At 73.4% G+C, this 54,158-nt stretch carries 57 protein-coding genes and 1 pseudogene (2 of these 58 cut by a window edge); 14 read left to right on the top strand and 44 right to left on the bottom strand.

The features are described 5' to 3' along the window. The 5 genes in view from glpX to AC6EI4_RS06950 are tightly spaced (at most 9 nt apart) and all read right to left on the bottom strand, a layout consistent with a single transcriptional unit that may run on beyond the window. A protein-coding gene (gene glpX, locus AC6EI4_RS06970; protein ID WP_498421368.1) for a class II fructose-bisphosphatase crosses the window boundary here: on the bottom strand, window positions 1-230 show its start. The gene continues 799 nt to the left of window position 1, outside the view; the window shows 230 of its 1,029 coding nt (coding positions 1-230); its start codon is at window positions 228-230; its stop codon lies off the left edge, out of view. 9 nt (window positions 231-239) lie between these two features. Further along, the gene (locus AC6EI4_RS06965) at window positions 240-1,238 is read right to left on the bottom strand and encodes an ABC transporter ATP-binding protein (protein WP_498451023.1); all 999 of its coding nucleotides are present in this window, start codon (window positions 1,236-1,238) and stop codon (window positions 240-242) included. Further along, the gene (locus AC6EI4_RS06960) at window positions 1,235-2,038 is read right to left on the bottom strand and encodes an ABC transporter permease (protein ID WP_498451022.1); all 804 of its coding nucleotides are present in this window, start codon (window positions 2,036-2,038) and stop codon (window positions 1,235-1,237) included. The genes AC6EI4_RS06965 and AC6EI4_RS06960 overlap by 4 nt, the downstream gene beginning before the upstream one ends. A 1-nt stretch (window position 2,039) precedes the next feature. Then, on the bottom strand, window positions 2,040-2,819 hold the full coding sequence (gene modA, locus AC6EI4_RS06955; RefSeq protein WP_498451021.1) for a molybdate ABC transporter substrate-binding protein: 780 nt from the start codon (window positions 2,817-2,819) through the stop codon (window positions 2,040-2,042). After that, the gene (locus AC6EI4_RS06950) at window positions 2,816-3,211 is read right to left on the bottom strand and encodes a TOBE domain-containing protein (protein WP_498421378.1); all 396 of its coding nucleotides are present in this window, start codon (window positions 3,209-3,211) and stop codon (window positions 2,816-2,818) included. The genes modA and AC6EI4_RS06950 overlap by 4 nt, the downstream gene beginning before the upstream one ends. 133 nt (window positions 3,212-3,344) lie before the next feature. Here AC6EI4_RS06950 and AC6EI4_RS06945 point away from each other — a divergent pair, with 133 nt between their 5' ends. After that, on the top strand, window positions 3,345-3,902 hold the full coding sequence (locus tag AC6EI4_RS06945; RefSeq protein ID WP_498451020.1) for a DUF4245 domain-containing protein: 558 nt from the start codon (window positions 3,345-3,347) through the stop codon (window positions 3,900-3,902). On the opposite strand, the gene AC6EI4_RS06940 is transcribed toward AC6EI4_RS06945, so the two are convergent. Genes AC6EI4_RS06940 through xseA form a run of 3 tightly spaced genes read right to left on the bottom strand, consistent with a single transcriptional unit; the run spans window position 3,883 to window position 6,307 of the window. Then, window positions 3,883-4,707: a putative protein N(5)-glutamine methyltransferase gene (locus AC6EI4_RS06940; protein ID WP_498451170.1), complete on the bottom strand. Its 825-nt coding sequence runs from the start codon at window positions 4,705-4,707 to the stop codon at window positions 3,883-3,885. The genes AC6EI4_RS06945 and AC6EI4_RS06940 overlap by 20 nt on opposite strands. Window positions 4,708-4,748: 41 nt before the next feature. Then, window positions 4,749-4,994: an exodeoxyribonuclease VII small subunit gene (locus AC6EI4_RS06935; RefSeq protein ID WP_498421382.1), complete on the bottom strand. Its 246-nt coding sequence runs from the start codon at window positions 4,992-4,994 to the stop codon at window positions 4,749-4,751. A gap of 11 nt (window positions 4,995-5,005) precedes the next feature. After that, entirely contained in the window at window positions 5,006-6,307 is a 1,302-nt protein-coding gene (xseA, locus tag AC6EI4_RS06930) for an exodeoxyribonuclease VII large subunit (protein ID WP_498451019.1), read from the bottom strand. A 95-nt stretch (window positions 6,308-6,402) separates the two neighbouring features. Here xseA and AC6EI4_RS06925 point away from each other — a divergent pair, with 95 nt between their 5' ends. Then, on the top strand, window positions 6,403-7,413 hold the full coding sequence (locus AC6EI4_RS06925) for a 4-hydroxy-3-methylbut-2-enyl diphosphate reductase (RefSeq protein WP_498421385.1): 1,011 nt from the start codon (window positions 6,403-6,405) through the stop codon (window positions 7,411-7,413). Window positions 7,414-7,424: 11 nt separating this feature from the next. Next, complete coding sequence (locus AC6EI4_RS06920; RefSeq protein WP_498421387.1) at window positions 7,425-8,048, top strand: L-threonylcarbamoyladenylate synthase; 624 nt, start codon at window positions 7,425-7,427, stop codon at window positions 8,046-8,048. Here AC6EI4_RS06920 and AC6EI4_RS06915 read toward each other — a convergent pair. The 22 genes and pseudogenes from AC6EI4_RS06915 to AC6EI4_RS06810 all read right to left on the bottom strand — a co-directional run bounded on the left by AC6EI4_RS06915 (window position 8,045) and on the right by AC6EI4_RS06810 (window position 30,366). Beyond that, window positions 8,045-8,443 (bottom strand): DUF6542 domain-containing protein, encoded by a 399-nt coding sequence (locus tag AC6EI4_RS06915; RefSeq protein WP_498451018.1) that lies wholly within the window; start codon window positions 8,441-8,443, stop codon window positions 8,045-8,047. The genes AC6EI4_RS06920 and AC6EI4_RS06915 overlap by 4 nt on opposite strands. A gap of 9 nt (window positions 8,444-8,452) precedes the next feature. Next, the gene (locus AC6EI4_RS06910; protein ID WP_498421392.1) at window positions 8,453-9,595 is read right to left on the bottom strand and encodes a DNA recombination protein RmuC; all 1,143 of its coding nucleotides are present in this window, start codon (window positions 9,593-9,595) and stop codon (window positions 8,453-8,455) included. A 47-nt stretch (window positions 9,596-9,642) separates the two neighbouring features. Beyond that, window positions 9,643-10,692 carry an isopenicillin N synthase family dioxygenase gene (locus AC6EI4_RS06905; RefSeq protein ID WP_498451017.1) on the bottom strand — a complete coding sequence of 350 codons (1,050 nt, stop codon included), beginning with the start codon at window positions 10,690-10,692 and terminating at the stop codon, window positions 9,643-9,645. A gap of 62 nt (window positions 10,693-10,754) precedes the next feature. Further along, window positions 10,755-11,756 (bottom strand): annotated as a pseudogene (gene add, locus AC6EI4_RS06900) (adenosine deaminase); the annotation flags it as partial. After that, the gene (locus AC6EI4_RS06895) at window positions 11,753-12,553 is read right to left on the bottom strand and encodes an ABC transporter permease (protein ID WP_498451016.1); all 801 of its coding nucleotides are present in this window, start codon (window positions 12,551-12,553) and stop codon (window positions 11,753-11,755) included. The gene AC6EI4_RS06895 and the pseudogene add, both read right to left, overlap by 4 nt. Continuing rightward, window positions 12,550-13,350 carry an ABC transporter permease gene (locus tag AC6EI4_RS06890; RefSeq protein WP_498451015.1) on the bottom strand — a complete coding sequence of 267 codons (801 nt, stop codon included), beginning with the start codon at window positions 13,348-13,350 and terminating at the stop codon, window positions 12,550-12,552. The genes AC6EI4_RS06895 and AC6EI4_RS06890 overlap by 4 nt, the downstream gene beginning before the upstream one ends. Window positions 13,351-13,354: 4 nt before the next feature. Then, window positions 13,355-14,203 (bottom strand): ABC transporter ATP-binding protein, encoded by an 849-nt coding sequence (locus AC6EI4_RS06885; RefSeq protein ID WP_498451014.1) that lies wholly within the window; start codon window positions 14,201-14,203, stop codon window positions 13,355-13,357. Window positions 14,204-14,216: 13 nt separating this feature from the next. Next, window positions 14,217-15,284, bottom strand: a complete 1,068-nt coding sequence (locus AC6EI4_RS06880; protein WP_498451013.1) for an ABC transporter substrate-binding protein — start codon at window positions 15,282-15,284, stop codon at window positions 14,217-14,219. Window positions 15,285-15,445: 161 nt separating this feature from the next. After that, a complete protein-coding gene (locus AC6EI4_RS06875; protein ID WP_498421410.1) occupies window positions 15,446-15,916 on the bottom strand; it encodes a nucleoside deaminase in 471 nt (156 codons plus the stop codon). Next, complete coding sequence (locus AC6EI4_RS06870) at window positions 15,913-18,648, bottom strand: molybdopterin-dependent oxidoreductase (protein ID WP_498451012.1); 2,736 nt, start codon at window positions 18,646-18,648, stop codon at window positions 15,913-15,915. The genes AC6EI4_RS06875 and AC6EI4_RS06870 overlap by 4 nt, the downstream gene beginning before the upstream one ends. Next, window positions 18,645-19,493, bottom strand: coding sequence for an FAD binding domain-containing protein (locus AC6EI4_RS06865; protein WP_498451011.1), 849 nt, complete (start codon window positions 19,491-19,493; stop codon window positions 18,645-18,647). The genes AC6EI4_RS06870 and AC6EI4_RS06865 overlap by 4 nt, the downstream gene beginning before the upstream one ends. Further along, window positions 19,493-20,299, bottom strand: coding sequence for a MurR/RpiR family transcriptional regulator (locus AC6EI4_RS06860; protein WP_498421416.1), 807 nt, complete (start codon window positions 20,297-20,299; stop codon window positions 19,493-19,495). The genes AC6EI4_RS06865 and AC6EI4_RS06860 overlap by 1 nt, the downstream gene beginning before the upstream one ends. Further along, a complete protein-coding gene (locus tag AC6EI4_RS06855; protein ID WP_498451010.1) occupies window positions 20,296-21,552 on the bottom strand; it encodes an allantoate amidohydrolase in 1,257 nt (418 codons plus the stop codon). Before AC6EI4_RS06855 ends, AC6EI4_RS06860 begins: the two co-directional genes overlap by 4 nt. Continuing rightward, window positions 21,549-22,766, bottom strand: a complete 1,218-nt coding sequence (locus AC6EI4_RS06850) for a pyridoxal-phosphate-dependent aminotransferase family protein (protein WP_498451009.1) — start codon at window positions 22,764-22,766, stop codon at window positions 21,549-21,551. The genes AC6EI4_RS06855 and AC6EI4_RS06850 overlap by 4 nt, the downstream gene beginning before the upstream one ends. A gap of 36 nt (window positions 22,767-22,802) precedes the next feature. Then, window positions 22,803-24,215, bottom strand: coding sequence for an allantoinase AllB (gene allB / locus AC6EI4_RS06845; RefSeq protein ID WP_498451008.1), 1,413 nt, complete (start codon window positions 24,213-24,215; stop codon window positions 22,803-22,805). Window positions 24,216-24,225: 10 nt separating this feature from the next. Beyond that, complete coding sequence (gene pucL / locus AC6EI4_RS06840; RefSeq protein ID WP_498451007.1) at window positions 24,226-25,170, bottom strand: factor-independent urate hydroxylase; 945 nt, start codon at window positions 25,168-25,170, stop codon at window positions 24,226-24,228. Window positions 25,171-25,175: 5 nt separating this feature from the next. Further along, complete coding sequence (gene uraH / locus AC6EI4_RS06835; RefSeq protein WP_498451006.1) at window positions 25,176-25,517, bottom strand: hydroxyisourate hydrolase; 342 nt, start codon at window positions 25,515-25,517, stop codon at window positions 25,176-25,178. Next, entirely contained in the window at window positions 25,514-26,008 is a 495-nt protein-coding gene (gene uraD / locus AC6EI4_RS06830; RefSeq protein ID WP_498451005.1) for a 2-oxo-4-hydroxy-4-carboxy-5-ureidoimidazoline decarboxylase, read from the bottom strand. Before uraD ends, uraH begins: the two co-directional genes overlap by 4 nt. 115 nt (window positions 26,009-26,123) lie before the next feature. Next, entirely contained in the window at window positions 26,124-27,653 is a 1,530-nt protein-coding gene (locus tag AC6EI4_RS06825) for an AtzH-like domain-containing protein (protein WP_498451004.1), read from the bottom strand. After that, the gene (locus AC6EI4_RS06820) at window positions 27,650-28,717 is read right to left on the bottom strand and encodes an acetamidase/formamidase family protein (RefSeq protein ID WP_498451003.1); all 1,068 of its coding nucleotides are present in this window, start codon (window positions 28,715-28,717) and stop codon (window positions 27,650-27,652) included. The genes AC6EI4_RS06825 and AC6EI4_RS06820 overlap by 4 nt, the downstream gene beginning before the upstream one ends. Window positions 28,718-28,794: 77 nt before the next feature. Beyond that, window positions 28,795-29,520 carry a class I SAM-dependent methyltransferase gene (locus tag AC6EI4_RS06815; RefSeq protein WP_498451002.1) on the bottom strand — a complete coding sequence of 242 codons (726 nt, stop codon included), beginning with the start codon at window positions 29,518-29,520 and terminating at the stop codon, window positions 28,795-28,797. Between the two features lie 69 nt (window positions 29,521-29,589). Continuing rightward, window positions 29,590-30,366 carry an exodeoxyribonuclease III gene (locus tag AC6EI4_RS06810; RefSeq protein ID WP_498421439.1) on the bottom strand — a complete coding sequence of 259 codons (777 nt, stop codon included), beginning with the start codon at window positions 30,364-30,366 and terminating at the stop codon, window positions 29,590-29,592. 45 nt (window positions 30,367-30,411) lie between these two features. Here AC6EI4_RS06810 and AC6EI4_RS06805 point away from each other — a divergent pair, with 45 nt between their 5' ends. After that, on the top strand, window positions 30,412-31,221 hold the full coding sequence (locus AC6EI4_RS06805) for a CDP-alcohol phosphatidyltransferase family protein (protein ID WP_498421441.1): 810 nt from the start codon (window positions 30,412-30,414) through the stop codon (window positions 31,219-31,221). On the opposite strand, the gene AC6EI4_RS06800 is transcribed toward AC6EI4_RS06805, so the two are convergent. Then, on the bottom strand, window positions 31,112-32,653 hold the full coding sequence (locus AC6EI4_RS06800; RefSeq protein WP_498451001.1) for a PH domain-containing protein: 1,542 nt from the start codon (window positions 32,651-32,653) through the stop codon (window positions 31,112-31,114). The two genes, AC6EI4_RS06805 and AC6EI4_RS06800, sit on opposite strands and share 110 nt — an antisense overlap. Then, the gene (locus AC6EI4_RS06795; protein ID WP_498451000.1) at window positions 32,650-33,165 is read right to left on the bottom strand and encodes a PH domain-containing protein; all 516 of its coding nucleotides are present in this window, start codon (window positions 33,163-33,165) and stop codon (window positions 32,650-32,652) included. The genes AC6EI4_RS06800 and AC6EI4_RS06795 overlap by 4 nt, the downstream gene beginning before the upstream one ends. A 68-nt stretch (window positions 33,166-33,233) precedes the next feature. On the opposite strand from AC6EI4_RS06795, the gene AC6EI4_RS06790 reads away from it, so the two are divergent. Next, window positions 33,234-34,076 carry an oxygenase MpaB family protein gene (locus tag AC6EI4_RS06790; RefSeq protein WP_498450999.1) on the top strand — a complete coding sequence of 281 codons (843 nt, stop codon included), beginning with the start codon at window positions 33,234-33,236 and terminating at the stop codon, window positions 34,074-34,076. Between the two features lie 25 nt (window positions 34,077-34,101). Here the strand turns inward: AC6EI4_RS06790 and AC6EI4_RS06785 are convergent, their stop codons facing one another. Further along, window positions 34,102-35,373, bottom strand: coding sequence for an HNH endonuclease signature motif containing protein (locus AC6EI4_RS06785; RefSeq protein WP_498450998.1), 1,272 nt, complete (start codon window positions 35,371-35,373; stop codon window positions 34,102-34,104). A 172-nt stretch (window positions 35,374-35,545) separates the two neighbouring features. Here AC6EI4_RS06785 and ychF point away from each other — a divergent pair, with 172 nt between their 5' ends. After that, window positions 35,546-36,622 carry a redox-regulated ATPase YchF gene (gene ychF, locus AC6EI4_RS06780; RefSeq protein ID WP_498421453.1) on the top strand — a complete coding sequence of 359 codons (1,077 nt, stop codon included), beginning with the start codon at window positions 35,546-35,548 and terminating at the stop codon, window positions 36,620-36,622. A gap of 63 nt (window positions 36,623-36,685) precedes the next feature. Here ychF and AC6EI4_RS06775 read toward each other — a convergent pair whose 3' ends face one another. Beyond that, complete coding sequence (locus AC6EI4_RS06775; RefSeq protein WP_498450997.1) at window positions 36,686-37,249, bottom strand: TetR/AcrR family transcriptional regulator; 564 nt, start codon at window positions 37,247-37,249, stop codon at window positions 36,686-36,688. 85 nt (window positions 37,250-37,334) lie between these two features. Between AC6EI4_RS06775 and AC6EI4_RS06770 the strand changes: the two genes are divergently transcribed. Together AC6EI4_RS06770 and AC6EI4_RS06765 are read left to right on the top strand one after the other, a co-directional pair. Further along, window positions 37,335-38,363 carry a hypothetical protein gene (locus AC6EI4_RS06770; protein WP_498450996.1) on the top strand — a complete coding sequence of 343 codons (1,029 nt, stop codon included), beginning with the start codon at window positions 37,335-37,337 and terminating at the stop codon, window positions 38,361-38,363. Between the two features lie 129 nt (window positions 38,364-38,492). Continuing rightward, window positions 38,493-39,971, top strand: a complete 1,479-nt coding sequence (locus AC6EI4_RS06765) for a glutamine synthetase beta-grasp domain-containing protein (RefSeq protein WP_498450995.1) — start codon at window positions 38,493-38,495, stop codon at window positions 39,969-39,971. A gap of 17 nt (window positions 39,972-39,988) precedes the next feature. Here the strand turns inward: AC6EI4_RS06765 and AC6EI4_RS06760 are convergent, their stop codons facing one another. Further along, the gene (locus AC6EI4_RS06760) at window positions 39,989-40,552 is read right to left on the bottom strand and encodes a dihydrofolate reductase family protein (protein WP_498450994.1); all 564 of its coding nucleotides are present in this window, start codon (window positions 40,550-40,552) and stop codon (window positions 39,989-39,991) included. Window positions 40,553-40,706: 154 nt separating this feature from the next. Here AC6EI4_RS06760 and AC6EI4_RS06755 point away from each other — a divergent pair, with 154 nt between their 5' ends. Further along, window positions 40,707-41,159: an Rv1443c family protein gene (locus AC6EI4_RS06755; protein ID WP_498450993.1), complete on the top strand. Its 453-nt coding sequence runs from the start codon at window positions 40,707-40,709 to the stop codon at window positions 41,157-41,159. 64 nt (window positions 41,160-41,223) lie between these two features. On the opposite strand, the gene AC6EI4_RS06750 is transcribed toward AC6EI4_RS06755, so the two are convergent. Together AC6EI4_RS06750 and AC6EI4_RS06745 are read right to left on the bottom strand one after the other, a co-directional pair. Further along, on the bottom strand, window positions 41,224-42,015 hold the full coding sequence (locus AC6EI4_RS06750; RefSeq protein WP_498450992.1) for an SRPBCC family protein: 792 nt from the start codon (window positions 42,013-42,015) through the stop codon (window positions 41,224-41,226). Then, window positions 42,012-42,590 (bottom strand): ArsR/SmtB family transcription factor, encoded by a 579-nt coding sequence (locus AC6EI4_RS06745; protein WP_498450991.1) that lies wholly within the window; start codon window positions 42,588-42,590, stop codon window positions 42,012-42,014. The genes AC6EI4_RS06750 and AC6EI4_RS06745 overlap by 4 nt, the downstream gene beginning before the upstream one ends. Before the next feature lie 131 nt (window positions 42,591-42,721). On the opposite strand from AC6EI4_RS06745, the gene AC6EI4_RS06740 reads away from it, so the two are divergent. From AC6EI4_RS06740 to AC6EI4_RS06730, 3 genes are read left to right on the top strand one after another with little or no spacing between them, the layout of a single operon-like run. Then, the gene (locus AC6EI4_RS06740; protein WP_498450990.1) at window positions 42,722-43,840 is read left to right on the top strand and encodes an acyl-CoA dehydrogenase family protein; all 1,119 of its coding nucleotides are present in this window, start codon (window positions 42,722-42,724) and stop codon (window positions 43,838-43,840) included. A 44-nt stretch (window positions 43,841-43,884) separates the two neighbouring features. Beyond that, a complete protein-coding gene (locus tag AC6EI4_RS06735) occupies window positions 43,885-44,736 on the top strand; it encodes a phosphate/phosphite/phosphonate ABC transporter substrate-binding protein (RefSeq protein ID WP_498450989.1) in 852 nt (283 codons plus the stop codon). Then, a complete protein-coding gene (locus AC6EI4_RS06730) occupies window positions 44,714-45,904 on the top strand; it encodes a hypothetical protein (RefSeq protein ID WP_498450988.1) in 1,191 nt (396 codons plus the stop codon). The genes AC6EI4_RS06735 and AC6EI4_RS06730 overlap by 23 nt, the downstream gene beginning before the upstream one ends. Window positions 45,905-45,927: 23 nt before the next feature. Here AC6EI4_RS06730 and AC6EI4_RS06725 read toward each other — a convergent pair whose 3' ends face one another. The 5 genes from AC6EI4_RS06725 to AC6EI4_RS06705 form a co-directional block, all read right to left on the bottom strand. Next, window positions 45,928-47,802 (bottom strand): FtsX-like permease family protein, encoded by a 1,875-nt coding sequence (locus AC6EI4_RS06725; RefSeq protein WP_498450987.1) that lies wholly within the window; start codon window positions 47,800-47,802, stop codon window positions 45,928-45,930. A gap of 5 nt (window positions 47,803-47,807) precedes the next feature. Beyond that, on the bottom strand, window positions 47,808-48,590 hold the full coding sequence (locus tag AC6EI4_RS06720; RefSeq protein WP_498421506.1) for an ABC transporter ATP-binding protein: 783 nt from the start codon (window positions 48,588-48,590) through the stop codon (window positions 47,808-47,810). A gap of 122 nt (window positions 48,591-48,712) precedes the next feature. Next, complete coding sequence (locus tag AC6EI4_RS06715; RefSeq protein ID WP_498421509.1) at window positions 48,713-49,378, bottom strand: response regulator; 666 nt, start codon at window positions 49,376-49,378, stop codon at window positions 48,713-48,715. Continuing rightward, window positions 49,375-50,631, bottom strand: coding sequence for a sensor histidine kinase (locus AC6EI4_RS06710; protein WP_498450986.1), 1,257 nt, complete (start codon window positions 50,629-50,631; stop codon window positions 49,375-49,377). Before AC6EI4_RS06710 ends, AC6EI4_RS06715 begins: the two co-directional genes overlap by 4 nt. A 41-nt stretch (window positions 50,632-50,672) precedes the next feature. Beyond that, window positions 50,673-51,758 carry an SDR family oxidoreductase gene (locus AC6EI4_RS06705; RefSeq protein WP_498450985.1) on the bottom strand — a complete coding sequence of 362 codons (1,086 nt, stop codon included), beginning with the start codon at window positions 51,756-51,758 and terminating at the stop codon, window positions 50,673-50,675. A 134-nt stretch (window positions 51,759-51,892) separates the two neighbouring features. On the opposite strand from AC6EI4_RS06705, the gene AC6EI4_RS06700 reads away from it, so the two are divergent. Next, window positions 51,893-52,342 (top strand): GNAT family N-acetyltransferase, encoded by a 450-nt coding sequence (locus AC6EI4_RS06700; RefSeq protein WP_498450984.1) that lies wholly within the window; start codon window positions 51,893-51,895, stop codon window positions 52,340-52,342. Between the two features lie 27 nt (window positions 52,343-52,369). Then, complete coding sequence (locus tag AC6EI4_RS06695) at window positions 52,370-53,335, top strand: alpha/beta fold hydrolase (RefSeq protein WP_498450983.1); 966 nt, start codon at window positions 52,370-52,372, stop codon at window positions 53,333-53,335. Here AC6EI4_RS06695 and AC6EI4_RS06690 read toward each other — a convergent pair. Both AC6EI4_RS06690 and AC6EI4_RS06685 read right to left on the bottom strand, forming a co-directional pair. Next, the gene (locus tag AC6EI4_RS06690; protein WP_498450982.1) at window positions 53,324-53,806 is read right to left on the bottom strand and encodes a DinB family protein; all 483 of its coding nucleotides are present in this window, start codon (window positions 53,804-53,806) and stop codon (window positions 53,324-53,326) included. The two genes, AC6EI4_RS06695 and AC6EI4_RS06690, sit on opposite strands and share 12 nt — an antisense overlap. Window positions 53,807-53,816: 10 nt before the next feature. After that, window positions 53,817-54,158: the 3' end of a sterol desaturase family protein gene (locus AC6EI4_RS06685; protein WP_498450981.1), read on the bottom strand. 576 nt of this gene lie beyond the right edge of the window; the window shows 342 of its 918 coding nt (coding positions 577-918); the start codon falls outside the window, past its right edge; the stop codon is at window positions 53,817-53,819.

The raw sequence follows: 54,158 nt of genomic DNA, 5'->3' as shown, positions 1-54,158 counted from the left end.
TTGTCCTTCTCGCCCTCGCCGATGACCACGGTGCCGCGCATGCCGATCGTGGAGATCATCACCCGCATCGCGTTGACCGCGACGCCGTCGGCGCCGTTCTTGTCGCCGCGCCCGACCCATCGGCCGGCCGCCATCGCGGCCGCCTCCGTGACCCGCACCAGCTCGAGAGCGAGGTTGCGGTCGGGAACCTGGGCGGACACGGACAGCTCGGGAGGCACGCTCGCAGACATGCCCGCACCCTACCGGCTCTGCGCGGGGGGTGGCTGCGTCGTGTCCGCGCGGTAGCGCCGCACCGAGGTGGCCTTGACGCTCAGCCAGACCTCGCGCCCGGGCACCAGGCCGAGCTCGGTGGCGGCGCCGGGGGTGACGTCGGCGAGCAGGTCGCGCTCGGCGCCGACCAGCACCCGGACGGCGCCGCCGTGCGGCACGACGCTGCGCACGGTGCCGTGCCAGCGGTGCCGCGCCGAGCCCACCGGCTCGGCCAGCGAGACGGTGACCTCGTGCGGGCCGAAGGCGACCAGGTCGTCGTCCTCGCGCAGCACGTTGAGGCCCACCAGCCTGGCCACGTGCTCGGTGCGCGGACGCGCCGCCACCTCCGCGGGCGACCCCTCCTGGGCGACCCTGCCCTCGTCGAGGACCAGCACCCGGTCGGCCAGGGTCAGCGCGTCGAGCGCGTCGTGGGTGACCAGCAGCGTGATCCCGTCGTACGCCGCGAGGTGGCCGGCCAGCTCGATGCGCAGTGCGGTCGCCACCCCGACGTCGAGCCCGGCGAAGGGCTCGTCGAGCAGCAGCAGCGCCGGGCGGGTGGCCAGCGCCCGGGCGATCGCGACCCGCTGGGCCTGGCCGCCGGAGAGCTGCCCGGGCCGGCGGTGGGCGAGCGGCCCGACGCCGAGCCGGTCCAGCCAGGCCGCGGCCTGCGCACGCGCCTCGCGGCGCGGCGTCCCGCGGCTGCGCAGCCCGAAGGCCACGTTCTCCAGGGCGCTCAGGTGGGGGAAGAGCGCCTGGTCCTGGAACACCAGGCCGACGCGTCGCAGCCGGGCCGGCAGCGGCGGAGAGGACCACGGCTGCCCGTCGACGGTGAGCTCGCCGTCGTGGGGGAGCAGCCCGGCCAGCGCCCGCAGCAGCGTGCTCTTGCCGGCGCCGTTGGGCCCGATCACCGCGATCACGTCGCCCGGCGAGGCCTCCAGGGTGGCGGCGAGCCGGCCGGGGACCTCGATCCGGGCGCGCAGCGTGCTCACGAGCGCACCAGCCACTGGTTGCGCAGCGCCGCGAGGATCGCCACCGAGACGATCAGCAGGATCATGCTCAGGGTGCGGGCGACCTCGGGGTCGCGCTGGAGCTCGGTGTAGATCAGCGAGGGCATCGTCTGCGTGGTGCGCGGATAGTTGCCCGCGAAGGTGATGGTGGCGCCGAACTCGCCGAGCGAGCGGGCCCAGGCCAGCACCGCGCCGGCCATGATCCCGGGCATCGCCAGCGGCAGGGTGATCCGCCGGAACGTGGTCCACCGGGTCGCCCCCAGGGTGGCGGCCACCGCGTCGTAGCCGGCGCCGGAGGCGCGCAGCGCACCCTCGACCGCGATCACGTAGAACGGCAGCGCCACGAAGGTGTGGGCCAGCACCACGGCCGTCGTGGTGTAGGGCACGCTCTGCCCGGTCAGGTCGCGCACCAGCGAACCGAGGGGCCCGTTGCGGCCCAGGGCGGTGACCAGCGCGACGCCGGCGACCACCGGCGGCAGCACCAGCGGCACGGTCACCGCCGCGCGCAGCAGCGCCCGGCCCGGGAAGTCGACGCGGGCCAGCAGCCAGGCCAGCGGGGTGCCGAGCAGCAGGCAGGCCAGCACCGTGGCGCCCGAGGTCAGCGCGCTGAGCCACAGCGCGTCGAGGACGGCCGCGCTGCGCAGCTGCGCGAGGAACGACCCCCAGGGCGTGTCCAGCACCAGCGTGACCAGCGGGATCACCAGGAAGAGGGCGGCGATCGCGGCCGGGACGACGAGCACCACCGGTGGGCGGCCCAGGAGCGGGCCGGCGGGACGGGTCACCTCAGGCTCCACCGTCCTGGCCGGAGGCGGCGGTGAACCCGGCCGCCTCGAGCACCGCGCGCCCCTCGGGCGAGACGACGAGCTCCACGAACTCGCGGGCCAGGTCGGGCTCCTCGGACTGTTCCAGGACCGCCAGCGGGTACGTCGTGGTGTGCGCGCCGGCTCCGGGCACGTCGAAGACCCGCACCTGCTCGCCGGCCGCCTTCGCGTCGGTGGCGTAGACGAGCCCGGCGTCCGCCTCCCCGGACAGCAGCCGGGCCAGCACCGCCTTGACGTCGACCTCGAGGCTGGCTGGCTCGTGGCCGATCCCGCCTTCGTCGAGGACCTCGGCGGCGACGGCTCCGCACGGCGCGGTCCGTGCGCAGACGACGTAGGTCACGTCCTCGCGCTCGAGGTCGGCGAACGAGGCGAGGTCGGCGGGGTTGTCGGCCGGGGTGGCCAGCACCAGCGAGTTGCTCGCGAACGGGGTCGCCGGGCCGGCCAGCGCGCCGGCGTCCTCGGCGGCGGTCATCGTGGCGAGGTCGGCGGTGGCCAGGACGTCGGCGGGGGCGCCCTCGGCGGCCTGGGCGGCCAGTGTGGCCGAGGAGTCCAGCGCGAGGTCGACGGTGACCTCGGGGTGGTCGGCCTCGAAGTCGGCGGCCAGGGCGGTGAAGGTCTCGGTGAGCGAGGCGGCGGCCAGGACCGTGAGCCGGCCCCCCGGCTCGTCGCTCCCCCCGGTGCACGCGCTCGCCGGGAGCGCCACCAGGACGGCGGCGAGCAGCAGTCGCGCCGGCCGGCTCACGGGCGCTCCACGATCACGTTGGTCGACTTGACCGAGGCGATCGCCCGGGCGCCCGGCTCCAGGCCGAGCTCGTCGGCCGCCTCGCTGCTCATCAGCGAGACCAGGCGGTAGGGCCCGCAGATCAGCTCGACCTGGGCCATCACCGTGTCCTTCTTGACCCGGGTGACGATCCCCGGCAGCCGGTTGCGCGCGCTCACCGCGGAGGCCCGGGTCAGGGCCCGGTCGGGGTGGTCGGCCAGCGACTCGGCCAGCACGGCGAGGTCGGTGCCGCGGATCACCGTGCGACCGGAGTCGGTCTCGGCCGGCAGCCGGCCGCCGTCGACCCAGCGGCGCACGGTGTCGTCGCTCACCCCGAGCAGATCCGCTGCCTCCGCGATTCGGTACGTTGTCACGGGAGAAGTGTGCCGCATCTGCGGGTCTAGATGGGAGTTTCATCCGCAGATGCTGTGATCGACCTGTCCGGTTCCGGGGTGCGTCGGGGGTCCCGGCCCGGCGCCTGCGTCAACGAACTGTGAGGATAGTGCCGTGAGTGAGAAGCCTGGCCGCTACCAACGCAGCACCGGCGGACTCATCGGGGCGATGATCGTGCTGCTGCTCGCGGTCGGCGCCTTCGTGGGGTACCGCGCGCTGTTCCGCACCGAGCTCGTGGTCGAGCCGGAGGCGCTCGAGTACCTCGAGTACGTCGACGCCGCCCAGGCCAACGGGGTGGAGGTCGTCTACCCGCCGAGCCTGCCCGAGGGCTGGATCGCCACCAGCGCCGGCGCCAGCGGAGGCGAGCGGCCGGTCTGGCGCCTGGGGATGCTGAGTGACGAGGAGCGCTTCGTCGGCGTGCGCCAGGAGGACCGCTCGGTCGAGGAGATGATCGAGTTCGCCGTCGGCGAGGCCGATGCCTCCGAGGTCGAGGAGGGCGAGGCGATCCGGACCCCCGGTGCGGTGGCCCAGGAGTGGCGCACCTTCGACGCGCCCGACGAGGACGTCCTGCTCGTCGCCGAGGTGGACGGCACCACGGTGCTGGTCTACGGCCGCACCGACCGCGAGACCCTCACCGACATGGCCGAGTCCCTCACCACCGAGCCGCGCTGAGACCCGCGGCGCTGCGCGGTCCGGCGGGTCGGGTGCCCACCACCACGGTCGCGTCGCGCTCGTCGTCGGCCACGACGTGCGTCCTCAGCCCCGCCGTCCGCATCAGGGCGGCGGCAGCGCCGGCCTGATGGGCGGCGCTCTCCACCAGCAGGTGTCCGCCGGGAGCCAGCCACCGCCCGGCCGCCGCGATCACCCGGCGCTGCACGTCCTGGCCGTCGCGCCCGCCGTCGAGCGCCACCCGCGGCTCGTGCAGCCGGGCCTCGGGCGGCATCGTCGCGATCTCCGCGGTGGGCACGTAGGGGGCGTTCGCCAGCAGCACCCGCACCCGGGCGAGCAGTCGCCGGGGGAGCGGCGCGTCCAGGTCGCCGTGGTGAGCCGTGCCTCCGACGCCGGCGACGTTGCGCCCGGCGCAGGCGACCGCGGCGACCTCGACGTCGGCCACGTGCAGCTCGGGCCGGATCCCGCGCGCCAGCAGGCGATGAGCCAGCGCCGTACCGGCCGCGCCGGCGCCGCAGCACAGCTCGACCAGCACCGGGGCGTCCGCTCCGGCGGTGGCCGGGTCGGGACCCTCGAGCAGGCGCAGGGCCTCGGTGACCATCAGCTCGGTGCGGCGGCGTGGCACGAACACGCCGGGGTCGACCGCCAGGCGCAGTCCGTCGAACTCGACCCAGCCGAGCAGGTGCTCCAGCGGGACCCCGGCGACCCGGCGCGCCACCAGACGCTCGAGCTCCACGCGGCTGCCGCCGGCCGCACCGGCCAGCAGCCGGGCCTCGTCCTCGGCGAAGACGCAGCCGGCGCCGCGCAGCTGCGCGACCAGGCGGGGATCGGGGCTCGGGGCGGGGTCGCTCAGCGCGCGTCCTCCTCCTCGGCGACCGCGGCGTCGAGTCGCTGACGGGCGCCGTCGAGCCAGCGCTGGCAGATCTTGGCCAGCCGCTCCCCGCGCTCCCACAGCGCCAGCGACTCCTCCAGGGTGGTGCCGCCCGCCTCGAGGCGCCGTACGACGTCGATCAGCTCCTCGCGGGCGTCCTCGTAGCTGGTCTCCTCGCGACCCGCCACCTCCGGGCCGACCGGCTCGGCTCCCTGCTCAGGCATGGCTCTCCTCGTCACTGGGTTTGATCGGGCTCGGGTTGATCGGGCTCGGGTTGATCGGGCTGGGTTTGATCAGGCTGGGTTTGATCAGGCTGGGCCAGCGCCTCGACCCCGGTGCTCTGCGCGTGCACCCGGCCGTCGGCCACCCGGACGCTGATCGCCGCGCCCGGGCTGACCGCGTCCACGGAGGTCACCACGTGGCCCTCGGCGTCCTGGAGCACGGCGTAGCCGCGGCGCAGCGTCGCCAGTGGGGAGAGGGCGCGCGCCCGGGCCAGCTGGTGGTCGGTGTCGTCGGCGGCCCGGTCGAGGGAGTGGCCGAGGGTGCGGCGGGCCCGTTCGCGCAGCCGGAGGATCTCCTCGGCGCGGTCGTCGAGCAGGCTGCGCGGGTCCGCCATCGCCGGTCGCGAGCGCAGCGCGTCCAGGCCCGCCTGCTCGCGGGCGACCCAGTGGCCGAGCAGGCTGCGCAACCGGTCCCGGGAGGCGACGATGCCGCGCTGCTCCTCGGCCATGTCGGGCACCACCCGCTTGCCCGCGTCGGTGGGGGTCGAGGCGCGCCAGTCCGCGACCAGGTCGAGCAGCGGCTGGTCGGGCTCGTGGCCGATCGCGGAGACGACCGGCGTGCGGGCCTGGTGGACCGCGCGGATCAGCGCCTCGTCGGAGAAGGGCAGCAGGTCCTCGACCGAGCCGCCGCCGCGGGCGATCACGATCACCTCGACCTGCGGATCACGGTCCAGTCGCTGGACGGCCTCGATCACCTCGCCCGCGCAGCGCTGCCCCTGCATCGTGGCGTAGGCGATCTCGAAGCGGACCGCGGGCCAGCGCCGGCGCGCGTTCTCCAGCACGTCGCGCTCGGCGGCGGAGTTGGCGGCGGTGACCAGCCCGACCAGGCCGGGCAGGAACGGCAGCGTGCGCTTGAGCTCGCGGGCGAACAGGCCCTCGGCGGCCAGCAGCTGGCGGCGTCGCTCGAGGCGCGCCAGCAGCTCGCCGAGGCCGACCATCTTGATGTCGCGGGCGTAGAGCGAGAGCGTCCCGCGGTTGGCGTAGTAGGAGGGCTTGGCGTGCACGACGACGCTGGCGCCCTCGACCAGCGGCGGGTTGAGGCCGTCGAAGAGCGTGCGCGAGCAGGTCAGCGGCACGGAGATGTCGGCGACGGCGTCGCGCAGCGTCATGAACACGGTGTTGAGCCCCGGGCGGCGGCTGATCTGCGCCACCTGGCCCTCGACCCAGACCGCCCCGAGCCGGTCGACCCAGCCCGCGATCGCGTTGGCGATCTGCCGGACGGGCGCCGGCGACTGGGGGGAGGTCTCCATGGCCACGGCCGCGAGCCTAGGTCACCGCGCCGACAGAGCGGCAGCGGTGGGGCGGCAGCGACGGTGCGCCGACGACTCGCCCGGCCCGTAGACTGTGGCGCATGAGCATCGACCTGGGGACCCCGTCCGTCCTCTCCCCCGAGGAGGCGGAGAAGGCCGTGCTGCTGGCGGCGCCGCGTGGCTACTGCGCCGGCGTGGACCGTGCGGTGATCACGGTCGAGAAGGCACTGGACCTGTACGGCGCACCCGTCTACGTGCGCAAGCAGATCGTGCACAACAAGCACGTGGTGGCCACCCTGGAGTCGCGCGGCGCGATCTTCGTCGAGGAGCTCGACGAGGTCCCGGCCGGCCAGACGGTCGTCTTCTCCGCCCACGGCGTCTCCCCGGAAGTGCACCGCCAGGCCGCCGAGCGCGAGCTGAAGACGATCGACGCGACCTGCCCGCTGGTGACCAAGGTCCACCACGAGGCGAAGCGCTTCGCCGCCGACGACTACGACATCCTGCTGATCGGCCACGAGGGCCACGAGGAGGTCGAGGGCACCGCCGGTGAGGCCCCCGAGCACATCCAGCTGGTGCAGAGCCCGGCCGACGTGCCGAACATCGTGGTGCGCGACCCCGAGCGGGTGGCCTGGCTCTCGCAGACCACGCTCTCGGTGGACGAGACCCTGGAGACGGTGGCCGCGATCCGGGAGCGGTTCCCCAAGCTGCTCGACCCGCCCAGCGACGACATCTGCTACGCCACCCAGAACCGCCAGCTCGCGGTCAAGGAGATCGCGCTCGGCGCCGACCTGGTGATCGTGGTCGGCTCGGGCAACTCCTCGAACTCGGTGCGGCTGGTCGAGGTGGCGCTGGAGGCCGGCGCGAAGGCCTCCTACCGCGTCGACGACGCCAGCGAGATCGACGAGGCCTGGCTCGACGGCGTACGCACCGTGTCGGTGACCTCGGGCGCCTCGGTGCCCGAGGAGCTCGTCGACGGGGTGCTCGCCTTCCTCGCCGAGCGCGGCTACCCCGACGCCAAGGCGGTGCACAGCGCCGAGGAGTCGCTGATCTTCGCCCTGCCCGTCGAGCTGCGCCGAGACCTGCGCGCGGCCGAGGCCGCCGCGCGCGGCTGAGGGACGACCCGGTGGCGCGCTATGTCGACCTGCATCCGGACAATCCCCAGCCGCGGCTGATCACCAAGGTGGTCGAGGCGCTGCGCGACGACGCGCTGATCGCCTACCCGACCGACTCGGGCTACGCGCTGGGCTGCCAGCTCGGCAACCGCGACGGCCGGGACCGGATCCTGCGGATCCGCCAGCTCGACGATCGCCACCACTTCACGCTGATGTGCCGCGACTTCGCCCAGCTGGGGCAGTTCGTGCAGGTCAACAACGCCGCGTTCCGTGCCATCAAGGCGGCCACCCCGGGGCCGTACACGTTCATCCTGCCGGCCACGGCCGAGGTGCCGAAGCGGCTGATGCACCCCAAGAAGCGCACGGTCGGCGTCCGCATCCCCGGGCACCCACTGGTCTCCGCGCTGCTGGAGGAGCTGGGGGAGCCGCTGCTGACCAGCACCCTGATCCTGCCCGGCGAGGACGGCCCGCGGACGATGGGCTGGGAGGTCAAGGAGGACCTCGACCACGACGTGGACATCGTCATCGAGTCCGGCGAGACCCCGGCCGTGTCGACCACCGTCGTGGACTTCTCCAGCGGGGCGCCCGAGGTGCTCCGTCGTGGGGCGGGCGACCCTGAGCGGTTCGAAGGCTAGTCGGGCAGCCGGCGGGTGCGGACCGCGAGCGCGGCCAGCGCCAGCACGTAGCCCACGGCCAGTGAGGTCGCGTGGGTGAACAGCCCGGAGATCACCGCCTGCACCGCGCCGTCGCGCTCGTCGGCGATCGTGCCCGGCGCGACCAGCGCGAGCAGCAGGAAGACCGCGAGCATGATCAGCGGCGGCAGGATGGCGACGGTGAAGAAGTCCCCGGGGCGCACCTGCAGAGCCAACCCGAGGCAGAGCACGATGAAGCACAGGTCAAAGAAAAGACTGAGCCGACCGCTCAGGGCGAGGTCCAGCACCACGGTGGTGAGCGCGACGGCCACGCCGAGGACGACGACCTGTCCGCCCGGCTCCTGACCCTGCGCCCACACGGAGCGTGTCTGGCTCACGGGGTCAACCTAGGGCGCCGTTCGGGCTCCGCGGGCGCGGCGCGCCGAGTCGAGATCCAGCTCCGGCCCGTCGGCCGCCCCCTCCGGCTGCAGCTCCAGGGCGCCCAGGGATCGCGTGGTGGCCTCGACCTGGCGGGGACTCGGCAGCTCGGCATCGGTGACCGACAGGTCCTGAAAGCGCCGCGCGGTGACCAGGACCCGGCTCTCCAGCGAGCCGACGGCCTGGTTGTAGCTCTTCACCGCCGTCCCCAGCGAGCGGCCGAGGAGGTCGAGGTGGCCCCCGACGGTGCCGATCCGCTCGTGCAGCTCGCGGCCGAGGCGGTGGATCTCGCGGGCCTGCTCGGCCAGCGTCTCGTGGCGCCAGCCGTGGGCGACCGTGCGCAGCAGCGCGATCAGCGTGGTGGGCGTGGCGAGCACGACCTGGCGGGTCGCGGCGTGCTCGAGCAGGTCGCGGTCGGTCTCCAGGGCGGCGGAGAGGAACGACTCCGCGGGCACGAACAGCACCACGAACTCGGGGCTCTCCTCGAGCGCGCGCCAGTAGCGCTTGGCCGAGAGCTGGTCGACGTGGGTGCGCAGCTGCCGGGCGTGGCGTCGCAGGTGCGCGTCGCGCTCGTCGTCGTCCTCGCTCTCGGCGGCGTCGAGGAACGCGTCGAGGGGGACCTTCGAGTCCACCACCACGCACTTGCCCCCGGCCAGGCGCACCACGAGGTCGGGGCGCAGCGCACCGCCCTCGAGGACGACCTGCTCGGCGAAGTCGCAGCGGTCCACCATCCCGGCCAGCTCGACCGCGCGGCGCAGGTGCAGCTCACCCCACTGCCCGCGCACCTGCGGTTTGCGCAGCGCGGTGGACAGCGCGTGGGTCTCGCGGCGCAGCCCGTCGGCGGTGTGGCGCATGTCGAGCACCTGCTGGTGCAGCTGACCCTGCCAGACCGCGCGGTTGTGCTCCAGGTCGCGCATCTGGTCGCCGATCCGCTCCAGGCCCTCGCGCAGCACCGCGTCGCCGGCCGCCCGCTGCTCCAGGGCCGCCAGGGCAGCCGGCAGCCCGGCGGAGGCCGGCGCCCGGCCACGCGCCCAGAGCACCCCCAGCGCCGTACCCGCCGCCATCCCCACCACCAGCAGCACCAGCGCCAGCGCCATCCCAGTCACGTCCATGGCGCCAGCATCCACGACGCCACCGACAGTGCCCGGCGCGGCGCGGGCTACCCGCCGGCCCGGGCGGCGATCACCCGGGCGGCCTCGCGCTCGGCGGCGACGTTGGCGACGCCGGCGCGGGAGCCGGCGAGCTTGGCGCGCAGGTGCTCGCCGACGGTGATCGGGGGGTACGGCGAGCCGTCGCCGATGCAGGTCGGCAGGGTCTCGATCAGGGCGTCGATGTTGCCGTCGTGGAAGTACGCCGCGCTGCGGCGCCGCTGGACGGCGCCGTCGACGATCGGCGGCTTGACCCGGTGCAGCGTCGACATCCACCGCTCGTTGGTCCACCGGGCCATCAGGTCGCCGAGGTTGATCAGCAGCGCCCCCTCGGCAGGCATCACGTCGTTCCAGGAGCCGTCGCCGCCGAGCACCTGCAGGCCCGCCACGCGGTCGGCCCACAGCACCGTGACGATGCCGTAGTCGGTGTGCTCGCCCATCCCGGTCAGGTCGCCGTCCAGGTCGAGGGCGCCGGGCTCGAGGGCGTAGTTGTTCATCCGCAGCACGTCCACGCTGTGGTCGGTGAAGGAGGCGAAGAAGCCCGGTTCGAGCCCGAGCGCGTCGGCGAAGAGCCCGGTCAGGGTGCGCGCCACCCGCGCGGCCTCGTCGAAGTAGGCGTCGACCGCCTCGACGAACCCGGCGACCTCGTGGGGCCACACGTTCTCGGGGTAGTCGGCGGCCGGCAGGTCCAGGCCCGGGAAGTCCGAGCGGGCCGCCCCGACGTTGAACGCCTCGAAGAAGTCGTTCATCCGGTTCGCCGGGGCGATCCCCAGGCTCAGGCTCAGCGACTCGGTCTTGGGCGGGGCGTAGCCGCGGTTGACCTCCGGCGGCGTGCGGTAGGCCTTCTTCGCCTCCAGCGGCAGGCCGAAGAACCCGTCCAGCGCGTCGGCGAACGCGGCGAGGACCGCGTCGGGGACGCCGTGCCCGACGATCTGCACGAACCCGACGGTGCTGGCGGCCGCGTCGAAGGCGGCCGCGGCCCGGGCGCGCTCCTCGGCCGTACTGCCCGCGACGTAGGAGGAGATGTCGACGGTGGGGACGTGGAAGCCGGTGCTGCCCATGCGGGGTCCTCCTGGGGGTGGGGGTCATCGGGGATCGCGGCGACGGCGTGCTCGACGCGTCGGGCCAGCGCCGCCTTGTCGGTCTCGTCGAGCCAGCAGGCCTCGACGGCGTTGCGGGTGAAGCCGGCGAGCTCGTCGCGGCCGTAGCCCAGCGCGTGCGCCAGCACCCGGAAGTCGTGGGTGGGGTCGGTGCCGAACATCGGCGGGTCGTCGGAGTCGATGCACACGCGCAGCCCGGCGTCGACCATCTGCGCGATCCGGCGGTGGCTGCCGTCGCCGCTGCCGGAGTAGCGGCCGATGTCGGAGCTGACCGGGGTGCAGGTGAACGGCACCCGCTCGGCGACGCAACGCGCGGTGATCTCGGGGTCGTCCACCACGTGGTAGCCGTGGTCCACGCGGCTGCAGCCCAGGTCGTCGAGCAGCGTAAGGATGTGGCCCGGCGGCCCGGACTCCGAGTGCGCGGTGCGCTGCAGCCCGTGCCGCGCGGCCAGCCGGTAGGCCTCGACGAAGCCCCCGGGCGGTCCGTTCACCTCGGCGTAGTCCAGGCCGATGCCGACCACCTCGTCGACGCGGTGCGCGATCACCTCCTCGACCAGCGCCACCGCCTCCGCGCCGCTGCGCTCGCGGTTGATGCCGACCACCAGCCGGGCCTCGATGCCGGTGTCGTGCTGGGCGTCGCGCATCCCGGCCAGCACTCCCTCCAGCAGCCGCGGGTAGGGGACCCCGGGGTGCCCGGGCGGGCTGAGCTGGATCTCGCGGTAGAGCACGTGGTGCGCCGCACCGCCCGCGGTCAGCGACTCGTAGGTGATCCGGTGGAAATCGTCCACGTCGCGCACCACCGAGCCGACCAGGTCGAGGACCCGCAGGAACTCCCCGAGGTCCTCGTAGCTGGCATGGTCGTAGAGGCTCTTGGCGTCGCGTCCCTGCCAGGGCCCGGTCATCGGTACGCCGTGCTTGCGCGCGAGGTCGAGCACGGTGCCGGCCGCGACCGTGCCGATCAGGTGGCAGTGCAGGCTGACCTTGGGCAGCGCGGCCACCAGCGTCTCGACGTCGGCCGGCGTCATCGCGTCTCCTCGCCGAGACGGGCGAGCACCAGCGACTCGAGCAGCTGGGCGAGCAGGTAGAGCAGCAGCGAGGCCAGGGTGATCACCACGACCAGCGCCCAGACCCGGTTGATCTGCGAGCGGGCGGCGGCCGAGACCACGGCGTACCCGACGCCTTGGCCGGTGGCCAGCCATTCCGCGAGCAGCGCGCCGGTGATCGCTCCGGGCACCGAGATCCGGATCGAGGCGAACAGTGCGGGCATGGCCGAGGGCACCGCCACGGTGCGCAGCACCGACCAGGCGCCGCCGCCGTAGACCTGGACCACGTCGCGCATCTGCGCCGAGACCGAGCGCAGCCCCAGCACGATGCTCACCAGCGCCGGGAAGAGCACCACGATCCCGCTCATCACCGCGACGGCGCCCACGCTGCGTCCGACCGAGAGGATGATGATCGGCGCCAGCGCGATCAGCGGCACCGAGCGCAGGATCATCGCCACCGGCATCACCACGCTCTCCACGGGCCGGGACAGCACGATGGCGGCGGCCAGGACGACCGCGGCCGCCATCCCCGCCACGAAGCCGATGGCGGAGTCGGTCAGGGTCCTGCCCAGCAGCGGCCAGATCTCGGCGCGCACCTCGGCGGCGTCCGGGTCGGTGACCAGGTAGGCCCACACGTCGCCGGGCCCCTTGCCGACGTAGTCGGAGACGCCGAAGGCGCGCAGCCCGACCACCCACAGCACCACCACCACGCCGAGCACGAAGGCCATCGTGGCCACGGTCCGCAGCACCGCCCGGCCGAACGTGGCCGGCCCGCTCATCGCGCGCCCCCCGTCGACCAGGGGGTTACCAGCCGGGAGAGCAGTCCCAGCACGGCGTACGCCGCGCCGGCGACCAGGGCGCAGCCCAGCCCGATGCCCCACGCCTGCTCGACGTCGATGTTCTGCTGGGCGATCTTCAGCGCCAGGCCGACCCCGCGCTCGATGCCGCCGGCGTACTCGCCGAGAATCGCGCCGAGGAAGGCGGCCGGTGCCGCGATCTGCAGCGACGCCAGGATCGAGGGCAGCGCGGCGACCAGCTGGACGCGGCGCAGCTGCTGGAGCCGGCCCCCGCCGTACACGCGGACCACGTCGAGGCTGGTCCGATCCGCCGAGCGGTAGCCCAGCACGGTGCCGACGACCGTGGTGAAGAAGACCGACAGCGCGGCCAGCGCCACCGCGGTGCCGGAGCGCTGACCGGGGTCGGGGACGCCGATCACGATGTAGAGCACCGGCGCGATCGCCACGATCGGGATGCAGTAGCTGATCACCGCGACCTGCATGATCACCGGCTCGGCGAACGGCACCAGCAGCACCAGCGAGGCCAGCAGCAGCGCGGCAAGGTTGCCGTACAGGAATCCGACGCCGGCCTCCTCGACGGTGACCGCGAAGTGGGTCCAGTAGAAGTCCCAGCCGTCGTCGAGCATCGAGGCGACCACCCCGCCGGGGGTCGGCACCCGGGCGTCGGCCAGCAGCGTCGCTGCCGCCAGCCACCACACCGCGATGCCTGCGACCAGCCCGGCCAGGCCCATCAGCGCCGAGCGGGTCGCCTGGGCGCTCGGCTGCGGGAACCAGCGCATCGGCTCAGTCCTCCGCGCCGGGCTGGTTGCCGAAGAGCAGCTCCGAGGCCCGGTCGTGCAGTGCGTGGAACTCCGGCGTGCGCATCATCTCGGGCAGCCGGGGCCGGGGCAGGTCGACCTCGATCACCTCCTGGACCCGTCCCGGCCGCGCGCTCATCACCGCGACCTGGTCGGAGAGGAAGATCGCCTCGCTGATGCCGTGGGTGACCATCAGCGTGGTGGCCGGCTTCTCGGTCCAGATCCGCAGCAGCTCGACGTTGAGCCGCTGGCGGGTCATGTCGTCGAGCGCCCCGAACGGCTCGTCGAGCAGCAGCACCGAGGGCTTGACGACCAGCGAGCGGGCGATGGAGACCCGCTGGCGCATCCCGCCGGAGAGCTGGGCGGGCTTGGCCTTCTCGAAGCCGGTCAGCCCGACCAGGCGGATCAGCTCGGCGACCAGCGCGTCGTCGGGCTTCTGGCCGGACACCTCGAAGGGCAGCCGGATGTTGGCGAGCACCGTGCGCCAGGGGAGCAGGGCGGAGTCCTGGAAGGCGATGCCGAGCTCGTGGTCGCGGCGCAGCTCCAGCGGGGTCTTGCCCTCGACCAGCGCGGTCCCCGAGGTCGGCGTCTCCAGCCCGGCGAGGATCCGCAGGATCGTCGACTTGCCGCAGCCCGAGGGGCCCAGCAGGGACAGGAAGCTGCCCTTGTTGGTGAACAGGGTGGCGTCGTCGAGGGCGCGGACGCTGCGGCGCCCCACCCGGAACGTCTTGCTCAGGCTCTGGATCCGGACCCCCGTCCCGTGGGAGCCCTCAGGCGTGCTGGGGGCTCCCACGGATACGGTGCCGGAGCCCGTGTCGGTCACGGTCTCGGACATGGTCACGCAGCTCTCAGGAGGGGAGTTCGGTGAGCTCGGGCTTCTCCTCGAGGAGCTCCTCGAGCAGGGAGAGGTCGAAGAGCTCGTCGGCCTCGATCTCGATGCCGGCGGCCGCCAGCGTCTCGATGCACTGCGCGATCAGCTCGTCGGTGATCGTGAACAGGCCGTTCTCCTCGACCTCGGGGGTGACGATCAGGCCGGTCTGCACCTTGGACTGCTCGAGCTCCTTGTCCATGTCGAGGTCGAGGTCCGCGCCGTACTCCTCGACGGCCAGCCGGGCGCCCTCGTCGGGGTCGGCGAGCGCGTCCTGCCAGCCGCGGATCTCGGCCTCGAGGAAGTCCTTCACCTTCTCGGGCTCCTCGGCGATCATCTGATCGGTGGTGATCACGCTCTCCGCGACGAACGGCAGCCCGTTGTCGGCGAAGGGCAGGTTGGTGACCTCGTGGCCCTCCATCGACAGGGTGATCGACTCGTTGGTGACGTAGGCCAGGAAGCCGTCCACCTCGCCGTCGACGAGCGGGGACGGGTCGTACTCCACCGGCACCTTGGTCACGTCGCCCGGGTCGATGCCGTTGACCTCGAGCAGGGCGTCGAAGAGGGTCTCGTTGCCGCCGGCCTGGACGCCGATCTTCTTGCCGACGAGGTCCTCGGGGGTGGCGATGTCGGCGCCGTCCTTCATCGACAGGATCGTGAAGGGGTTCTTCTGGAACTTCGTGCCGACGATCTTCAGCGGCGCGTCCTCGGCGGCGACGACCTGGGCGGTCGCGACCGCGTTGCTGAGCGCGAAGTCGGCCTCGCCCGCGGCGACCATGGTCTCGATCGGGCCGGGGCCGGGGGTGAGCTTCACCGAGCTGAAGCCGGCGTCCTCGTAGTAGCCCTTGGAGTCGGCGAAGAACTCCCCGACGAACTCGGCGTTCTTGATCCACGACAGCTGCACGGTGATCGCGCCGTGGTCGGCGCCCTCGGCCGCGGCGGCGGAGTCCGGCTCGTCGTCGGAGCCGCAGGCGCTGAGAGCGAGGCCGGCCACGAGGAGGGCGGTGAGGCTCGCCGCGCGGCGACGGCCTTGGAACGACAGGGTCATGGTTGATACTCCTTGGTTTCTGCGCCGGGCCGGCGCACGTCGTGGACGAGCCTCCGAGACGAGAGGGACGCTAGGAGCGGCGGATTTCGGCCCCCGACGGCGCAGGTTTCGGTCGCGTTAAAACGCTCGTTTCACCCCGGCCGGCGCAGGTTTCAGGCAGCTCAGTAGTCGGTTCGGGCCGGGTCGGCCAGCCACGCCGCGAACGGCGTCGCCGCATCGGGCAGCTCCAGGCGCTCGACCCGGGTCGGCCAGGTGGCCCGGTCCTGGGCGAGCAGCTCGTAGAAGGCCCGGTCGTCGAAGCCGCCGTGCGCGGCGTCCTCGCGGTCGGCGGCGTAGACCACCCGGTCCAGGCGCGCCCACAGCGAGCCGGCCACGCACATCGGGCAGGGCTCGCAGGAGGTGTAGAGCACGCACCCGGCCAGGGAGAAGTCGCCCAGCACCCGCCCGGCCGCCCGGATCGCCTGCACCTCGGCGTGCGCGGTGGGATCGAAGTCGCGGGTGACCCGGTTCTGCCCGGTCGCCACCAGCTCGCCCGCGCGCACCACGAGCGCCCCGAACGGGCCGCCGCCCTCGGCGACGTTGGCGACGGCCAGGTCGATGGCGTGGGCCAGCCACAGGGAGTCGGAGCTCATGCGTCGTCCTTAGGGGTCGAGGGGTTCGGGTTCTGCAGGAGCCGCCACACCCGGTCGCGGCTCAGCGGCAGCTCGTGCGGGCGCGCCCCGAGGGCGTCGCGTACGGCGTTGGCCAGCGCGGGGGCGACCGGGTTGTAGGGCGCCTCGCTCATCGACTTGGCGCCGCGCGGCCCGAGCAGGTCGTGGGTGTCGGCGAAGAGCACCTCGGTGTCGGGCACATCGGCCATCTGCGGCACGCGATAGCCGCGGAACGAGCGGGTCAGCACCTCGCCGTCCTCGAGCATCATCTCCTCGTAGAGCGTGCTGCCGATCGCCTGGGCGACGCCGCCCTCGACCTGCCCGCGCAGCTGCTCGGGGTTGATCACCACCCCGGCGTCGACGGCCTGCACCGAGTGCAGGATCCGGACCTCCCCGGTGCGCCGGTCGACCGCGACCCGGGCGCCGTGCACGTTGAAGGCCACCGAGCGCGGCGAGCCGTGGTGCTCGCCGGCCGCGCTCAGCGGCGCCGCCAGCAGCACGTCGTACGGCGTGAGTCGGCCGTCCTCGTGGCGCACGCCGTCGGGGCCGGGCTCACCGCCGCCGGCCAGCTTGACGAGCTCCTCGCGCAGGGACCGGGCGGCCGCCGCGACCGCGCCGCCGGCGACCACCGAGCCGGTCGAGCCGTAGGCGCCGGTGTCGTGCCCGCCGAGGTCGGTGTCGCTGGAGCGCAGCGTGACCCGCGCGGGGTCCACGCCGAGCTCGCCGGCCACGATCTGGGTGTGCACGGTGGCGGTGCCGTTGCCGAACTCCGCGGTCCCCACCTCGACGGTGACGGCGCCGTCGGGGGCGATCGTGACGCACGCGTCGGCGTGGTGCCCACGCGGCGGGATCGTCGCGATCATCGAGGCGGCCATGCCCTCGCCGACGGCCCAGTGGGGCCCGTCGGGCAGCGGGTGCGCGGCCTGCGCCAGGGAGCGCTCCACCAGGTCCAGGCACTGGTCGAGCCCGTAGCTGCCGAAGACCAGGTCGGCGTCGGGGGCCCCGTTCACCACGAAGTCGTCGCCGGGCACGACCACGTTGCGTCGCCTGATCTCGTACGGCGTGAGGCCGAGCTCGCGGGCCAGCTCGTCGAGCGCCGACTCGATCGCGAAGATGACCTGGCCCAGCCCGTAGCCGCGGAAGGCACCCGAGGGCACGTTGTTGGTGTAGACCGCCTCCGCGTCGAGGCGCTTGTTGGCGCAGCGGTACAGCGCGATCGACTCGTGGCAGCCGTGGAACATCACGCCCGGCGCGTGGTTGCCGTAGGCGCCGGTGTCGGTGAGCACGTCGAGGACCATCGCGGTCAGGGTGCCGTCGGCGTCGGCGCCGAGGGTGACCTCGACGCGCATCGGGTGGCGGCACGGCACCAGCGTGAACTGCTCCTCGCGGGTCAGCTCCAGCTGCACCGGGGCCGGCTCGCCGCGCTCGGCGAGCCGGAGCACCGCGAGGCCCACCAGGTCCTCCACGAGCATCTCCTGCTTGCCGCCGAAGCCGCCGCCGACCCGGGCGGCCAGCACCCGGACCCGGTCGCGGTCCAGGCCGAGGAGGTGGGCGAGCTCGTCGCGCACCAGGTAGGGCACCTGGGTGCTGGTGCGCACCACGAGCCGGCCGTCCTCGTCGATCCAGCCGCGCGCACCGTGGGTCTCCAGGGCGGCGTGGGTGACCCGGCCGGTGCGCCAGGTCCCGCTGACGACCGCGGCGGCCACGGCGAGGCCGGCCCCCACGTCGCCGACCTCGCCGTGGGTCTGGGCCACGACGTTGCGCTGAGGCTCGGCGATCCGCGAGCGCGTCGTGGGCTTGTCGCCGTGCAGCAGGGGAGCCCCGGGCGCGCGCGCCGCCTCGGGCTCGAAGACGGCCGGCAGCGGCTGGTAGGTCACCTCGATCAGCCGCAGTGCGGCCTCCGCGACGGCGACGGACTCGGCGATCACCGCGGCGACCCGCTGGCCGCGGTAGCGCACCACGTCGTCGAGCATCCGGGTGTCGTCGGGGTCGTCGAGGCGGCTCTGGTGCCGGCCGGTGGAGTACAGCACGTCGGGCACGTCGGCGTGGGTGAGCACCAACCGTACTCCGGGCAGCGCCTCGGCGCGGCCGGTGTCGATCGCGGTGATCCGGGCGTGGGCGTGCGGGCTGGTGAGCAGCTTGAGGTGCAGCACCCCGTCGCCGGGCAGGTCGAGGGTGTAGCGCTCCCGCCCGGTCACGATCCGCGGGCCCGCCGGGGCGGCCAGCGAGGTGCCGAAGGCGCCGCAGCCGGCGCGCTCGACGTTGCCGGTGCCGCGCAGGGCGTCCTTGATGGAGCGGTAGCCGGTGCAGCGGCACAGGTTGCCCTTGAACATCCGCGCGACCTGGTCGGCGTCGGCCAGCGGGTCGAGGCGGCCCTCCTCGTCGGCCAGCGACGCCGCGGTCACGACGTACCCGGCCGTGCAGAAGCCGCACTGGAAGCCGCCCGCCTCGACGAAGCGGCGCTGCACCGGGTGCGGCTCCTCGGGGCTGCCCAGCCCGGCGGCGGTGGTGATCTCGTGGCCGGTGCCGCGCACGGCCGGGACGAGGCAGGAGTGCACGGCGTGGCCGTCCACCAGCACCGTGCAGGCGCCGCAGTCACCGGAGTCGCAGCCCTTCTTCACGTCCAGGCTGCCGTGCTCGCGCAGGAACGTGCGCAGGCACTGCCCGGGCGCGGGGACGGCGTCGACCGGCTCGCCGTTGACCAGCATGCTCATCGGATGCTCCCCTCGAGCAGCTCCGCGCAGACCTCGAACGCGAGCACGCCGGTGACGGCCCGGCGCCAGTCGCGGGGGCCGTGCGGGTCGTCGTACCAGCAGTCCACCTCGCCGAGCAGCGCCTCGAGTCGCGCCTGCGGCAGCTGGCCGGACACCGGGGAGACCGTCAGCCCGACCGGGCGCTCGGTGGCCGCGGTGAGGACCAGGTGCACGGTGCCCGAGCCCGTCAGCCGGCCGGTGACCACGGCCGAGGAGCGCCCGATCGGGCTCAGCGAGATCTTGCGGAAGGCGGTGCGCAGCGTCCGGCGCGGGTCCAGGGCGGCGCCCGGCACGTCGACGGCGCGCAGCACCTCGCCGGGGGCGAGCGTGGTGCGACCGGGACCGGTCACGAACCCGGCGACCGGCTCGCGCCGCTCGCCGCCGTCGGGGGTCCAGACGACGACCTCGGCGTCGAGGGCGGCCATCAGCGAGATCATCGCGCCGGCGGGCAGGGCCAGGCAGAGGTTCCCGCCGACGGTGGCGCCGTGCTGGACCTTGAACGACATCAGCAGTGCCTCGGCGCACGCGCGCACCATCCGGTGCGCCGAGCCGAGCACCGGCGGGGGTACGGCGAGCAGCTGCTCGATGGTGCACGTCGCGCCGATCCGCAGCCGCCGGTCCGCGCCGGAGCCGATCAGCTCCCAGGCCGGCCAGCCCAACGTGGTCAGGTCGACCAGCCCGGTGGTGTGCGGCTGTGGCTCGGAGAACAGCCAGGTGCCGCCGGCCAGCAGCGTCTCGCCCGGGGCCAGGGAGAGGTCGGCGCGGGTGCGCGCGGGGCGCAGCGAGGCCACCGTGCCCAGGTCCATCACTCCACCTCCCCGAGCCGGCCGTAGGAGCGGCTGATCGCGCCCACCCGGGCGCGGGCGGCGCGGCCGACCTCGCAGAGCACGCCGTCGGCGATCACGCCGACCAGGCTCATCGCGGCCGCGTAGCTGTCGAAGGCCAGCCCCGAGGCGACCGGGCACTCCAACCACACGTCGGCGTGGGCCGCGTGCTCGCGCGCGGTGGGGTCCGCGACCAGGACGACCATGGCGCCGGTGGCGGCGGCCTCGGCCATGAACGCGGCGAAGCCGGCGGGACGGCGGCGGAAGCCGATCACGACCAGCGCGTCGCCGCGGCCCAGGTCGGCGAGCTCCTCGCCGGTCGTCTGGCCCGGCAGGGGGGCCAGGTGCACGTCCGGGCGGGCGTGCGCCAGCTGGGAGCGCAGGTGCAGCGCGACCGGGTGGCTGTTGCGCCAGCCGACGACGCTGACGCGCCGGGCGCCGGCCAGGCCGGAGACCACCTCCGCCAGCCGTGGCTGGGTCAGGGCGCGCAGCACCGCCTCGGCCTCGTCGCCGGCGTGGGCGGCCAGGTCGGGTGCCCCTTCGAGGCGGTGCGGCTCCCCGGCCTGGCGCAGCGCGCGCAGGTGGTCGCGGACCTCGTCGAAGTCGGCGAAGCCGAGGCTGCGGAACAGCCTGCTCATCGTCGCCTTGGACACCCCGGCCAGCGTCGCGAGCTCGGCGGCGCGGTAGGTGGCCAGGTCGTCGAGGTGCTCCAGCAGCGTCTCGGCGGCCCGCCGCTCCTGTGGGGAGAGCTCGGCGTGGTGGGCGGCGATCCGCTCGTCGATCCTCATGACCGCGGCGCTTCGGCGGTGCGGGCGGCCACCGCGAGCACGGCCGCCTCGAAGGCGTCGAGGCCGCGCGCCACGTCGAGCTCGCGGACGTCCTCGTCGGGGGCGTGGGAGATGCCGTCGTGGCAGCGCAGGAACAGCATCGCGATGTCGGTGCCGGCGGCGGCGAGCGCCATCGCGTCGTGCCCGGCGCGGCTCCACAGCGCCATCGGGGTGCGGTCCCCGGTGGCCGCGATGCCGGCGACCACCGCCTCCTGCAGCCACCCCGCGCACGGGGCGGCCGGCGCCTCATGCGTCTGGGTGACCTCCAGGCGCAGCCCGCGGGCGGCGCACAGGCTCTCCAGCTCGGCGCGGATGGTGTCCCACATCGCGTCGCGCTCGGCGTCGGTGGCCGCGCGCAGGTCGAGGGTGAGCTCGGCACGCCCGGCGATCACGTTGACCGCTGCGGGGTGCACCTCGATCCGTCCCACCGTGGCGATGCACTCCGAGGCCCGGCCGAGCCGCTCGATCGTGGTGATCGCCTCGCCGGCACCGGCCAGGGCGTCGCGCCGGCGCGGGTACGGCGTGCCGCCGGCGTGGCGTGCCTCGCCGAGGATCGTGAGCAGGAAGCGCCGCGCCCCGGCGATGGTGGTGACGTAGCCCAGGGAGGCGTCCGCTTCCTCCAGGTGCGGGCCCTGCTCGATGTGTGCCTCGAGGTAGCCGAGGAGCTCGCCGGGGGCGCGCGCCGCCTCGCCGACCCGGGCCGGGTCGAGCCCGAAGGCGGTGAACGCCTCGCGCAGGGAGGTGCCGTGCTCGTCGGCGAGCGCCCACCAGGCGTCGTCCCAGGTGCCGGCCACGGCCCGGCTGCCGAGCAGGGCGGTGCCGAAGCGGGCGCCCTCCTCGTCGCCGAAGCCGATCACCTCCAGGGCGAACGGCAGTTCCTCGGCCCGGGCCGCCAGCCGCTCGGCCACCGCCAGCGCCATCACCACCCCGAGCATCCCGTCGTAGCGCCCGGCGTCGGGCACGGTGTCGAGGTGCGAGCCGAGCAGCAGCGCCGGCAGCCCGGGGGCGCGGCCCTCGCGGCGGCCGCAGACGTTGCCGGCCGCGTCGACCCAGGTGCGCAGCCCGGCGCGCTGCATCCAGGAGGCGACCAGGGCGTTGGCCCGGGCGTGCTCGGGGGTCAGGTGGAGCCGGGTCAGCGAGCCGGGGGTGGAGGTGAGCGCGGCCAGCTCGTCGCAGCGGGTGAGCACCTCCGCAGCGGTGTTGCGCGTGCTCACGAGGCGTACACCTCCCGTGCCGCGCCGACGCCGCCGCCGGCGGTGAGCGCCACGCCGGCGGCCCGCAGCACCTGCTCGAGGGCGGCCAGCGTCGTCAGCACCGCATCGCGGCGGGCGTTGTGGCCCATCGTCCCGATCCGCCAGACCCGCCCGTGCAGCGGCCCGAAGGAGGTGCCGATCTCGATGCCGAAGTCGTCGAGCAGCGCGGCGCGGACCCCGTCGCCGTCGACCCCGTCGGGGATCTGGACGGCGACCACGTTGTTCATCTTGTGGGCGAGGTCGCCGAAGACGCCCAGGCCGAGGCCCTGCACGCCGGCGAGCATCGCGGCCCCGTGCAGCCGGTGCCGCTCGACGGCCGCGTCCAGCCCCTCGGCGACCAGCAGCCGGGCGCACTCGCGCGCGGCGTACAGCATGCTGGTGGCCTCGGTGTGGTGGTTGAGCCGGCGCTCGCCCCAGTAGTCCATGATCATCGCCAGGTCGAAGTAGTTCGACGCGATCCGGGTGCCGCGCGCGGCGTCGCGGTCCTCGCGCAGACCCGCCTCGACGTGGCGGCGGGCCTCGACGACCTCCACCGCGCGCGGGGACAGCGAGATCGGGGCGCTGCCCGAGGGCCCGCCCAGGCACTTCTGCAGCCCGGCCGAGGCGACGTCGATGCCCCAGGCGTCCATCTCGAAGACGTTGCCGCCCAGCGAGGCGGTGGCGTCGCAGTAGAGCAGCACGTCGTGGCGCCGGCAGATCTCGCCGAGGTCGGCCAGCGGCTGGCACATCGTGGTGCTGGTGTCGCCCTGGACCAGCGCCAGCACCTTGGGGCGCACGGCGAGCACGGCCTCCTCGACCTGCTCGGGGGTGAAGACCTCGCCCCAGGGCACCTCGATCGTGTGCACCTCGGCGCCGCAGCGCTGCGCGATCTCGGTGAGCAGGTGCCCGAAGCGGCCCAGCACCGGCACCAGCACCCGGTCGCCTGGCTCGAGCAGCGAGACCAGGGCGGCCTCGATGCCGGCCCGCGCGGTGCCGTCGACCAGCAGCGTCTGCGGGTTGGCGGTGCGGAAGACCTCGCGGTAGAGCGCCATCGTCTCGCCCATGCACGCGGTCATCGCGGGGTCGAACTGCCCGACGAGCTGGGCCGACATGGCCCGCAGCACCCGCGGGTCGACCGTGATCGGCCCGGGGCCCATCAGCAGCCGCGGCGGCGGGTTGATCTCGTCGAGGTCCATGGGGTCCTTCCGGTCGGACAGAGGCGTGCGGGGAGCCTAGGAAACCGGTGTTTCGCCGGTGTTGCCGTTGCGAGTCGGCTGTTTCACCAGTTCCGGGCGGCGCAGCAGCCGGCCCCGCCGACCGGTCCCGGCGACGAGGTGACCGCCGAGCAGGGTGTGGGTGACCTGCCCGTCCAGGCGGTGCCCGTCGTAGGCCGAGAGCGGGTTGCGGTGGGCGAGACGCTCGGCGCGCACCAGCAGCGGGGCGGCGGCGTCGTACACGGCGAGGTCGGCGTCGGCGCCCACCTCGATCCGGCCCTTGCCGGGCAGGCCGACCAGGTCGGCGGTGCCGCGGGCGGTCCACCGGCTCACCTGCGCCATCGACAGCCCCCGGCGCAGCGCCTCGTGGGCGAGCGCGGCGAAGCCGACCTGGAGGCCGGCGATCCCGCCCCAGGCGAGCTGGAGGTCGCCGTCGCCGCGGAGCTTCTCGGCGGCGGTGGCGGGGGAGTGGTCGCTGACCACCACGTCCACCACCCCCTCGGCCAGTGCCGCCCACAGCTCCTCACGGTTGCCGGCGTCGCGGATCGGCGGGCAGCACTTGTGCACCGCGGAGGCGTCGGGGATCGCCTCGGCGGCGAAGGTCAGGTAGTGCGGGCAGGTCTCCACGGTGATCGCCAGCCCCTCGGCACGGGCGTCGGCGATCAGCGGCAGCGCGCGGGCGCTGGACAGGTGCAGCACGTGCACCCGCGCGCCGCTCTCGCGGGCGCCGCGGACCACCTGCGCGATCGCGGCGGTCTCGGCCTCGTCGGGGCGGGAGGCGAGGAAGTCGGCGTAGGCCCGGCTGGCCCGGGCGGGCGCCGCGGCGAGCACCCCGGGGTCCTCCGCGTGCACGACCAGCAGCGCGCCGAGGCGGGCGACCTCGTGCAGCGCGGCGCGGAACCCGGCCGGGTCCAGCGGCGGGAACTCCTCGACGCCGGAGGGGGACAGGAAGCACTTGAAGCCGAACACCCCGGCCTCCCACAGCGGCTCCAGGTCCGCGACGTTGCCCGGCACGGCGCCGCCCCAGAAGCCGGTGTCCACGCTGAGCTGGCCACCGGCGGCGGCGCGCTTGGTCGCCAGCGCCGCAGCGGTGGTGGTCGCCGGGATGCTGTTCAGCGGCATGTCGACGACGGTGGTCACCCCGCCCAGCGCCGCCGCCCGGGTGCCGGTGGCGAACCCCTCCCAGCGGGTCCGGCCGGGCTCGTTGAGGTGCACGTGGGTGTCCACGGCCCCGGGCACCACGTAGGCGGTGTCCGGCGCTGCCAGCAGCCGGGTCCCGGCCGGCAGCGGGTGGTCGTACGGCGCGACGGCGCCGATCCGGCCGTCCTCGATGAGCACCGTGGCCGCCACCGTGTCGTCCCCGACGACGACCCGGCGACCGCGGACCGCCTGCAGGGGCGCTGTGCCGTCCGTGCCGTCCGTGCCGGTCATCGCCGCACCCTCAGCAGAACCCGGGCACGCCGGCCCAGAGCTCGGGGACCTGGGCGGCCCCCTCGCGCTGGACGCTCGCCTGGATCAGGCCGTAGGGACGGTCGGCGGCGAGGAAGACGGCGTTCGGGTTGTCCAGCCCGAACGGCTCCAGGTCGACCAGGAAGTGGTGCTTGTTGGGGCACGACAGCCGCACCTCGGCGACCTCGGCGAAGGCCTCCAGCACCGCCTTGCCCATCTCGAAGATCGTCTGCTGCAGGGCCAGCGAGTGCAGGTCGGCGAAGCGGGCCAGCATCAGGTCGCGGATCGCGGCGTAGCTGGCGTTGAAGTCCAGCGCCTCGAGGTCGGCGTCCTCGCGGTAGCGCCACCACACGGTCAGCGAGGTGGCCAGGATCCGGTCGTCGGTCTCGGCGAGCGTGGTGTAGCGATCGCGCGGGAAGCCGTGGAACTCCGAGCCGGTGGACTTCAGCACCGTGCAGTCCTTGAGCCCGGCGATCACGTCGACGCGGTCCCCGTCGCGCTGGACCACGGCGGTGCGGGTCTCGCGGCCCTCGCGGACGAAGGCGTGCTCGTGCGGGGTGCCGTCGACGCCGATCCGCGCCCAGGCGTACTGCTCGGCCTCCCAGCGGCCCCCGGTGACCCAGTCGAAGGAGCCGACGAAGTGCTCGGCGAGCCGCATCAACAGCCGCTCGGGGGAGCCCACCCCGTGCTCGCGGGCGAAGGCGTAGAGGGTGTTCTTCTGGGTGTCGGTGGCCACCACCCGCGCGTTGTCGCCGACGGTGTGCGCGGCGGTGAAGTCGCCGCGCAGCTGCGAGGTGACGTTGAGGTCCTCGATCTCGTGCACCCCGCCCTGGGCCTCGCTGTCGTCGCGGGTGATCCGCACCAGGCGGCACTCGGCCTTGCCGTACTGGTTGGGGCCCAGGACGATGCGTCCCTGCTCGATCGTGGCGTCGCTCACCGGGTTCAGCTCCCTCGGTAGGTGGTGTAGGAGTAGGGGCTCAGCAGCAGCGCCAGGTGGTAGTGCTCCTCGCCGGCGGCGACGTGGAAGGCGACGCGGACCTCGGGGAAGAGCGAGTCGCGCCCGGCCGCGGCGTACCAGGGACCGGTCGCGAAGACGAGGGTGTGGCTGCCGGGGGCGAGTCCGTCGGCACCGGTGTCGAGGCGGACCCGGCCGTCGGCGTCGGTGACGCCCTCGGCCAGGGTGGCCGGACCGTCGCGCCCGTCCGGTCCGAGCAGCCGTACGCCGATGCCGGCGCCGGGGCGGCCGCGGGCGGCGTCGAGGACGTGGCTGCTGCAGGTGGTCATTGGAGCACCTCGCCGAGGCGCAGCAGCGCGATCTCGCGCAGCTGCTCGGCCACTACGGCGTCCTCGGTCTCGGGGTCGTGGTGCAGCCGCTGCTCGAGGCTGTCCAGGATCTCCTCGGCGCTGCGCCCGCGGGCGCGGATCAAAAAGATCCGCCCGAAGCGCTCCTCGTAGGCGCGGTTGCCGGCCGCCAGCCGGGCCCGCAGGTCGGCGTCGGAGCCGTCGACCCCCTGCTGGTCGCGGGCGCTCATCGACGCGCTGGCGCCCTCGCCCGTGTGCGCCGAGCCGATCCGGGGATGGTCGGCCAGGGCCTCGTCGACCTCGCGGCGCGACCAGCCGCGGGCGGCCAGGTCCGCGGTGGCCAGCACCTCGCCCAGACCGGCGTGCGGCCTGCCCGCGACGACCTGCTCGACCCACGAGCCGACCGCCGCGCAGGGGCGTACGACGCCTGCGGCGGCGTCCGGTGTGAGCCGGTTGAACTCTGCTATGTCCACGGGGACCTCCCTCTGCGCCCCGACCGTAGGGGGCGGTTGTAACGCCAACCGGAACATGCGTTTCTTGGACGTTAAACCTGAAACGTCCGGTGCTGGGCCCCCCCCGACGCTCGGATCAGGAGGTGAGCGAGGCGGCGAGGTGGAGCAGCTCGCGGTCGCGTCCCGGTGCGGCGACCAGGCAGACGCCGCAGGGCAGGCCGTCGGCGGTCTCGATCGGGAGGCTGACGGCGGGCAGGCCGCCGATCCCGGCCAGGCAGGTCAGCGCCATGGTCGCCTCGCGCACCGCCTGCAGGCCCTCCCCGAGCCGGGGGGCGACCGAGGAGGCCGAGGGCAGCACCAGCACCCGGTCGCCGAGCAGGTCGCGCAGGATCGCCCGGGCCTCGCCGACCCGGGCGCCGGCCCGGGCGGCCTGCCCGGCGTCGATGCGCGAGGCCGCCCGGAAGCGGCCGCCGACGTCCTCGCCCAGCAGCCCGGGGGAGTCCATCAGTCCAGGGGAGTCCAGCCGCGGGCTCAGCCAGGACCCGTGGACCTGCCAGGCCTCCCAGGCCTGCAGGGTCTGGAAGGCGGCGAGCCAGTCCGCCAGGTCGTCCAGCGGCCAGGCCTCGCGCCGGGTGGGCCACTCGTCGCAGGCGGCCTCGACCGCCTCGGCCACGTCCGGGGCGGCGAGCCCGACCAGCTGGGCGACGACAACCAGGTCGGGGGCGGACAGCGCGTCACTGCCTGGGGGCAGCAGCACGTCGCCGACGGCGGCGAGGGTGGCGGCGTCGCGGGCCAGCCAGCCGACGGCGTCGAAGGACGGGGCCAGCGGCAGCACCCCGGCCTGCGGCACGGCGCCGTGGCTGGTGCGGATGCCGAAGAGGCCCTGGTAGGCCGCCGGTACCCGGATCGAGCCGCCGGTGTCGGTGCCCAGCCCGACCCGGGCGTGGCCCAGCGAGACGGCGCTGGCCGAGCCCGACGTGGATCCGCCCGGGACCCGGTGCGGTGCCCGCGGGTTCGGCGGGGCGCCGGTGTGCGCGTTGGTGCCGGCCAGGCTGTAGGCGAACTCGTCGGTGCGCGCGATCCCGCGCACCGCCGCCCCCGCGTCCAGGAGCCGGCCCACCGCCCACGCGTGCTCGGTCTCCACCGCCGCCTCGGCGAGCCAGGCCGGGTTCCCCGCACCCACCCGATGCCCGGCCACGGCGTAGAGGTCCTTCACCGCGACGTCGACCCCGTCCAGCGGGCCGGGCGCGGTGGGCGGCACCAGCGGGTCGCCGACGACGCGCCAGACCCGGGTGTCCAGGGCCGGGGACGGCGCGCTGACGTGCGCGGCGGTGATCGCCCAGCCGGTGGGCAGCCGGGCCCAGAGCTGCGTCTGCTGCCCGCGGCCGCCGCGCAGCGGCTCGGTCACGGCGACGACCAGGGCGTGGTCGTCGTCGACGGGACGCACGTGGAGCTCCACGATCGTCCGCGGCGGGGCCCCGCCGCGGGCACCGCGGAAGGCGCTGATCGTCTCGTGGCCGACCAGCAGGCCGGCGGCGTCACCGCGCAGGGTGGCCGGCCCGGGGGCGAACAGCCGGTCGAGCGCGGCGAGGTCGTCGCTCATCAGCGCCCGCTCGTACTCCCAGAACGCCGCGACCAGGCCCTCGGGGGCGCAGGGGAGGCTCATCGGAAGTCCGCGGTGCGGATCTTGGCGTGCACGCCCTTCACCACGTCGACGACCTGGGAGATGTCGAAGTCGGTCGCCGCGCTGAGGTAGGCGTAGGCCAGCCGGGGGTCCATCCCGTAGCGCGCCTGCAGCAGCGCGATCGCGGCCCGCACACAATTCTGGACGGCGACGTGGAGGTCGGGGTCCATCCCGGTCGGCACCAGCAGCTCCGCGGTGCGCGCCAGCGGCCCGGCGAGCTCGCCGAACTCGCGCACCGCGTCCTCGCGGGCCAGCACGTCGAAGCGCAGGGTGGCCCGCAGCGACGCCTCCATCGCGGTCAGCGACACCTCGCCGTCACCCTGCGCGAAGTGCGGGTCCCCGACGTAGGCCAGCGCCCCCGCCACCTGCACCGGCAGGTAGAGCGTGGCGCCCACGGTGAGCAGGTTGATGTCGATGTTGCCTCCGTGCGCGCCCGGGGGGACCGAGTGGGGCCGCTGGTCGCCGTCGACCGCCACGCCCATGATCCCCAGGAAGGGGGCCAGCGGGAAGGCCACCCGCGGCTCGCCCCCGGGGACCAGCGGCAGCACGCCGTGCGGGCCGTCGGGGCCCTCGCGCACGCCGGCGAAGGCGCTGAAGACCTCGGCCCCCTCCAGCGGGTACTCGCCGGGCAGCGCCCCGCGTCCGTGCCGGTTGGAGATCACGCCGTACGGCACCCGCGGCAGCGTCTCGAGGACGGTGATCGCGAGCAGGTCGCCGGGCCGGGCCCCGCGCACCTCGATCGGGCCGGTGACCACGTGCGGGCCGTCGCGGCCTGGCCGGTGCTCGACGTCGGAGGCCGCGAGCGCGACCGCGTCGTCGAGCACGCCCGGCACGCCGTACGGCTCGAAGAACGCGCACGGGTCGCGGCCCTGGTCCTCGAGGATCCCCTCGTGGCTGATCGTGTCCACGGTGACCTCGGTGCCGGGCTCGATGCTCAGCACCGGGGAGTCCGCCGCGCAGGGCAGCCGCCCCCAGAGCAGGTGGTCGACGGTGGCGGGCAGGTACGTCGCGGCGCGCACGGGCCCGACGCCGGGCTGGAGGATCATGGCCCGAACGTAGGCAACGCGTGTTTCAGTTGTGTGCCGCCGCGTGTTCCGCAGGTTTCAGCGGTTGCGCCAGACTTTCAGCGGCTGCGCCAGGCCCGGAACTCCTCGAGGATCTCGGCGAAGTCCGCCAGCCGCAGCACGTCCTGCTCGAGGACGAACTGCTCGAAGCTGAGCGCGGCGATCTCGGCGACGGTGCGCTCGGTGACCTCCGGGCGTCGCTCGCGCCAGATCACCGCCTGGCCGTGGTTGTCGCCGATCGTGCGGTAGGTCAGGTCCTGGTAGAAGGTGTCGATGAACCAGACCAGCTTGTAGACGTCGCCCATCCACGCCTTGCGCTGGACGCCCAGCCACTCCTTGACGGTCAGGAAGTTCTCCCGGTCGGAGATCGAGGCCAGGTACGTCGGCGGCTGGACGTCGTCGATCACGATGACGCCGTCGGACTGCAGGTGGGCCAGCGCGTTGGTGAGGTCGCGCAGGGTCTGCTCGAAGGTGTGCAGCCCGTCCAGGAAGATCACGTCGAACAGCTCGTCGGCGCCGACGATCGAGCCGAAGTACTCGTCGCTGGTGACCTGGTGGTAGGCCGTGTTCGGGTTGGCCCGCTCGGCGGCGACGTGGTCGAAGAGGAAGTCCGGGTCGACCGCGACCTTGTGGGCGGCCGTCACCCGGTCGAACGTGCGACCCCGCTGCACCCCGACCTCGAGGTAGCGCGGCTTGTCGTAGAGCTCGAGGAGCTGGCGCAGCACCACGGGGCGCGCGACGAACGGGGGCCGGTCCGGCTGGCCGGGCGGGGCGGGCTGGTTCACGGGTGCTCCTGTCGGTTCGAACAGGCTGTGGCGGACGTCACCTGGACCCTAGCCACCCCGGGCCCGGAATCAGCGCAGATCCACGACCACCGGCGCGTGGTCGGAGGCCCCGGTGCCGGCGCGCTCCTCGCGGTCGATGAACGCGTGGGTGACCCGCTCGGCCAGCGAGGGGGACCCGAGGACGAAGTCGATGCGCAGCCCGCGGTTGCGCTCGAAGCGCTGACGGTAGTAGTCCCAGTAGGTGTAGACGTCCGGTCCGGGGGTGTGCGGGCGCACCACGTCGACGTACCCGTCGTCGAGGAAGGCCTGGAAGGCGGCGCGCTCCGGCGGGGTGACGTGCGTGGACTTCGCGAACTGCAACATGTCGAAGACGTCCTCGTCGCGCGGCGCGATGTTCCAGTCGCCGACCAGGGCGGTGTCCTCGCCCAGCCAGCCGCCGGCCGCCTCGCGCAGCCGGGCCAGCCACTCGAGCTTGTAGACGTAGTGCGGGTCGCCGACCTTGCGCCCGTTGGGCACGTAGAGCGACCAGATCCGCACCCCGCCGCAGACGGCGCCCATCGCGCGGGACTCCGCGACGGCCGGGTCGCCGAAGCCGGGCATCTGCTCGAAGCCGACCTGGACGTCGTCGAGGCCCACCCGGCTGATCAGCGCGACCCCGTTCCACTGGTTGGTGCCACACGCGGCGACCTCGTAGCCGAGCGACTCCAGCCCCATCAGCGGCAGTTGCTCCGGGCGTGCCTTGGTCTCCTGCAGGGCCAGCACGTCGACGTCGTGGCGCTGCAGGAAGGCCTCGACGCGATCGATACGGGAGCGAAGCGAGTTCACGTTCCAGGTGGCGATGCGCATGTGAGGAATCTACGGTGAGCGCTGAGGGCCCTACGATCCTGCCTCATGGACACGATCACCAGGGCCACGCCGGGTGCGCGGGTTGCCGCCGGACTCGTCCACGTCTACACCTCCGTCGGCGTCGCGCTGGCCCTGCTCATGGTCCACCTCTCCTACGAGGGCGACGTCAAGGCCGTGCTGTGGCTGTTCCTCGCGGCGATGGTGATCGACGGCACCGACGGGTTCCTGGCGCGTCACCTGCGGGTGAAGACGGTGATGCCGGGCTTCGACGGGGCGCTGCTGGACAACATCGTGGACTACATCACCTACGCGTTCGCGCCGATGGTGCTGCTGTGGGCCAACGGCTACCTGCCCGACGGCGTCTGGGGCGGGGTGGTCGCGATGCTGCCGCTGCTCGCCTCGTGCTACCAGTTCTGCCGCTCGGACGCGAAGACCGACGACCACTTCTTCCTGGGCTTCCCGAGCTACTGGAACATCGTCGCCTTCTACGTGGTCGTCTTCGGGTGGGGCACCGGCGTCACCGCGACCGTGCTGCTGGTCTTCGCGGTGCTGGTCTTCGTGCCGATCAAGTACCTCTACCCCTCGCGCACCGAGGAGCTGTGGGCGCTGAACATGACGCTGGCCGTGGTCTGGCTGGCCCTGTTCGGCGCGATCGTCGCGCAGCTGCCCGACCCGTCGGTGCTGCTGGTGGCGCTGTCGTTCGGCTACCCGCTCTACTACACCGCGGTCAGCCTGTGGCTCACGCTCAGGACGCGTGCCGGCTCCCGGAAGCAGGCGCGGACAGGTACGGCGTCAGCATCCCCGGAGTCGCCGCGTCTGCCAGGGCTATCCCCGTCCGAAGGGGGACGTCGGTGACGACCACCCGCTCCGGGCCGGCGGCGGTGGTGGCGACCAGTGTGGCCAGTCCGCGGCGGCGCTGAAACCAGCTCTGGCGCACCACCCAGCCGATGATGCCGTCGGTCTCCAGCGCGGTGGTCACCCGGGCCACCGACGGCGCCCGGGAGACCAGGTGGTCGTGGTGCAGCCCGTGGCCCAGGTGGGCGTAGCCGACCTCTGCCACCGCAGCCCCGATCCCGGCCAGGACGGCCAGCACGAGCGGGGGCACCCACAGCGGCCCGTCCAGGCCGACGGTGGCCGCGGTGACCCCGGCGGTGAGGAACACCGTGGGCCACTGGCAGCGCACGTGGCGGCGCCGGCGCGCGTCCGGCCCGTGCGGAGTCAGCGCCGCGTCGAGGACGCCGGCCACCCCCAGGATGTCGTGCCCGACCCGCCGGTCGACGTCCACCGGGCTGGGGGGGAGCACCTTCGTCGCCCCCGACTCGCCGGTGCCGGTGGCCAGCGTGGTGAGCTCGGCGCCCCCGGCGAGCCGCAGCAGCAGCGGCTCGCTGAGCTCGACGCCGCGCACCCGGGCCTCCTCGACGCTGGTGGAGCGGGTGGTGAACAGACCCGCGGTGAGGCGCAGGTTGCCCGACTCGCGGGTCAGGCGCAGGTTCCACCACTGGATGACGTAGCCGCCGATCGCGACGGCCAGCCAGACCAGCAGCGCCAGCACCGCGCCGACGACCACGATCAGCACGAGGGCCTGGGAGGCGATCCAGTCCCCGACGGAGCGCACCCGGTCGGCCTCGAGCACCGGCACCTCGCCGGCCAGCTGAGACCCGGCGCCCAGCACACCGGCCAGCACCACCAGCCGCCCCAGGCTGAGCGGGGCGAAGCGCAGCCAGGACCAGTCGATCCGGGCGAGCTCCTGGGCCGGTTCCTGCGTGGGCCCCTGGGCGGGCTCCTGGGGCGGCTGCCAGCCGGGCTCCTGGGGGACCGGCACCGGGACCTCGGCGGTCGCGGAGGCGCGGGTCAGCAAGCGCGTGCGCAGTCGATCGGCGTCGGGGACGGTCAGCGCCTCCAGCTCGATCCGGGTCTCGTCGACCCCGGTCCCGACCTGGACCTTGGTCATCCCCAGGAGCCGGTGCAGCAGCGGAGCCTCGAGGTCCACGCTGCGCACCCGGTCCAGCGGCGCGGTCAACCGGGTCTTGTTGAGCAGGCCGCGGCGCACCTCGAGCTGGGTGGCGCTGACCCGGTAGAAGGTCGTGAACCACGGGATGAGGCCCAGCAGCAGGGCGCCGCCCACCAGCACGGGCAGCGCCACCAGCATCCAGACGATGTCCTGACTGCTGATGCCGATGACGGCGACGATCAGCGGCACCGCCATCTGGCGCAGCGTCCGCACCGGGCCGATCAGCATCAGCTGGGGAGCCAGCCGCAGCCACCCGTCGCCGGGGTCGCGGCTCACGTGGCGTCGCCCTCGGTGGCGCCGGTGATCTCGGTCAGCTCGGCCACGGTCACCCGGGCGACCTCGTCGTCCAGGCCGAAGATGGTGATCGGGCCGGCGGCCGACGCGGTGGTCACCGTGATCGAGGTCAGGTGGAACAGTCGCATCAGCACGCCCTGGGTGGAGTCCACGGTCTGCACCCGCGACAGCGGTGCGATGCGCTGCTCGCGGTTGATCCAGCCGCTGCGGGTGAACACCGCGACCGGCGTGACCTCCCAGCGGTGGATCCGGAAGCGGACAGTGGGCATCACCAGCACGTAGCCGATCGTCGCGAGCACCACGGCCGCCGCCGCGGCGTACGCCCACCAGGGCCGCTCGGGCAGCAGCCAGCAGCCGACCCCCAGCGCGATCCAGAGCAGCAGGGTGTTGATCGTGGCGCCCAGTCGCCAGTAGGAGACCGCGCGCGGCGAGACGCTGCGGTCCGGGTCGCGCAGGATGGGGCCCCGGTCGCGGGCATCGGGGGGAGTGGTCACCGCAGCACCCTAGGGGGTGGCTTTCTGTCTCTCGACGCCGAACCGCGCCCGGAGGGACGATGTCGACCGTGGAGGGAATCGAGCCGGTGGTCGAGGGTGCTCGCGCGGCCACGCCCGACCCGGCCGAGGCCCGGTTCGGACTGGCCGACTTCGTCGGCGAGGCGATGCTGCTGCTCGGTGCCGGGTCGACGGTGATGTACCAGCTCGCCAGGAAGGGCGTGGGGCTCGGAGTCGCCGAGCACAGCACGACGTTGGCGCGGCCGGTCGACCGGCTGCGGACCACGCTCAGCTACGTCTACGTGATGACGCGGGGCACCGAGCCTGAGCGCCGGGAGATCGCCCGGCTGGTCAACCGGATGCACGCGACCGTGCGCTCGCCCGGCCGGTACCGCGCCCACGACCCCGACCTGCAGCTGTGGGTGGCCGGCACGCTGGCCCGCAACGGCGAGGTGATCTACGAGCGGGTCTTCGGGGCGATGGACGAGGCCACCCGGGAGCGGGTCTACCGGGAGGCGTGGGTGTTCGGCACCGCGCTCCAGGTGCCGGAGCGGATGTGGCCGCAGACCCGCGCGGAGTTCGAGGCCTACTGGCAGGAGTCGCTGCTCAGGCTGGAGGGCGACCCGACGGTGCAGGCCTATGCCCGAAGGCTGCTCTCGACGCGCGAGTCCCCGTGGCTGCTGCGCCCGCTGATCGTGCTGCAGAGCCTGATGACCCGCGGCAACCTCGACCCGCGCACCCGCGAGCTCCTGGCGCTGCCGTGGTCGAGGCGCGACCAACGGCGCTACGACAGGTTCTGGCGGCTCTTCGTGCCGGTCTACCGGCGGATCCCGCGGCCCGTGCGTCAGTTGCACGCCACCTGGCTGATGCGCGACCTGCGCCGGCGGCTGCGCCAGGGTCGGCGGGTGATCTGAGGCTTCCGCGGTTGACGGCGCAGCGTTAACAGCGCCGGGCGTAGCGCACGGACCCGTCGGGCATCCAGTGATGGTCGTAGCCGCTGTCGTGGGCCCGATGGTGATGGTGGGAGCACAGCAGCGACAGGTCGGCCCGATCGGTGGTGCCGCCGCGGGCCCAGGGGTCTCGCCGGTGGTGGGCCTCGCACCAGGTCGCGGGGATGGTGCAGCCCTCGGCCTGGCAGCGGGGGTGGCGCAGGGCGTGCGCGTGGCGCTGCGCGGTGCTGAAGAAGCGGCTGCTGCGGCCGAGGTCCAGGACCTGGCCGCGCCCGCCGAGGACCGCCGGGATGATCCGGGACTGACACGCCAGGCGACGCACTTGGTGCAAGGACAGTGCGACGCCGTCGCCCTCGCTGCCCCCGGTGAGGGTGGCCGTGCCGGTGTCGCGTCGGAGCTGGTCGAGGCCGACGGTGACGATGACCGTGACCGGTGAGCGGCCATGGCTGGGCAGCTGGTCCACGGGCAGGCGCTCGAGCAGGGCGCAGAAGGCGTGGCCGAGGAGCTGGTCGTGGGGCAGTCGCTCCCCGGTGGCCGAGTCGCGAGTCTCCACGCCGTCGCGGCGGGGAGAGGTGAGGGCGTGCAGGGCCGTGCTGAGGATCGCGGCGCTGGCGGTGGGCAGGTCGATGGTGATCCGCTTCAGCCCGGGGCCGAGGGTGCGGGTGCTCAACCGGGTCTTGGCGTAGGCCTGCTGCTCCTCGCGCTCGAGGGCCCGGCGCTCGATCTCCTCGGCGACGTCGGGGGCGACGACGTCGAGGATGCGCCGGGCCAGGCGGGTCAGGTCGTCGGGGCCGAAGTCGGCGGCGTAGCCGATGAGCGTCCTCTCGGCGCGCGACATCACCTCGGCGCCCAGGCGCGTCGCGGGCAGGGCGTCCAAGGCGGTGGCGATCACCCGCGCCTGCGCGATGTTCACCTCGCCGGCGCGCAGCGCGCTCCCGGTGGCGGGGTAGGTGCGTTCCAGGGTGGTGGCGAGCCGGGCCTCCTGAGCGGCGCCGGCCCGGTGGGTGCGGGTGGTGTGCGCCAGCCAGGACGCGATGGTGCGGGCGCCGGCATCGGCGGCGACGTCGTCCGCGTGGGCCAGCACGCTCAGCTTCAGGCCGGCCAGACGCGCCTCGAGGCGGGCCAGGTCGACGAGGAGGCCGGACTTGACCTCGGCGGACAGGTAGAGCGGGTCGCTGGCGCTCGCGTCGTCCAAGGCCTCGGCGATGGTCTCGACGCACGCCTGCAGCGGGTGCGGGGACGGGGCCGAGGACTGCTTCATGACCCCACGCTAGGCGTCGCCACCGACATCGCGAGACGACCTGATCGACCCTGTGGACGACCGCCGCCCGGATCGGCCCTGTGCACGAAAACCGGTCCGCAGCGACCCCGCCCGCCGTACCGTCGCCCGCTGATTGCGGCCAACTTCCTCGCCGCCCGTAGACTCGCGCCCCGTGGCTCTCACCATCGGTATCGTCGGACTCCCCAACGCGGGCAAGTCGACCCTCTTCAACGCCCTGACCAAGAACGACGTGCTCGCGGCGAACTACCCGTTCGCGACGATCGAGCCGAACGTCGGTGTGGTCGGTGTCCCCGACGACCGTCTGCCGCGCCTGGCGGAGATCTTCGGCAGCGCCAAGATCCTGCCCGCGACGGTCGAGTTCGTCGACATCGCCGGGATCGTGGCCGGGGCGTCGCAGGGGGAGGGGCTGGGCAACAAGTTCCTCGCCCACATCCGTGAATCCTCCGCGATCTGCCAGGTGACCCGCGTCTTCCGCGACGAGGACGTCACCCACGTCGACGGCGAGGTCAACCCCGGCAACGACATCTCCACCATCCAGACCGAGCTGATCCTGGCCGACCTGCAGACGGTGGAGAAGGCGATCCCGCGCCTGGAGAAGGAGGCGCGCGGCAACAAGTCGCTCACCGCCAACCTCGAGGCCGCCAAGGAGGCGCTGGGCCACCTCGAGGCGGGTACGCCGATCATCGCCACCAAGGTCGACCGCGAGCTGATCCGCGAGCTGTCCCTGCTGACCGCGAAGCCCTTCATCTACGTCTTCAACTGCGACGCCGACGAGCTCGGCGACGAGGAGCTCAAGGACCGGATGCGCGCGCTGGTCGCCCCGGCCGAGGCGATCTTCCTCGACGCCAAGTTCGAGGCGGAGCTGGTCGAGCTCGGCGACGACGACGAGGCCCGCGAGATGCTCGCCGAGATGGGCGTGACCGAGCCCGGCCTCGACGTGCTGGCCCGCGTCGGGTTCGACACGCTCGGGCTGCAGACCTACCTGACCGCCGGCCCCAAGGAGACCCGCGCCTGGACGATCCCCAAGGGCGCCACGGCTCCCGAGGCGGCCGGGGTCATCCACACCGACTTCCAGCGCGGCTTCATCAAGGCAGAGATCGTCTCCTTCGACGACCTGGTGGCCGCCGGCTCCATGCAGAAGGCCAAGGAGGCCGGCAAGGTCCGCATGGAGGGCAAGGACTACGTGATGGCCGACGGCGACGTGGTGGAGTTCCGCTTCAACGTCTAGCCCTGCTCCAAGAAGTGCTTCCCGGATTTCGATCCGGGAAGCACTTTTTGTTTGCCTGCAGCCTTACGAAGCGTGGCTCCACAGCAGGTATGCCTGTGCCAGCTGGGCCTGCACCTTGGGCGCTGCTTCACGGATCGGGGGGATCTGCGGCCGAGTGATCGTCGCTACCGCGACGATGACCTCCAGTGCGGTGAGGTCCTGCCGTACCGCCCCCTGCATCTTGAGCGCGGCCAGCACCTGATCCAGCGCCTCGACGGCAGGCCGTTGAACCTGCGCCAGAGGTGTGGCTTCCAAAGCCTGGGCCCCAGCCTGCAGCGCGAGCCCGTCCGTCAGTGCACCGAGTTCCATTGCCGTCAGGCTGGAGAGCAGGTCCTTCCATGCCGCAGCCGGATCAGTGTTCAGTGTGCTCCGGGTCTGATCCACGGCCTGGATGATCTGTTCCACAAGGTCCTGGACCACCGCGTGCACAAGGTCCCCGCGGGAGGGGAAGTTGCGGTACAGGGTGGCAATCCCGACGCCGCTTGCGGCGGCTACAGCCTCGAGCGCAACATCGCCGCCCCGCTCGGCAAACAGGTGCCTCGCATGGGTGATGATCGCTTCTCTTCGCTGCACAGCGTCAGCTCTCATCCGCACCCCTCAAGTTGACCTTCAGTCTAGACCGGAGGAATATCCTCCGTAGAAGTGGAGGAAGTTCCTCCGAAGAAGAAGGATCATGACAACGCAGACGCCGTCATCCGGCTCTCATCGAAAGCACGCGGCCGTTTGGGCCGGTCTGACCACCGGGCTCTCCGTCATCCTGCTTGCCCTCCTGATGCTGTTCATCTCGCCGTCGCTCCTCTCCGGACCACGGGATCTGGGTTTGGGAGTGGTGGGGCCGCAGGACCGGGCAGACTCGGTCTCGAAAACCCTGGAGGCCCAGTCGCCGGGTGCTTTCGTGGTGCAGTCCTACGAGAATGCAGAGGACCTCGAGCAAGGAATCCGTGACCGGGAGATCGTTGGCGGATTCGACTTCACCGATCCGGATATGACCGTCTATGTGGCCAGCGCCGGCTCAACGGCCGTTTCCGGGACGGTCAGCAATGTCGGGGCCACCATGGCGGGCAACATGGGACAGACCGCCGAGATCGTGGACGTGGTTCCGCTTCCCTCGGGCGACCCGACCGGCGTCGGCATCGGAGGCCTGGCTTTTCCGCTGGTGTTCGGCGGCATCGTGCCGGCCGTGGCGTTCCGGTCCATGCTGTCCGGCCAGCGCTGGTGGATCTTCGCCGGCCTCACCGGTTTCTCGGTGGCCGGCGGGTTCGTGGTCGCGGCCGTATTGAAGTACCTCTTTGGCAGTATCGAGGGCCCCCTGGTCCCGGTTGCCGCAAGCGTTGCCCTGGGCATCGCAGCCCTGGCCCTGCCCCTGGCCGGCCTCAATGAGTGCTTCGGCACCAAGGGGTTCACCCTTGCGGCCATGTCCATGATGTTTGTGGGCAATCCCTTCGCGGGCATCGCCACCAGCGCCCAGTGGCTGCCCGCCGGGGTAGCCATGATCGGCCAGCTCCTTCCTCCCGGTGCTGCCGGAACCCTCGTCCGCACCGTGGCCTACTTCGACGGCGCCGGCGGAGGCGCAGCGGCCCTGACCCTAGGCGTCTGGGTCCTGGCGGGGATCGTGTTGTGGTTCAGCGGCCCGCGCATCGCGGCCGCCAAGGCCAGGAAAGTTCGCTCACGGAACGTGGCGGAGTTCCACTTCAACGTGTGAATCGGCGCGTTCGCGCGGCCGGATGAGGTGTGACTCGCGGGTAACTGGAGGATCCCGTGCACCTGGCCGGTGGTGATGCTGGCCCCTCGCTTCGCGGTCGCCCTTCGTCGCTGCTGGTAGAAACGGGGCATGCCCACTGACCCCTTCGAACCCCATCCGCTGGTCCGCCTTCTCGGGAAGCCGGCCGCCGATTTCACCTGCGGCGACCTCGTTCAGGCCGCGGAGGAACTGGACCTGCGCCAGGTGAACCTGCGCTACGTCGGCGGGGACGGGCGGCTCAAGACGATCGCGTTCGCCATCAACTCCCGTGAGCACCTCGTCGAGGTCCTGACCCGGGGTGAGCGGGTGGACGGGTCCAGCGTCTTCGAAGGCACCGACACCGCGGCCAGTGATGTCTACATCGTGCCGCGTCATCGCACCGCCTTCCTGAACCCCTTCGGGGAGCGCACCTCTCTCGATGTGCTCTGCTCCTTCTACGACGAGGACGGCAAACCGCTGCCGCACGCGCACGAGCAGATCGTCCGGCGCGCTGCCGAGGTGCTCACCGAGGAGACGGGGATGATCCTCGAGGCGTTCGGCGAGCTGGAGTACTACCTCGTCGACGAGGTCGATCCGATCTTCCCGGTGGAGGAGGAGCGCGGTTATCAGGAGTCGTCGCCCTTCTCGAAGGGCGAGCGGGTGCGTGAGCAGGTCCTGGGCCACCTCTCGGCGATGGGCATCAAGCTGAAGTACGCCCATGGCGAGGTCGGGAACATCCTCGAGGACGAGCGGCAGATGGTGCAGCACGAGATCGAGTTCTGGCCCGTGCCGGTGGAGCAGGCCGCGGACGCTCTCGTCCTGGCCAAGTGGGTCGTGCGCGAGGTCGCCTACGCGCATGGCCTCGAAGTGACCTTCGCCCCCTCGGTCAGCAGCGACAGGGCGGGCAGCGGGTTGCACGTCCACACCAGGCTCGTGCGCGACGGCGCCAGCGCGATCGTGGATGAGGACGGCATCAACGACACCGCCCGGCGGCTGATTGCCGGGTACCTGTCGGCGGCCAAGGCACTGACGGCCTTCGGCAACACCGCGCCGACGTCGTACCTGCGCTTCACCGAGGGTGACGAGTCACCGGAAGGCATCTGCTGGGGCGAGACCGACCGTTCTGGACTGGTGCGGGTGCCCCTGGCCTGGGGTGGTGGCGTGCTGCCCGGCATGGTCGCCCACGCCAACCCCGGCCGCACCGAGTCGATCCCCGAGCCGCCCATCCACCCCCAGACGGTGGAGTTCCGGCTCGGCGATGGCTCGGCCGACGTCCACCTGTTCCTGGCAGGCATCGCCGTCGCGGCCAGGCGAGGCCTGAGCAGCTCCGACGGTCTGAAGCTGGCCGCACGGCTGAACACCGAGGACAACGACGACTTTGAGCAGCTGCCGTCCTCGTGCGCCGAGTCGGCCGACGCGCTCGAGAGCGAGCGGGCGTCGTTCGAGGCCGACGGGGTCTTCCCCAGCGAGCTCATCGATGCCGTGCTCGAGCGGCTTCGGGAGGCCGACGATGCCGCAGAGATGAAGAAGGTGGCCAAGAACGACGAGGCGCGCGTCGCGCTGGTCAACCGCTACTGGCACGTCGGCTGACGTCAGAGAGCGCGACGTCAGCGCCTGGACGCGTAGTGCGCCAGGGTCACCCCGTCCGGGAAGGTCCTGGTCTCCACCAGGCGCAGGTTCGCCCAGCTGTCCAGCGCGCTGAAGAACGGCGTGCCGCCGCCGACCAGCACCGGGTGCGTGACCACCTGGTACTCGTCGATCAGGCCGGCGCGCATCGCAGTGCCCGCGAGGGCGGCCCCGCCGATCTCCATCGGGGCGCCGTCCTCGGCCTTCAGGCGGCTGATCTCGGCCACGGCGTCGCCGGTGACCAGGCGCGCGTTCCCGCTGACCTCGTCGAGGGTCGTGGAGAACACCACCTTGGGTGTCTTCTGCCAGGCACGGGCGAACTCGACCTCGATGGGCGTCGCGTCGGGCTGCTGGTCGGCGGTCGGCCAGTGCGCGCTCATCAGCTCCCACAGCTTGCGGCCGTACAGGGAGAGGCCGATCTCGCCGGCTCGGTCGTTGAACCACTGGTGCAGCTCGGCACTGGGCACGCTCCAGGCGATGTCGTCGCCGGGCGCGGCGATGTAGCCGTCCAGGGACGTGTTCATCGAGTAGATCAGCTTCCGCATGGCGTCAGCTCCTTTCAGGTGGGTCTATCTCGGGTGTACCGATCGCGTGACGTCGAGAACTCATCGGTGCAGGATCTGAGGACCTCGCCCGCCCGCTGTGCGAGGGTGTGACCTCCGATCTCGAGCGGGAGGCACGGCCGGAGTGACGAGGACTGTGGAGAACCACACCGAGGTGCCCGCTCCCGCGGCGGCGGTATGGGACCGGGTGGTCCAGCCCGAGGGCATCAATTTCGAGATGCTGCCCTGGATGACCATGAGCATGCCGCGCGGGGCGAGGGGGCTGTCCGTGGACACCGTTCCTCTGGGACAGCCCGTCGGTCGAGCTTGGCTGCGGCTGTTCGGGGTCATCCCGTTCGACTTCGACCATCTGATGGTGGCCGAGGTCGATGCCGGCACTCGCTTTCTCGAGCGTTCCACCATGGTGAGCATGCGGCGTTGGGAGCACGAGCGGCGCCTGACTCCCGTCGCCGGCGGCACCCGGGTCCATGACCGGGTCACCTTCCAACCGCGGCTGCCCGTACCCGGCCTCGCCGCACTCTTGGCGGTGGTCATCGACGCCTTCTTCAAGCATCGGCAGCGACGTCTGCGACGCTACTTCTCGCGCTGAGCGGGCCAGGTAGCCCCACGTCGAGGCGGTCGCCCACCGCCGGCGTGCGCACCACCGGGCAGGCTCAGGCCGGTACGGCGAGCCCGTCCAGCCAGGCCTGCCAGGCGGGCTGCTCGCGTCGTACGTAGTCGGCCGCGCCGGCGGAGAACAGGTACGCCCGCACCCCGGCGCTCGCCTTGGCGTCGCCCTCGCCGTAGGTGAAGACGCTGAGCAGGCCCGGGACCGGTGCGGTGAGCCGCACCAGCGCCTGTCGCTCGCCGACGCGCTCGAGGGTGCCGGTGGCGCCGCGCACCTCGACCGGCGCACCCTCCTCTGGCAAGGCCAGCGCATCGTGCATGGTGGACCAGAGCGCCTCCGCGTCGCAGTGGTGGGAGGCGGTGACCTCCAAGTGCGTGGCCTCCTGGCCGGGGAAGTGTGCGAGGTAGAGGCGCAGGTTGTCGAAGAACGGCATCCAGCCGGGGCCCATGGTGTCCCAGAACTCCGGCTCCCAGGCGGCGCCGGTGCCGAAGCCGCTGCTGGTCACTCGCACCACGCAGGTGCCGCCGGACTGGGCCTCGACGATGAACTCCGAGGTCAGCGGACTGAGCGCCGACGCGTCCACGCCCATCAGGCCCGCCCAGTCCTCCTCGTAGACGAGGCGGCGGGGCGGGTCCCAGCCGGTGACCCGGCCGTCCGAGCCCATCTCGGGGCCCATGGTGAAGTGCAGGGAGCCGCCCTCGCGCTCTTCCATCTCGGTCGGCGCGAACCAGGCGCTCATGCCCTTGGCGGTGGCGATGGCCTCCCAGACCTGCTCCGGGGTGCCCGGGACCTCGACGCTGAACTCGAGGCGATAGGGGACGTTCGGTGTCGTGCTCATCTGCTCTCCTCAGGAAGTGGGTGTGCGGCGACGACGAGCCGGTGGGGCCGCCCGTCGTCGTGGTGGTAGCGGGCGGCCAGGTCGAGCACCGCGGCGGTCAGGTCGTCGGCGAACGCCGCCCGGTCGGCGGCCGAGCGGAAGCCGATCTGCGTGTCGATGGTCAGGGTCGGCAGCCGCTTGCCCGACGCTCCGGCGCGGCGCGCCAGCGTGCCGACCTCACGCACCAGCCGGCCGGCCAGTGCGACGAGGTAGCCCGCCGAGAGGTGGTCGGCTTTGGAGTCGGGGTCGGCGGCGTCGGCACTGACCGCCGCCGGCGACACGACGTACGTCGCCGCCGACGCCTGCAGGACCCGCTCGGTGAGCCCGCCGTGCCGACGCTCCTCGGCCAGCTCCACCAGCCCGTGCGCCTCGAGCGCCTTGAGGTGGTAGTTGACCTTCTGTCGCGCGATGCCGACCCGCGCCGCCAACCCGGCGGCGGAGGCCGGGACGGCCAGCTCGCCGAGCAGCCGGGCGCGGACCGGGTCCAGCGCCGCGGCGGCGGCCTCCCGGCTCTCGATGACCTCGATGTCCTGCATCACTCCACGGTGCGCCTTGACAGGAAATATTGTCAAGGGTCGTTCCCGGCTTCTGCTCTAGCCACATCGGCGTGGGAAACGCAGGATGTGACGCAGCGGTCTGGCGCCGCGCGAACCCTGCGGAGGTCGTGATGTCCTATCAGCAGCAGCTCCAGCGCATCGTCGAGGACGTCGTCGCGCCTGAGGCCGCCGACATCGACGCCGAGGCGAGGTTCCCCAAGCGCGCGATGGAGGAGCTGGCCGCGGCCGGCATCCTGGCCCTGACCGTTCCCCAGGAGAACGGTGGTGGCGGGGGCGGCCTGCGCGAGGCGGCCGATGTCGTGCAGACGCTGGCCGGGTCCTGTGGCTCCACCGCGATGGTGACCACCATGCACTACGCCGCGACCGGCATGCTCGCGGCGGCCGGGCGCTCCGATGTGCTCGCCGAGATCGCCGGGGGAGGGCACCTGACCACGCTCGCCTTCTCCGAGTCCGGCTCCCGAGCACACTTCTGGGCGCCCCTGGGCACCGCCGTCCTCGACGGTGACGAGGTGGTCCTGGACGCCCGCAAGAGCTGGGTGACCGCCGCGCACGAGGCCGACAGCTATCTCTGGTCCTCGCGGCCGGTCTCCGCGCAGGGCCCGATGACCTTGTGGTGCCTCCCGGCCACGACGCCCGGGCTGAGCGTGGTCGGCGGCTTCGACGGACTCGGCCTGCGGGGCAACGACTCCTGCCCGGTCACCGCCGAGGGCGTCCGCGTGCCCCGGGACGCTCAGCTGGGCGAGGACGGCGCCGGGCTGGATCTGGCGCTGACGTACGTGCTGCCGACGTTCCTGGTCCTCAACGCCGCGATGAGCGTCGGGCTGGTCCAGGCGGTCGCCGCCGCGACCGCCGAGCACCTGCGGAGTACCAGGTTGGAGCACGTGGGCCAGACGCTCGGCCAGCAGCCGGTCGTCCGCGCGAAGCTGGCTCAGCTGCAGATCCAGGCCGACCAGGCGAAGGCGCTGCTCGAGGCCACGCTGAGCGCCGTCGAGCAGGGCCGCCCCGACGCGCAGCTGCTGGTGCTCGAGGTCAAGGCCGCCTGCGGTGAGATCGCCGCCGCCGCGAGTGACCTCGCCATGGTCGTCTGCGGAGGCGCGGCCTTCCGCAAGGATCTCTCCATCGAGCGCCGCTTCCGCGATGCCCGCGCCGCCCGCGTGATGGCACCCACCACCGACGCACTCCACGACTTCGTCGGCCGCGCCCTGCTGGGTCAGCCTCTGTTCGACTGAGCCGGACGGGCCGTGCGCGCGTCCCCCTGGAAGGAGCCGGAGAGATGACTCTGCTGCTGGGCGCTGTCGCCTACGACCCGAAGGTGGTCACCATCTGGAGCGGGTTCCGTGCCTGGCTGCGCGAGCGCGACATCGATCTGGACTTCATCCTCTACTCCAACTACGAGCGGCAGGCTGAGGACCTGGTGGCCGGCCGGGTGGACCTGGCCTGGCACTCCCCGCTCGCCTGGCTGCGCTCGCTGCGCCTGGCCGAGGCGGCCGGCACGCGGGTCGAGGCGGTGCTGATGCGCGACACCGACCGCGACCTCACCTCGGCACTGGTCGTCTCGGCCCACTCCGAGCTGGCCTCGCTCGCCGACCTGCGGGGACGCAAGGTCGCTGTCGGCGCGATCGACTCGCCACAGGCGACGCTGCTGCCTATGCACCTGCTGCGCTCGCGCGGGCTGGTGCCCGGTGACGACGTCACCCTCGTGCGCTTCGACGTCGGCGTCGGACTGCACGGCGACCACATCGGCGGTGAGCGAGAGGCCGCGGCCGCGATGCGCGACGGTCGGGTGGACGCGGCCTGGATGACCGACGCCAACCTGCTGCTCTTCAGCCAGGAGGGCACGCTGATCCCCGGGACCACCAGGGTGCTGGCGACCACGGAGCCGTTCGACCACTGCATGATGGCCGCGTCCCCGCACGCCGAGCGTGATGCGGTGAGCCGGTTGGCCGAGGCGCTGCTCTCGATGTCGTACGAGGACCCCCAGGCCCGGGTGCTGCTGGACCTGGAGGGCCTGACCCGCTGGCTTCCGCCCCGCACCGAGCAGTACGCGCAGCTCGAGCGAGCCATCGACGAAGCCGGCTTCTACGACCACACCGGAGCGATCCGTGCCGCCGACTACCGACCTTGAGGCCCTCGGCCTCGACAACGGAGGCCACCTGCTGCTCGAGCGGGCCCTCGCCGGTCTGCGGCCCGGCGAGCGGCTCGACGTGACCGGCACCAACCCGATGCTCGGGCTCCAGCTGCGGGCCTGGGCCCGCTCCCGCGGACACGGCTTCGTCCTCGCCGAGGGTCCCGGCTCGCCCGGGGTGGCGGCCCTGGTCAAGGGCACCGCCTCCGATGCCCGCTGGGTGGGTGCGGAGCGCGCGGGCCGTCCGGACCGGGCCAGCGATCGTGCCGAGCGCCGGTGGGGACTGGCCGCGCGCGGTGCGCTGGTCGAGGCCGGCGGCCCGAGCCTGGACGTGGCCTGGGTCGAGCGTGATCTGGTGTGGGCCGACATCGCCCCGCAGCTCTACGCCCGCGCCGACGCCTCGCAGTGGGATCCGGCCAGGATCCTGGACTGGTCCGCGCCCCTCGACGTCCCCCCGGACGTGGAGGACGCGGTGGTGCAGGTGATGACGTTCCTGGTCGAGAACGAGCACGCCGCCATGATGATCCCCGCCCGGATGCTGGCCAACCTGCATCCGCACTACCGGGAGGTGATGCAGCTGCTGGCCTCTCAGGTCGCCGACGAGGCGCGGCACGTGGAGATCTTCACCCGCCGCGCGCTGATCAACCGGGCCGAGCTCGGCGTCTCCGGCGTCGAGGGCCGCGCCTCGCTGCACACCCTCCTCGGTGAGCCGGACTTCACGCTGGCCTCCTTCCTGCTCTCGGTGCTGGGGGAGGGCACCTTCGTGGACCTGCTGCAGTTCCTGCACACCCACGCCCCGGACTCGGCCACCGCGACGGTGACCCGTCTGGCGGGGCGTGACGAGGCCAGGCACGTCGCCTTCGGCGTCGCCCACACCGCCCACCTCACGCGCAGCGACCCGGCCCATCTCGGGCGGTTGCGCGCGGCGGTGGAACGGCGTCACGACGCCTTGGTCGACACCGCCGGACTGAACCAGCGCGTCTACGACGCGCTGGTGGTGATGGCCGCCGGCGGCTGGGACGCCGGCTCCATCTCCCGCGGCTGGCAGGCCGTCCAGGACCTGCAACGCAAGATGGACGAGGGGCGCCGGCAGCGGCTGGCCTACATCGGCTTCCCCGACGACGAGGCCGCGGAGCTGTCGGCGCTGCACACCAAGAACTTCATGTGAGCGCCGCCGCCGGGGATCCATCGCTAGCCCGTCGCCGGCTCGCGCCGGGCGGTCACGGCCCGCGCCACCACCGGCACCACCGTCAGCAGCGGGATCAGCAGCACCGCGGCGCTCAGCCCGGCGTAGCTCGCCAGATCGACCGGCGGCAGCGCCGGGCCGAGCAGGCCGAGGCTGGCGCCGAGGACCGCCGGGATCACCGTGATCGTCCCGATCAGCCAGGCCACCAGCCCGATGACCAGCGCCTCGACGCCCGCCATCGCGATCAGTTGGCGCCGGGTCGCACCGGTGCGCTGGAGCAGCAGCAGCTCCGCGCGCCTCCCGGCGGTGGCCAGGACCAGCGCGTTGGCGGCGGCCACGCCCACGAAGACCAGCAGCAGGAGCAGTAGCACCGCGGACAGGTCGCGCTCCGCATCGCCGCCGGCGAGCGCCGCGTCGACGTAGGCCTGCTCGTCGCTGACGCCCAGTCCGAGGTCGGCGACCGCGGACCGCACGGACGCGTCGTCGGTGCGCAGCAGCACCGTGTCGGGTCGGACGTCGACACCGTGCGCGGCGGGGGTGCCCTGGCCGACGAGGTAGTCCCCGAAGCCCAGGCCCCGGTCGTAGACCGCGACCACGGTGGCCCAGGTGAGTTCGCCGTCGTCCCAGCGCACCGCTAGTCGCTCGCCGAGGCCCTTGCCGGTGTCCAGGCGGGCGTCGCGGCTGAGCGCGACGGTGTCGTCGCGCTCCAGCGCGGCCAGCTCACCGTCGATCACCTGCGGGTCGAGGGTCCCGTCCGCGCCGCCGGCGGGCAGGGCGCGCATCTGCAGCGCCTCCCAGCCCAGGGTGCCGAGCCATCCACTCTCGTCGTCGGTGCGCACCTGCGCCGGCACCGAGGCGAGCGGTGCGCTCGCCTCCACCCCTGGCACGTCGGCGATCGCGGAGAGCCGCCGCTCGTCGAGGTCGGTGCCGGTGACGATCAGGTCGGCGTGCAGCCCGTCCTCAAGCTGGCGGGCGCCCGCGGCCACCGCGGTGTCGTCGATCGTGGCCTGCACGGTGCCGACCGCCAGGGCCAGCGCGAGCGGGACCACCACGGTGGTCAGGCGCCGCGAGAAGCCGCGGGTGTTGGCCAGCGCCAGCCGGGTGGCCGGACCGCCGCGCGGCCGGCCGGTGCGGTGCAGCACCCAGCCGATCAGCACCGGACCGGCCAGTGCCGCCGCCCCGACGAGGAAGAACGCCGAGACCGCCGCCGTAGCAGCCCCCAGCGCGCCCGGCATGAACAGCGGGCTGAGCGCCGTGAAGAGGCCCACCACCGCCAGCACGACCGCGGAGGTCCGGCGGACGCGGCCGATCCCGACCGGCTCGACGACGCTCTGCGCGACCGCCGCCGTGGGCGAGGTGCGCAGCGTCTGCCGGGTCGCCAGCCGGGCGGCGAGATAGGCCACCGGCAGCAGGAACACGGTGGCCGCCAGCACCGGCAGCGGCGACAACGACATCGCGAAGCCCGGGTCGACCATCTCCGCCTCGCGCAGCATCGGCGTGAGGCCGCGTACGGCGACCAGGCCGACCAGCGCGCCCACCGGCGCCGCGGCCAGCGCCAGCAGGGTGACCTCCCGTCCGACCAGGCCCCGGATCTGCCGGCGGGTAGCGCCGACCGCGCGCAGCAGCGCGAAGTCGCGCTGGCGCTGGCGCAGGGCCAGCGAGACGGTCGCCGCGACCACGAAGACGACCAGCACCAGCGCGGTGCCGCTGAAGGACAGGGTCAGCGCGATCAGCAGCCCGGCGTCGCCGGGGGAGCGCAGACCGGACTCGATCAGCACGCCGGTGCCCGAGAGCAGCACCCCGGCCAGCGCCACCACCAGGAACGGCGCGAGCAGGCTCGGCAGGTGCGCGCGGGCACCGGAGCGGGCCAGACGCCACATCGCGCTCACCTCTCCAGCCCGAGCATGCGGTCCGCGACGCTCTGCGCGGTCGGGTCCGCGAGCCGGTCGACGAGCCGTCCGTCGGAGAGGAACAGCACCTCTTCGGCGGTGGCGGCCACCTGCGCGTCGTGGGTCACCATCACCACGGTCTGGCCGTACCGGTGGGAGGCGTCGCGCAGCAAGGTCAGCACCGCGGCCCCGGTACGGGCGTCGAGCGCGCCGGTCGGCTCGTCGGCGAACACCACGGTGGGCCGGGAGAACAGCGCCCGGGCGATCGCGACCCGCTGGGCCTGTCCGCCGGAGAGCTCGCCGGGGCGACGCTCCTCCATGCCGGCCAGCCCGACCGCCGCCAGCAGCTCGGCCTGCCAGCCCAGGTCGGGCTCGCGCCCGGCGAGGATCTCCGGCAGCGCGATGTTGTCGGCCACGCTGAGGTGGGGGATCAGGTTGTAGGCCTGGAAGACGAAGCCGATGTGGTCGCGGCGGAACCGGGTCAGCGCCTCGGCGGAGAGCGCGCTGATGTCGCGCTCACCGACGGTGATCCGGCCCGAGCTGGGGGCGTCGAGGCCGGCGGCGCAGTGCAGCAGGGTCGACTTGCCCGAGCCGGACGGGCCCATCACCGCGGTGAAGGAGCCGGTCTCCAACGCGAGGGAGACCCCGCGTAGGGCGTGCACCGGCTCGGGCGCGCCGGCGTACTGCTTGCGTACGTCGAGCAGCTGCAAGGCGGCGCCGCCGGCGGCGGGGGCGTGGGGGCTGGGGCGGGCGGTGTGGCGGGATGTGGAGGCGATCATCGCGGTTCCCTTGGTCGCAGGAGGAGGACTCCTCGAACCTAGGAATTCGCGCGCCCCACCACGAGCCGCCTGGGACGCAGATCGCGAGGTTGCATCCTTCGATGCAAGCGCCCCCGCGCGGCTCAATCGGGGACGGCGACGACCTTGTTCTGGTAGGCCCACACCGCGGCCTGGAGCCGGGAGCGGACACCGAGCTTGGGCATCATCCGGGCCAGGTGCGACTTCACCGTCGAGGTCTCCAGGACCAGCCGGGCGGCGATCTCGTCGTTGGACAGGCCCTGGGCGAGCAGCAGCAGGATGTCGAGCTCGCGCGCGGTGAGCAGCTCCGAGCCGCGGCCGGCGGTGACCGGGAGGATCTCGCGGCGGGTGACCACCTCGCGCAGCACCCGCTTGGTCAGGGCGTCGTCGAGGGTCCCGTTGCCGCGCGCGACGCTGCGCACCGCCGCAACCAGCACCTCGGGCTCGGCGTCCTTGAGCAGGAACCCGGACGCGCCCGCCTCGAGGGCCCCGAACAGGTACTCGTCGATGTCGAAGGTGGTCAGCACCAGGACCGGCACCGGGTCGGTGACGCCCGGTCCGCACAGCTCACGGGTGGCGCTGATGCCGTCCTGGCCGGGCATCCGGATGTCCATGCAGACCACGTCGGGGCGCAGGGTGCGGGCGGCCTCGACCGCCTCGCGCCCGTCCGCGGCGACGGCGACCACGTCGAGGTCGGGCTCGGCGTTCAGCAGGGTCCGCAGACCGGCGCGCACCAGCGCCTGGTCGTCGGCGATCAGGACCCGGATCATCCGTCCTCCATGGGTGTCATGCCGGCCAGGGTGTGGTCGCGCGGGGCTCGCAGCGTCACCTGCCAGCCGCCGTCGCCGGTGGCGCCGACGTCGAGACTCGCCCCGGTGAGGTCGGCCCGCTCCCGCATCCCGACCAGCCCGAAGCCGGCACCTCCGGGCTGCGCAGGCGCCGCGTCGGACCGGTCGTTGCGCACCGTGACCAGCACGGCGTCGGGGTCGCGGTCGTCGAGGGTGACCTCGGCCGTCGCCCCGGGCGCGTGCCGGGCGGCGTTGGCGAGGGCCTCCTGCGCCATCCGGTACGCCGCCAGCTGGGCGAGCGGGCCGACGCCGTCGCCGAGCGGCCGGTCTCCGGCCAGCACGGTCAGCCGGACGTCGCGCCCGGCAGTGTTGACGTCGGCGACCAGCGCGGCGATGCCGGCCAGCGACTCGGGCCGCACCCGGTCCGCGTCGGCGTCGTCCTCGCGCAGCAGCCCGACCAGGCTGCGCAGGTCGCGCAGCACCGCGGTGCTCTGCTGGCGCACCTGGGCGACCGCGGCCTTCGCGCCGGCCGGGTCGGAGTCGATCTGGGTGCCGATCGCGGCGGTCATCACCGCGATCCCGGAGAGGTGGTGGGCGGCGATGTCGTGCAGCTCGCGCGCCATCGCGGTGCGCTCGCGGGCCACGGCGGCCTGGACCAGCGCGCCGTGCTCGCGCTCGAGCGCCGCCGCGCGGCTCTCGCGGGCCTGGCGGACCTCGCGGCGGGCCGCCACCACCAGCGCGACCGCGAGCGGGAGGCTCACGGTGCCGAAGCCCTGCAGCAGCCCGCCGCCGATCGCGAGTCCCACCGACTCGCCGGCGCGCAGGCCGACCGTCAGCGTGCCGGCACCGGCGACGAGCGCGGCCAGCACGAAGGTGGGCCAGGACCGGGCGAGCGGCTGCTCGAGGCCGAGGGTGTAGGCGGCGACCAGGATCGCGAGCTGGGCCAGGCCGATCGCGTCGCCGAGCCCCCAGATCCCGCACAGCAGCATCCCGGCGGCGACCGCGAGCAGCACGGCTCGCGGCGCCGTACGACGCCAGAGCAGCGCGACGGCCTGGAGTGCCAGCGTGAGTGCGCCCAGCCCCCACGCGATCGCCGACGGCACCGGTCGCACCAGCCCGGCCTCGGGGGCGACGGCGGTGACGACGACCGCGGCGGCCAGCAGAGCCAGGGCGATCCCCCCGGTCGCCAGCGCGACCCGCACGTCGAGGCTGGCGACACTGCCTCGACGTCTCACGCCCGGCACGCTACCGCCGCGCGGGCGCCGCCCCAAACGAGTCAGGGGATGACGCGGGCGTCGCGGTACTGCTGGGCGTAGCCGAAGAAGCTGGCCCGGCTGTCGCGGGTCGAGCTGAACCCGGCGGCGCGGCTCTTGTTCATGTCGGTGACCACCTCCATCTCACGGCCCAGGTCGGCGTCGGAGTGCCACCACGACGCCACCCGGGCCAGGTCCGGCTCGACCAGGCCGTGGCGCGCGGCCAGGTCGCGCCAGGCCGACTCCATGCCGGCCATCGACGTCTCCAACGGACGCGGCCGCTCGGCGTAGCCCTCCCACTCCAGGTCGAACCAGGCGGCGATCTGGGGCCACAGCCAGCGCCACCGGAAGACGTCGCCGTTGACGGTGTTGAACGCCTGGTCCTGGCCGGCGGGGGTCTGGGCCGCCCAGGTCATCTGCTCGGCGAGCAGGTCCGCGTCGGTGACGTCGGTCAGCGAGTTCCACTGCGTCTCGGAGCCGGGGAAGACGAACGGCAGGCCCTGCTCGCGGCACAGCGAGGCGTAGGCGCACAGCGTGGCGACCATGTTCATCGCGTTGCCGGTGGCGTAGCCGAACACGGTGTGCGAGCGGTGCACGCTCCAGGTGAAGCCGTCCCGCTCGGCCGCGGCGAAGAGCTCGTCCTCCTGGGCGTAGTAGAAGTTCGGGTAGGGCAGCCGCTCCTCGTCCTCGTGGAACGGGGTGTCCGGCATCGTGCCCTGGCCGTAGGCCTCGAACGGGCCCAGGTAGTGCTTGAGCCCGGTCATCAGCGCGACGTGACGCACGGCGCCCGACGGCGACAGGGCAGCCAGCAGGTCGCGCACGGCGCCGCCGTTGACGCGGATGTTCTCGGCCTCGGTGTCCATCCGCGTCCACGCCGTGATCGCCACGAACTGCGGGGCGACGTCGGCCAGGGCCGCGGCCAGCCCTTCGGGGTCGCCGAGGTCGGCGCGGACGGGGTGCACCTCGGGGTGCGGGGTCGCGCCGCTGCGGGAGAGCCCGTAGGTCTCCCAGCCGTCGGCGACCAGGCGCCGGGCGACGGCCTGACCGACGATGCCGGTGACGCCGACGACCAGGGCGCGGCGGGGGGTGGCGGACGGTGACTCGGTCACGCGAAGTCCTCTCGGCGTCCGGGGGAACGCACGTCAGGTGGAGATGCAGGGGATCCTCTCCGGTACCCGCGACGAGCCGCCCCTACCTGTGACCTCCCCGACCCGAAGGGGCGCGGTGCGGCAGCATGGCCCCTGTGTCAGCCGACAGCTATCACCTGCGAACGATCGCCGACGACTGCAGCGACCTCATCGCCCTGCGGCGGCGGTGGCAGCCGGGCGAGGACCCGTGCTTCGAGGAAGACTTCCGCGCCTGGTGGGCCCGCGAGCGCCACCAGCGCCACGCGGTGGTGGCCGCCACCGCCGACGGCACCCCGGTCGGGATGGCCAACGGGCAGATCTTCTCGCGGATGCCGGCGCCCGGCCGTCCCCGCGCGCGGTGGCTGTACGGCGCGAACGTGTACGTCGTCGACGAGCACCGTCGCCAGGGCGTCGGTCGCGCCCTCACCAGGGCCCTCATCGAGTTCGCCGAGGCCAACGAGATGCTGCGGGTGGTGCTGGCGCCGTCGCCGATGTCCGTGCCGCTCTACGAGTCGCTGGGGTTCCGGGCCGCGCACGACCTGATGCGGCTCGACCTCGGCCGATAGCCCGGCAAGCCGTGGTGTCATGGACCCATGCGCTCCGCCCCGGCCCCGGCCGCCACCGGGATGCTCGACGTCGGTGACGCCCAGCAGGTCTACTGGGAGGAGTGGGGCGCTCGCGACGGCGTCGCCGCGCTCTACCTGCACGGTGGGCCCGGCAGCGGGCTGCGTGACAGCGGCTACCGCCACCACTTCGACCTCGAGCGCACCCGGGTCGTCGGCCTCGAGCAGCGCGGCTGTGGGCGCTCGGTGCCGCACGCCGCGGAGCCGTCCACCTCGCTGGCCGCCAACACCACCGCCCACCTCGTCGCCGACCTCGAGCTGCTGCGCACGCACCTCGGCATCGAGCAGTGGATCGTCAACGGCGCCTCGTGGGGGTCCACGCTCGCCCTCGCCTACGCCCAGGCCCACCCCGAGCGCGTCCTGGCCCTGGTGCTGTTCGCCGTCACCACCACCAGCCGCAGCGAGGTCGACTGGATCACCGAGGGAGTCGGCGCGATCTTCCCGGAGGCCTGGGACCGTTTCGCCGGCCACGCGGAGCGCGCCGAGATCGGCTACCGGCGTGGCGAGGGCCGCCTCGTCGAGGCGTACGCCCGGCTGCTGGAGTCGCCGGACCCGCGGGTGCGCGACGCCGCGTCACGGGAGTGGGCGCTGTGGGAGGACACCCACGTCTCGATCGGGGCCGGGGGCTTGCGCCGCGACCCGCGCTGGGAGGACGACCGCTTCCGGCTCGCGTTCACGCGTCTCGCCGCGCACTACTGGTCCCACGACGGCTTCTGCGACCCGCCCGTCGTGGAGCGGATGGACCGGCTCCAGGACATCCCGGGCTGGCTGATCCACGGTCGCCGCGACATCTCCTCGCCGACGCGGATGGCCTGGCAGCTGCACCGCAGGTGGCCGGGCTCGACGCTGCTGGTGCACGAGGGTGACGGCCACGGTGGCGCCTCGATGCTCGAGCACTGGCGCATCGCCAACGCCAAGGCCGCCTCAGCCGGCTGAGGGCCTCCGGTCCCGCAGCTGCTCGGCCAGGATGTCGCCGTGGCCGGCGTGCCGGGCCAGCTCGGCGATCATGTGCAGGTAGACGAACCGCAGGCTCACCGTCCGGTCGTACCAGCCGAACTCCTCGTCCAGCTCGTGCTCCGCGGCGACGGCGCGGGAGTGCGCGCACGCGTCCAGGTAGGCCTGCCGCATCGCCGCAGGCGTGTCGTCGGGCTCCAGGAGGAAGCTCTCGTCCACGGTGTCGGGGATGCCGAGCTCGCCGCGGGGCACCCCGGCCACGCGGGAGTGGAACCACACCCGCTCCACGAACGTGGCGTGCTTGACCAGCCCCAGCGGCGTGGTCAGCGACGGCACCAGCCGTGCCCGGGCCTCGTCGTCGTCGAGGCCGTCGAGGAGTCCGGCGATCGCGTTCCTCTGGTTCTCGACCATGGTCTCCAGCTGGGCTCGCTCGCCGGTCGTGGGGGCAGTCATGGCGCCGATGCTAGGCGCTGGCGACCGCGCCGTGCTCCGGCGCCGGCTCCGGGCGCCACCCCGGCGGCCCGAACACGTAGCCCAGCTTGTCGCGCAGGCTCGGCGCGCGGCGTACGTCGCGCGCGATCGCGGCGTACTCGTGGGTCTGCAGGCGCAGCAGGTTGTGGGTGCCGACCGGCGTGGTGAGCCCGTACGTCGGGCGGTGCAGCTCGGGCTGGAAGGAGCCGAACAGCCGGTCCCAGACGATCAGGATCCCGCCGTAGTTGCGGTCCAGGTATTCCGGGTCGCTGCCGTGGTGGACGCGGTGGTGCGAGGGCGTGTTGAAGACCAGCTCGATCGGGCGCCACAGGGT

Source organism: Nocardioides sp. Z43_10 (genome assembly GCF_059766615.1).
This window is presented reverse-complemented; position numbering and strand designations above follow the sequence as displayed.

What these genes read in the sequence shown, in the direction of transcription:
- AC6EI4_RS06935 (WP_498421382.1), bottom strand. Translation starts at nt 4,994, where the DNA reads ATGCCTGAGCAGGGAGCCGAGCCGGTCGGCCCGGAGGTGGCGGGTCGC.
- AC6EI4_RS06925 (WP_498421385.1), top strand. Translation starts at nt 6,403, where the DNA reads ATGAGCATCGACCTGGGGACCCCGTCCGTCCTCTCCCCCGAGGAGGCG.
- AC6EI4_RS06910 (WP_498421392.1), bottom strand. Translation starts at nt 9,595, where the DNA reads ATGGACGTGACTGGGATGGCGCTGGCGCTGGTGCTGCTGGTGGTGGGG.
- AC6EI4_RS06905 (WP_498451017.1), bottom strand. Translation starts at nt 10,692, where the DNA reads ATGGGCAGCACCGGCTTCCACGTCCCCACCGTCGACATCTCCTCCTAC.
- AC6EI4_RS06895 (WP_498451016.1), bottom strand. Translation starts at nt 12,553, where the DNA reads ATGAGCGGGCCGGCCACGTTCGGCCGGGCGGTGCTGCGGACCGTGGCC.
- AC6EI4_RS06890 (WP_498451015.1), bottom strand. Translation starts at nt 13,350, where the DNA reads ATGCGCTGGTTCCCGCAGCCGAGCGCCCAGGCGACCCGCTCGGCGCTG.
- AC6EI4_RS06885 (WP_498451014.1), bottom strand. Translation starts at nt 14,203, where the DNA reads ATGTCCGAGACCGTGACCGACACGGGCTCCGGCACCGTATCCGTGGGA.
- AC6EI4_RS06880 (WP_498451013.1), bottom strand. Translation starts at nt 15,284, where the DNA reads ATGACCCTGTCGTTCCAAGGCCGTCGCCGCGCGGCGAGCCTCACCGCC.
- AC6EI4_RS06875 (WP_498421410.1), bottom strand. Translation starts at nt 15,916, where the DNA reads ATGAGCTCCGACTCCCTGTGGCTGGCCCACGCCATCGACCTGGCCGTC.
- AC6EI4_RS06870 (WP_498451012.1), bottom strand. Translation starts at nt 18,648, where the DNA reads ATGAGCATGCTGGTCAACGGCGAGCCGGTCGACGCCGTCCCCGCGCCC.
- AC6EI4_RS06865 (WP_498451011.1), bottom strand. Translation starts at nt 19,493, where the DNA reads ATGGACCTGGGCACGGTGGCCTCGCTGCGCCCCGCGCGCACCCGCGCC.
- AC6EI4_RS06860 (WP_498421416.1), bottom strand. Translation starts at nt 20,299, where the DNA reads ATGAGGATCGACGAGCGGATCGCCGCCCACCACGCCGAGCTCTCCCCA.
- AC6EI4_RS06850 (WP_498451009.1), bottom strand. Translation starts at nt 22,766, where the DNA reads ATGGACCTCGACGAGATCAACCCGCCGCCGCGGCTGCTGATGGGCCCC.
- allB (WP_498451008.1), bottom strand. Translation starts at nt 24,215, where the DNA reads ATGACCGGCACGGACGGCACGGACGGCACAGCGCCCCTGCAGGCGGTC.
- uraH (WP_498451006.1), bottom strand. Translation starts at nt 25,517, where the DNA reads ATGACCACCTGCAGCAGCCACGTCCTCGACGCCGCCCGCGGCCGCCCC.
- AC6EI4_RS06825 (WP_498451004.1), bottom strand. Translation starts at nt 27,653, where the DNA reads ATGAGCCTCCCCTGCGCCCCCGAGGGCCTGGTCGCGGCGTTCTGGGAG.
- AC6EI4_RS06820 (WP_498451003.1), bottom strand. Translation starts at nt 28,717, where the DNA reads ATGATCCTCCAGCCCGGCGTCGGGCCCGTGCGCGCCGCGACGTACCTG.
- AC6EI4_RS06810 (WP_498421439.1), bottom strand. Translation starts at nt 30,366, where the DNA reads ATGCGCATCGCCACCTGGAACGTGAACTCGCTTCGCTCCCGTATCGAT.
- AC6EI4_RS06805 (WP_498421441.1), top strand. Translation starts at nt 30,412, where the DNA reads ATGGACACGATCACCAGGGCCACGCCGGGTGCGCGGGTTGCCGCCGGA.
- AC6EI4_RS06785 (WP_498450998.1), bottom strand. Translation starts at nt 35,373, where the DNA reads ATGAAGCAGTCCTCGGCCCCGTCCCCGCACCCGCTGCAGGCGTGCGTC.
- AC6EI4_RS06775 (WP_498450997.1), bottom strand. Translation starts at nt 37,249, where the DNA reads ATGAGAGCTGACGCTGTGCAGCGAAGAGAAGCGATCATCACCCATGCG.
- AC6EI4_RS06770 (WP_498450996.1), top strand. Translation starts at nt 37,335, where the DNA reads ATGACAACGCAGACGCCGTCATCCGGCTCTCATCGAAAGCACGCGGCC.
- AC6EI4_RS06765 (WP_498450995.1), top strand. Translation starts at nt 38,493, where the DNA reads ATGCCCACTGACCCCTTCGAACCCCATCCGCTGGTCCGCCTTCTCGGG.
- AC6EI4_RS06760 (WP_498450994.1), bottom strand. Translation starts at nt 40,552, where the DNA reads ATGCGGAAGCTGATCTACTCGATGAACACGTCCCTGGACGGCTACATC.
- AC6EI4_RS06750 (WP_498450992.1), bottom strand. Translation starts at nt 42,015, where the DNA reads ATGAGCACGACACCGAACGTCCCCTATCGCCTCGAGTTCAGCGTCGAG.
- AC6EI4_RS06745 (WP_498450991.1), bottom strand. Translation starts at nt 42,590, where the DNA reads ATGCAGGACATCGAGGTCATCGAGAGCCGGGAGGCCGCCGCCGCGGCG.
- AC6EI4_RS06740 (WP_498450990.1), top strand. Translation starts at nt 42,722, where the DNA reads ATGTCCTATCAGCAGCAGCTCCAGCGCATCGTCGAGGACGTCGTCGCG.
- AC6EI4_RS06735 (WP_498450989.1), top strand. Translation starts at nt 43,885, where the DNA reads ATGACTCTGCTGCTGGGCGCTGTCGCCTACGACCCGAAGGTGGTCACC.
- AC6EI4_RS06725 (WP_498450987.1), bottom strand. Translation starts at nt 47,802, where the DNA reads ATGTGGCGTCTGGCCCGCTCCGGTGCCCGCGCGCACCTGCCGAGCCTG.
- AC6EI4_RS06720 (WP_498421506.1), bottom strand. Translation starts at nt 48,590, where the DNA reads ATGATCGCCTCCACATCCCGCCACACCGCCCGCCCCAGCCCCCACGCC.
- AC6EI4_RS06715 (WP_498421509.1), bottom strand. Translation starts at nt 49,378, where the DNA reads ATGATCCGGGTCCTGATCGCCGACGACCAGGCGCTGGTGCGCGCCGGT.
- AC6EI4_RS06695 (WP_498450983.1), top strand. Translation starts at nt 52,370, where the DNA reads ATGCGCTCCGCCCCGGCCCCGGCCGCCACCGGGATGCTCGACGTCGGT.
- AC6EI4_RS06690 (WP_498450982.1), bottom strand. Translation starts at nt 53,806, where the DNA reads ATGACTGCCCCCACGACCGGCGAGCGAGCCCAGCTGGAGACCATGGTC.